At 37.5% G+C, this 57671-nt stretch carries 56 protein-coding genes (1 of these 56 running past the window's edge); 3 read left to right on the top strand and 53 right to left on the bottom strand.

Features of this window, described 5'->3' with window-relative positions; all coding sequences use genetic code 11:
- The 52 genes from uppS to AC1DIT_RS08265 form a co-directional block, all read right to left on the bottom strand.
- On the bottom strand, window positions 1–208 hold the 5' portion of the coding sequence (gene uppS / locus AC1DIT_RS08520; RefSeq protein WP_016115955.1) for an isoprenyl transferase. It extends 569 nt beyond the left edge of the window; 208 of the gene's 777 nt are visible here — the first part of the coding sequence; its start codon is at window positions 206–208; the stop codon falls past the left edge of the window.
- 85 nt (window positions 209–293) lie between these two features.
- Window positions 294–851, bottom strand: a complete 558-nt coding sequence (frr, locus tag AC1DIT_RS08515) for a ribosome recycling factor (RefSeq protein WP_003199493.1) — start codon at window positions 849–851, stop codon at window positions 294–296.
- Window positions 852–853: 2 nt separating this feature from the next.
- Window positions 854–1576, bottom strand: a complete 723-nt coding sequence (gene pyrH, locus AC1DIT_RS08510) for a UMP kinase (protein WP_016115956.1) — start codon at window positions 1574–1576, stop codon at window positions 854–856.
- Window positions 1577–1642: 66 nt separating this feature from the next.
- Window positions 1643–2530 carry a translation elongation factor Ts gene (tsf, locus tag AC1DIT_RS08505; RefSeq protein ID WP_476998138.1) on the bottom strand — a complete coding sequence of 296 codons (888 nt, stop codon included), beginning with the start codon at window positions 2528–2530 and terminating at the stop codon, window positions 1643–1645.
- Window positions 2531–2612: 82 nt separating this feature from the next.
- Window positions 2613–3314, bottom strand: coding sequence for a 30S ribosomal protein S2 (gene rpsB / locus AC1DIT_RS08500; protein WP_016115958.1), 702 nt, complete (start codon window positions 3312–3314; stop codon window positions 2613–2615).
- 362 nt (window positions 3315–3676) lie between these two features.
- A complete protein-coding gene (gene codY / locus AC1DIT_RS08495; protein ID WP_016115959.1) occupies window positions 3677–4456 on the bottom strand; it encodes a GTP-sensing pleiotropic transcriptional regulator CodY in 780 nt (259 codons plus the stop codon).
- 77 nt (window positions 4457–4533) lie between these two features.
- The gene (gene hslU, locus AC1DIT_RS08490; protein ID WP_003199484.1) at window positions 4534–5925 is read right to left on the bottom strand and encodes an ATP-dependent protease ATPase subunit HslU; all 1392 of its coding nucleotides are present in this window, start codon (window positions 5923–5925) and stop codon (window positions 4534–4536) included.
- 22 nt (window positions 5926–5947) lie between these two features.
- A complete protein-coding gene (gene hslV / locus AC1DIT_RS08485; RefSeq protein ID WP_003199482.1) occupies window positions 5948–6490 on the bottom strand; it encodes an ATP-dependent protease proteolytic subunit HslV in 543 nt (180 codons plus the stop codon).
- A 42-nt stretch (window positions 6491–6532) separates the two neighbouring features.
- Window positions 6533–7432, bottom strand: a complete 900-nt coding sequence (xerC, locus tag AC1DIT_RS08480) for a tyrosine recombinase XerC (RefSeq protein WP_016133222.1) — start codon at window positions 7430–7432, stop codon at window positions 6533–6535.
- Window positions 7433–7497: 65 nt separating this feature from the next.
- The gene (trmFO, locus tag AC1DIT_RS08475; RefSeq protein WP_016115961.1) at window positions 7498–8802 is read right to left on the bottom strand and encodes an FADH(2)-oxidizing methylenetetrahydrofolate--tRNA-(uracil(54)-C(5))-methyltransferase TrmFO; all 1305 of its coding nucleotides are present in this window, start codon (window positions 8800–8802) and stop codon (window positions 7498–7500) included.
- 51 nt (window positions 8803–8853) lie between these two features.
- Window positions 8854–10932: a type I DNA topoisomerase gene (gene topA, locus AC1DIT_RS08470; RefSeq protein WP_016133223.1), complete on the bottom strand. Its 2079-nt coding sequence runs from the start codon at window positions 10930–10932 to the stop codon at window positions 8854–8856.
- Window positions 10933–11076: 144 nt separating this feature from the next.
- Entirely contained in the window at window positions 11077–11946 is an 870-nt protein-coding gene (dprA, locus tag AC1DIT_RS08465; protein WP_476998137.1) for a DNA-processing protein DprA, read from the bottom strand.
- An 89-nt stretch (window positions 11947–12035) separates the two neighbouring features.
- Window positions 12036–12938, bottom strand: coding sequence for a succinate--CoA ligase subunit alpha (gene sucD, locus AC1DIT_RS08460; RefSeq protein WP_016115964.1), 903 nt, complete (start codon window positions 12936–12938; stop codon window positions 12036–12038).
- A 19-nt stretch (window positions 12939–12957) separates the two neighbouring features.
- On the bottom strand, window positions 12958–14118 hold the full coding sequence (sucC, locus tag AC1DIT_RS08455) for an ADP-forming succinate--CoA ligase subunit beta (RefSeq protein ID WP_016115965.1): 1161 nt from the start codon (window positions 14116–14118) through the stop codon (window positions 12958–12960).
- Window positions 14119–14329: 211 nt separating this feature from the next.
- On the bottom strand, window positions 14330–15103 hold the full coding sequence (locus tag AC1DIT_RS08450) for a ribonuclease HII (protein ID WP_016115966.1): 774 nt from the start codon (window positions 15101–15103) through the stop codon (window positions 14330–14332).
- Window positions 15104–15159: 56 nt separating this feature from the next.
- Window positions 15160–16032 carry a ribosome biogenesis GTPase YlqF gene (gene ylqF, locus AC1DIT_RS08445; protein WP_016115967.1) on the bottom strand — a complete coding sequence of 291 codons (873 nt, stop codon included), beginning with the start codon at window positions 16030–16032 and terminating at the stop codon, window positions 15160–15162.
- Window positions 16033–16053: 21 nt separating this feature from the next.
- The gene (gene lepB / locus AC1DIT_RS08440) at window positions 16054–16605 is read right to left on the bottom strand and encodes a signal peptidase I (RefSeq protein ID WP_016115968.1); all 552 of its coding nucleotides are present in this window, start codon (window positions 16603–16605) and stop codon (window positions 16054–16056) included.
- 101 nt (window positions 16606–16706) lie between these two features.
- Complete coding sequence (rplS, locus tag AC1DIT_RS08435; RefSeq protein WP_001186516.1) at window positions 16707–17051, bottom strand: 50S ribosomal protein L19; 345 nt, start codon at window positions 17049–17051, stop codon at window positions 16707–16709.
- 146 nt (window positions 17052–17197) lie between these two features.
- Complete coding sequence (gene trmD, locus AC1DIT_RS08430) at window positions 17198–17932, bottom strand: tRNA (guanosine(37)-N1)-methyltransferase TrmD (RefSeq protein WP_476998136.1); 735 nt, start codon at window positions 17930–17932, stop codon at window positions 17198–17200.
- Entirely contained in the window at window positions 17932–18447 is a 516-nt protein-coding gene (gene rimM / locus AC1DIT_RS08425) for a ribosome maturation factor RimM (protein ID WP_033671426.1), read from the bottom strand. The genes trmD and rimM overlap by 1 nt, the downstream gene beginning before the upstream one ends.
- A gap of 119 nt (window positions 18448–18566) precedes the next feature.
- Entirely contained in the window at window positions 18567–18794 is a 228-nt protein-coding gene (locus AC1DIT_RS08420) for a KH domain-containing protein (protein WP_016115971.1), read from the bottom strand.
- A 14-nt stretch (window positions 18795–18808) separates the two neighbouring features.
- Window positions 18809–19081, bottom strand: a complete 273-nt coding sequence (gene rpsP, locus AC1DIT_RS08415; protein WP_000268750.1) for a 30S ribosomal protein S16 — start codon at window positions 19079–19081, stop codon at window positions 18809–18811.
- Between the two features lie 101 nt (window positions 19082–19182).
- Window positions 19183–20532 carry a signal recognition particle protein gene (gene ffh / locus AC1DIT_RS08410; RefSeq protein ID WP_003199457.1) on the bottom strand — a complete coding sequence of 450 codons (1350 nt, stop codon included), beginning with the start codon at window positions 20530–20532 and terminating at the stop codon, window positions 19183–19185.
- A gap of 12 nt (window positions 20533–20544) precedes the next feature.
- Entirely contained in the window at window positions 20545–20877 is a 333-nt protein-coding gene (locus AC1DIT_RS08405; RefSeq protein ID WP_000891062.1) for a putative DNA-binding protein, read from the bottom strand.
- Window positions 20878–21156: 279 nt separating this feature from the next.
- On the bottom strand, window positions 21157–22146 hold the full coding sequence (gene ftsY, locus AC1DIT_RS08400) for a signal recognition particle-docking protein FtsY (protein ID WP_016115972.1): 990 nt from the start codon (window positions 22144–22146) through the stop codon (window positions 21157–21159).
- A 14-nt stretch (window positions 22147–22160) separates the two neighbouring features.
- Window positions 22161–25730, bottom strand: a complete 3570-nt coding sequence (gene smc / locus AC1DIT_RS08395; RefSeq protein ID WP_016133224.1) for a chromosome segregation protein SMC — start codon at window positions 25728–25730, stop codon at window positions 22161–22163.
- Window positions 25731–25878: 148 nt separating this feature from the next.
- The gene (rncS, locus tag AC1DIT_RS08390; RefSeq protein WP_003199450.1) at window positions 25879–26616 is read right to left on the bottom strand and encodes a ribonuclease III; all 738 of its coding nucleotides are present in this window, start codon (window positions 26614–26616) and stop codon (window positions 25879–25881) included.
- A 59-nt stretch (window positions 26617–26675) separates the two neighbouring features.
- Complete coding sequence (gene acpP, locus AC1DIT_RS08385) at window positions 26676–26909, bottom strand: acyl carrier protein (protein ID WP_000786062.1); 234 nt, start codon at window positions 26907–26909, stop codon at window positions 26676–26678.
- Between the two features lie 71 nt (window positions 26910–26980).
- Complete coding sequence (fabG, locus tag AC1DIT_RS08380) at window positions 26981–27721, bottom strand: 3-oxoacyl-[acyl-carrier-protein] reductase (protein WP_016115974.1); 741 nt, start codon at window positions 27719–27721, stop codon at window positions 26981–26983.
- Window positions 27715–28665, bottom strand: a complete 951-nt coding sequence (fabD, locus tag AC1DIT_RS08375) for an ACP S-malonyltransferase (RefSeq protein ID WP_016115975.1) — start codon at window positions 28663–28665, stop codon at window positions 27715–27717. The genes fabG and fabD overlap by 7 nt, the downstream gene beginning before the upstream one ends.
- 14 nt (window positions 28666–28679) lie before the next feature.
- A complete protein-coding gene (gene plsX, locus AC1DIT_RS08370; protein ID WP_016115976.1) occupies window positions 28680–29672 on the bottom strand; it encodes a phosphate acyltransferase PlsX in 993 nt (330 codons plus the stop codon).
- On the bottom strand, window positions 29669–30262 hold the full coding sequence (fapR, locus tag AC1DIT_RS08365) for a transcription factor FapR (RefSeq protein WP_003199443.1): 594 nt from the start codon (window positions 30260–30262) through the stop codon (window positions 29669–29671). The genes plsX and fapR overlap by 4 nt, the downstream gene beginning before the upstream one ends.
- Before the next feature lie 90 nt (window positions 30263–30352).
- Window positions 30353–32401: an ATP-dependent DNA helicase RecG gene (gene recG / locus AC1DIT_RS08360; RefSeq protein ID WP_476998135.1), complete on the bottom strand. Its 2049-nt coding sequence runs from the start codon at window positions 32399–32401 to the stop codon at window positions 30353–30355.
- A gap of 430 nt (window positions 32402–32831) precedes the next feature.
- Complete coding sequence (locus AC1DIT_RS08355; protein ID WP_016133226.1) at window positions 32832–34508, bottom strand: DAK2 domain-containing protein; 1677 nt, start codon at window positions 34506–34508, stop codon at window positions 32832–32834.
- Between the two features lie 22 nt (window positions 34509–34530).
- Window positions 34531–34893 (bottom strand): Asp23/Gls24 family envelope stress response protein, encoded by a 363-nt coding sequence (locus AC1DIT_RS08350; protein WP_016115980.1) that lies wholly within the window; start codon window positions 34891–34893, stop codon window positions 34531–34533.
- Between the two features lie 442 nt (window positions 34894–35335).
- Window positions 35336–35416, bottom strand: a complete 81-nt coding sequence (gene spoVM, locus AC1DIT_RS08345) for a stage V sporulation protein SpoVM (RefSeq protein WP_001213600.1) — start codon at window positions 35414–35416, stop codon at window positions 35336–35338.
- Between the two features lie 66 nt (window positions 35417–35482).
- Window positions 35483–36124 carry a thiamine diphosphokinase gene (locus AC1DIT_RS08340; protein WP_016115981.1) on the bottom strand — a complete coding sequence of 214 codons (642 nt, stop codon included), beginning with the start codon at window positions 36122–36124 and terminating at the stop codon, window positions 35483–35485.
- Between the two features lie 105 nt (window positions 36125–36229).
- Window positions 36230–36874: a ribulose-phosphate 3-epimerase gene (gene rpe / locus AC1DIT_RS08335; protein ID WP_016115982.1), complete on the bottom strand. Its 645-nt coding sequence runs from the start codon at window positions 36872–36874 to the stop codon at window positions 36230–36232.
- 2 nt (window positions 36875–36876) lie between these two features.
- On the bottom strand, window positions 36877–37758 hold the full coding sequence (gene rsgA / locus AC1DIT_RS08330; protein WP_016115983.1) for a ribosome small subunit-dependent GTPase A: 882 nt from the start codon (window positions 37756–37758) through the stop codon (window positions 36877–36879).
- Between the two features lie 284 nt (window positions 37759–38042).
- Window positions 38043–40013, bottom strand: coding sequence for a Stk1 family PASTA domain-containing Ser/Thr kinase (gene pknB / locus AC1DIT_RS08325; RefSeq protein WP_016115984.1), 1971 nt, complete (start codon window positions 40011–40013; stop codon window positions 38043–38045).
- Between the two features lie 8 nt (window positions 40014–40021).
- Window positions 40022–40774: a Stp1/IreP family PP2C-type Ser/Thr phosphatase gene (locus tag AC1DIT_RS08320; RefSeq protein ID WP_016115985.1), complete on the bottom strand. Its 753-nt coding sequence runs from the start codon at window positions 40772–40774 to the stop codon at window positions 40022–40024.
- A 4-nt stretch (window positions 40775–40778) separates the two neighbouring features.
- Entirely contained in the window at window positions 40779–41867 is a 1089-nt protein-coding gene (gene rlmN / locus AC1DIT_RS08315) for a dual-specificity RNA methyltransferase RlmN (protein ID WP_016131883.1), read from the bottom strand.
- A 4-nt stretch (window positions 41868–41871) separates the two neighbouring features.
- Window positions 41872–43206, bottom strand: a complete 1335-nt coding sequence (gene rsmB, locus AC1DIT_RS08310; protein WP_016131884.1) for a 16S rRNA (cytosine(967)-C(5))-methyltransferase RsmB — start codon at window positions 43204–43206, stop codon at window positions 41872–41874.
- Window positions 43203–44147 (bottom strand): methionyl-tRNA formyltransferase, encoded by a 945-nt coding sequence (gene fmt / locus AC1DIT_RS08305; RefSeq protein ID WP_003199658.1) that lies wholly within the window; start codon window positions 44145–44147, stop codon window positions 43203–43205. The genes rsmB and fmt overlap by 4 nt, the downstream gene beginning before the upstream one ends.
- 16 nt (window positions 44148–44163) lie before the next feature.
- Entirely contained in the window at window positions 44164–44640 is a 477-nt protein-coding gene (gene def / locus AC1DIT_RS08300; protein WP_016131885.1) for a peptide deformylase, read from the bottom strand.
- A gap of 11 nt (window positions 44641–44651) precedes the next feature.
- Window positions 44652–47057 carry a primosomal protein N' gene (gene priA / locus AC1DIT_RS08295; protein ID WP_016131886.1) on the bottom strand — a complete coding sequence of 802 codons (2406 nt, stop codon included), beginning with the start codon at window positions 47055–47057 and terminating at the stop codon, window positions 44652–44654.
- Entirely contained in the window at window positions 47054–48259 is a 1206-nt protein-coding gene (coaBC, locus tag AC1DIT_RS08290) for a bifunctional phosphopantothenoylcysteine decarboxylase/phosphopantothenate--cysteine ligase CoaBC (RefSeq protein ID WP_016131887.1), read from the bottom strand. Before coaBC ends, priA begins: the two co-directional genes overlap by 4 nt.
- Window positions 48260–48286: 27 nt before the next feature.
- Window positions 48287–48475, bottom strand: a complete 189-nt coding sequence (locus tag AC1DIT_RS08285; protein WP_476998134.1) for a hypothetical protein — start codon at window positions 48473–48475, stop codon at window positions 48287–48289.
- Between the two features lies 1 nt (window position 48476).
- On the bottom strand, window positions 48477–49094 hold the full coding sequence (gene gmk / locus AC1DIT_RS08280; RefSeq protein WP_016115993.1) for a guanylate kinase: 618 nt from the start codon (window positions 49092–49094) through the stop codon (window positions 48477–48479).
- Window positions 49095–49107: 13 nt separating this feature from the next.
- Entirely contained in the window at window positions 49108–49371 is a 264-nt protein-coding gene (remA, locus tag AC1DIT_RS08275) for an extracellular matrix/biofilm regulator RemA (RefSeq protein ID WP_001251459.1), read from the bottom strand.
- Between the two features lie 67 nt (window positions 49372–49438).
- Window positions 49439–50314 carry a YicC/YloC family endoribonuclease gene (locus tag AC1DIT_RS08270; protein ID WP_016131888.1) on the bottom strand — a complete coding sequence of 292 codons (876 nt, stop codon included), beginning with the start codon at window positions 50312–50314 and terminating at the stop codon, window positions 49439–49441.
- A 99-nt stretch (window positions 50315–50413) separates the two neighbouring features.
- Entirely contained in the window at window positions 50414–53134 is a 2721-nt protein-coding gene (locus AC1DIT_RS08265; RefSeq protein WP_016131889.1) for a calcium-translocating P-type ATPase, SERCA-type, read from the bottom strand.
- Between the two features lie 104 nt (window positions 53135–53238).
- Here AC1DIT_RS08265 and AC1DIT_RS08260 point away from each other — a divergent pair, with 104 nt between their 5' ends.
- The 3 genes from AC1DIT_RS08260 (at window position 53239) to AC1DIT_RS08250 (ending at window position 56900) form a co-directional block, all read left to right on the top strand.
- Window positions 53239–54948, top strand: coding sequence for an Rqc2 family fibronectin-binding protein (locus tag AC1DIT_RS08260; RefSeq protein WP_016115996.1), 1710 nt, complete (start codon window positions 53239–53241; stop codon window positions 54946–54948).
- Window positions 54949–55237: 289 nt separating this feature from the next.
- On the top strand, window positions 55238–56305 hold the full coding sequence (locus AC1DIT_RS08255; protein ID WP_016115997.1) for a M24 family metallopeptidase: 1068 nt from the start codon (window positions 55238–55240) through the stop codon (window positions 56303–56305).
- Window positions 56306–56456: 151 nt separating this feature from the next.
- Window positions 56457–56900: a DinB family protein gene (locus AC1DIT_RS08250; protein ID WP_016115998.1), complete on the top strand. Its 444-nt coding sequence runs from the start codon at window positions 56457–56459 to the stop codon at window positions 56898–56900.
- A 57-nt stretch (window positions 56901–56957) separates the two neighbouring features.
- On the opposite strand, the gene AC1DIT_RS08245 is transcribed toward AC1DIT_RS08250, so the two are convergent.
- Window positions 56958–57338, bottom strand: a complete 381-nt coding sequence (locus AC1DIT_RS08245; RefSeq protein ID WP_016115999.1) for a YoqO family protein — start codon at window positions 57336–57338, stop codon at window positions 56958–56960.
- Between the last annotated feature and the right edge of the window lie 333 nt (window positions 57339–57671).

The following is a 57671-nucleotide window of genomic DNA, read 5'->3' as shown; positions in this document are numbered from 1 at the left end:
TAGCAAATTTCGTAATTTTTTTTACTACTTGCATTCCTTCATGATGTCCGGCAATGCGGGGCATTGCTCTTCTCTTTGCCCATCTTCCATTACCATCCATAATGATCGCAATGTGCTCTGGGATATGTCCCTTTTTCACTTTTCCAATGAGATGATCAAACGATGTGACCTTTTTACCTTTAAAAAAAGGAAACTTTTTAAACATCATTCATACCCTCCAACAAGCAGACGTATGCCAAAAAGTGTAAAAAGACCCCCTTAAGAAGAGGGTCATATTTGCGAAGGTATCGCTATTACACTTCCATGATTTCTTTTTCTTTGTTTTTTGCGATTTCGTCAACTTTTGCAATATATTTATCTGTTTCTTTTTGGATATCTTCTGTATATCCTCTTAAGTCGTCTTCTGTAATATCTCCAGCTTTTTCAAGCTTTTTAAGATCATCATTAGCATCACGACGTACGTTACGAACTGCTACTTTTGCTTCTTCAGCATATTTCTTAACAGTTTTTACTAGGTCTCTACGACGTTCTTCTGTTAATGCAGGGAATGCAATACGAATTACTGATCCATCGTTAGAAGGATTTAGACCTAAATCAGCTTTTAAAATTGCTTTTTCAATATCACCGATAGAAGTTTTATCATACGGCTGAATAACAAGCAAACGTGCTTCAGGAACTGTAATGTTCGCTAATTGCACAACAGGTGTTGGTGCACCATAATAATCAACTTGTACTTTATCTAATGCAGACGCGCTTGCACGACCAGCACGAACTGAAGCTAATTCGCGAGAATAAGCAGCAACTGCTTTTTCCATTTTTTCATTTGCAGCTTTTAATACTTGTTGTCCCATTTTTATTTCCCCCTTACAATTGTTCCAATATTTTCGCCTAAAACGACACGCTTAATATTACCTTTTTCCATAACTGAGAATACAATTAATGGAATATCATTATCCATACATAAAGAAGAAGCAGTAGAATCCATTACACCTAAACCTTCTTTTAATACATCTAAGTAAGTAAGTGTTTCATATTTCGTAGCTGTTGGGTCAATAGATGGATCTGCATTATATACGCCATCTACATTGTTTTTCGCCATTAAAATAACATCAGCTTCGATTTCTGCTGCACGTAATGCTGCAGTTGTATCTGTAGAGAAGTACGGGTTACCTGTACCCGCTGCAAAGATAACAACACGCTTCTTCTCTAAGTGACGAATTGCTTTGCGACGAATGTAAGGTTCTGCCACTTGACGCATTTCAATAGAAGTTTGAACACGTGTTTGAATTCCAATGTTCTCCAAGCTATCTTGAAGAGCTAATGAGTTCATAACTGTCGCTAACATGCCCATGTAGTCCGCTCCTGCACGGTCCATGCCCATTTCACTTCCAATTTTCCCACGCCAAATGTTACCGCCGCCAACAACAACAGCAACCTCTACATCAAGTTCTGCAATTTCTTTCACTTGTTCTGCAACTGACTTAATAACAGCTGGGTTAATTCCAAATCCTTTTTCACCAGCTAAAGCTTCACCGCTTAGCTTTAAAACAACACGATTATATTTCGGTTTACTCATAATGAACCTCCAATTGCCTACATCTTTATTTTAAAAAAGGGAACACAATGTGTTCCCTAATCTGTATTAGTTGTTACCTTTTACTTGGTTCATTACTTCTTCAGCAAAGTTGTCTTCACGCTTCTCGATACCTTCACCAACAGCGTAGCGAACGAATCCTTTTACCGTTCCGCCTTTAGACTCAACGAATTGACGAACTTTCATATCAGGGTTTTTAACGAATGCTTGGTCAAGTAAGCAAATCTCTTCGAAGAATTTACCTAGGCGACCTTCAACCATCTTAGCAACGATTTTTTCAGGCTTGCCTTCGTTTAAAGCTTGTTGTGTTAATACTTGACGCTCATGCTCAACTTCTTCAGCTGTTACAGCATCGCGGTCGATGTATTTAGGGTTAACTGCTGCAATGTGCATTGCTACATCTTTAGCAGCTGCTTCATCAGTAGAACCTTCAAGAACTGTTACTACACCAATGCGTCCACCCATGTGTAGGTAAGCACCGAATGCATCTGCATCAGTTTTTGTTACGATTTCAAAACGACGAAGTGTAAGTTTTTCACCAATTTTAGCGATTGCTTCATTGATGTGCTCTTCTACTGTTTTACCATTTGCAATTGTTTGAGTCATAGCTTCCTCAACAGATGCAGGCTTGTTAGCTAATAAGTGMGCAGCTAATTCTTTWATTAAMGCTTGGAAACCTTCGTTTTTCGCAACGAAATCAGTYTCAGAGTTTAATTCTAAGATTAAAGCATCGTTACCGTTTGTTTCGATRWAAGTTAAACCTTCAGCAGCRATRCGGTCTGCTTTTTTCGCAGCTTTCGCAATACCTTTTTCACGTAAGAAATCAATTGCTTTCTCCATGTCGCCATTCGTTTCTGTTAAAGCTTTTTTGCAGTCCATCATACCTGCGCCCGTTTTTTCACGAAGTTCTTTTACCATTTGTGCAGTAATTGCCATACTTTTCATCCTCCTAAAATATGTATTTATACCTTAAAAAAGGTGATAAAAGGCCGAACCCCTTATCACCTTTCCAAATTTGTTACGCAGTAACAGTTTCTTCACCTTGTTTTGCTTCAAGGATCGCGTCTGCCATTTTAGATGTAAGAAGTTTTACAGCACGAATTGCATCATCGTTTGCTGGAATTACGTGATCGATTTCGTCTGGATCACAGTTTGTATCAACGATTCCGATGATTGGAATGTGTAATTTGCGTGCTTCAGCAACTGCGATACGCTCTTTACGAGGGTCTACTACGAATAATGCACTTGGAAGACCTTTCATATCTTTAATACCGCCTAAGAATTTTTCAAGACGCTCTAACTCTTTTTTAAGTTGAACAACTTCTTTCTTAGGAAGTACATCGAATGTACCATCTTCTTGCATTCTTTCGATGTCTTTAAGACGCTTGATACGCTTTTGGATTGTTTGGAAGTTTGTTAACGTTCCACCTAACCAACGTTGGTTAACGAAGTACATACCTGCACGAGTTGCTTCTTCTTTAATAGCTTCTTGTGCTTGTTTTTTTGTACCTACGAATAAAATGTCGCCACCTTCAGCAGCGATGTTACGCATTACGTTGAAAGCTTCTTCAACTTTTTTCACAGTTTTTTGTAAGTCGATGATGTAGATACCGTTACGCTCTGTGAAAATGTAACGTTTCATTTTTGGGTTCCAACGACGAGTTTGATGTCCGAAATGAACACCTGCTTCAAGCAATTGCTTCATAGAAATTACTGCCATAATTTAGTTCCTCCTAAATGGTTTTTGATATCCTCCGTTTACTTCACCTTTAAGCGAAACTACAAGCGTAGCACCAACACTTAAATCGGTAAACGTGTGTACTTTGTACTGACACCACTGCTTACTATATCATAATGAAATATTACAATCAAGTCGAAAATGCGAACAATGTAAAACTTTCTTTTTAATTATGATTTTACTCATCTATTTCTCAATTCTAACTTCAGTATTACCACTCTTCCTTTCCTTTAAGCAGCCGTGCCTAATAAAGCAAAACCACGGCTTTCCCCCCCATCAGAACGCAATGAATCTTTTAGAAAATAAAAAAGCTCTCCTCACATGAGGAGAGCTTCCCTTAACAATTAGTTTGTTTTTAATTTAGCAAGTTCTTGTAAAAACTTGTCGTTTAATACTTTAATGTATGTTCCTTTCATACCTAAAGAACGAGATTCAATAACGCCTGCACTTTCTAATTTACGAAGTGCGTTTACGATTACAGAACGAGTAATTCCTACACGATCAGCAATTTTACTTGCAACAAGTAAACCTTCTGTTCCATTTAATTCTTCGAAGATGTGCTCAATTGCTTCTAACTCACTGTATGATAACGAGCTAATTGCCATTTGAACGACCGCTTTACTACGCGCTTCTTCTTCGATTTCTTCCGCTTTTTCGCGTAAGATTTCCATACCTACTACAGTTGCGCTGTACTCAGCAAGAATTAAATCATCATCTAAAAATTCTTGACCAAGACGCGCTAACACTAGTGTACCTAGACGTTCACCGCCACCAACGATCGGTACAATTGTAGTTAAACCTTGACCGAATAATTCTTTGTTTTCTACAGGGAATGCTGTAAATTGACTGTTTACATCTAAGTTTGAAGATGTTTCTGTAACGTTGAATAGGCTTTGTGTATATTCTTCTGGAAATTGACGCTCTGCAAGCATTTGTTTCATGCGCTCATTCTCGATTTGTTGGTGAATTGCATATCCTAATAATTTACCGCGACGACTTACAACGAATACGTTCGCTTCAATTACTTCACACATTGTATCTGACATTTCTCTAAAGTTTACAGGCTTTCCTGCTGCGCTCTGTAATAACGCATTTAATTTTCTCGTTTTTGCTAATAATTCCATTTCAAAAGTTCCTCCTACATGTTACTTACATATTTTTTCATCACTTGGAAACTAGGGCGAGTCACCTGATGACACTATTACAAAATAAACTGGCTCACATCTTTATTTTTAGCAATCGTTGCTAATTTTTCCTCTACATATTGAGGTGTTATCGTTATTTTCTCTAACGTAATCTCAGATGCTTCAAACGATAAATCTTCAAGAAGTTTCTCCATAATGGTATGAAGTCTTCTCGCTCCAATATTATCCGTATCTTGATTAACTTGATAAGCAATCTCAGCAATCTTACGAATAGCTTCGTCAGAAAATTCAATTTCTATACCCTCAGTTGCTAATAATGCTATATATTGCTTCACTAAAGCATTATCAGGTTCTACAAGAATTTTAACAAAATCATCTACCGATAATTTTGTTAATTCCACTCGAATCGGGAATCTTCCTTGCAGTTCTGGAATTAAATCAGACGGTTTGGACATATGGAAGGCACCAGCCGCAATAAATAAAATATAATCTGTTTTCACCGATCCATATTTCGTTGCAACGTTTGATCCTTCTACAATTGGCAAAATGTCACGCTGTACACCTTCACGCGATACATCCACGCTATTCGACTGCTTACCAGCAATTTTGTCAATTTCATCAATAAAAATAATCCCGAGCTGTTCAGCACGATAAACAGCCTCTTGTGTAACTTCATCCATATCAATTAAGCGCTGTGCTTCCTCATTTGTCAAGACTTTTCTTGCTTCTTTTACAGAAAGTTTACGTTTTTTCGTTTTTTTCGGCATAAAACTTCCTAATGCATCTTGGAAATTCATCCCCATTTGCTCCATACCAGTACCTTGCAACATATCAAACATAGAAGACTGTTGTTCCGTCACTTCAATCGATACAATTTCATCTTCAAGTAAACCTGCGGCAAGTTTCTTTTCAACTTCTCTGCGCTTCTTTTCAATTTCTGTGTCATCTTGTGTTTCAGATGTCTGATTCGCATTTTGATTTCCACCAAATAACATCTCTAACGGATTTTTGAATCCGGATTGTTTTTGCGGACTTGGCACCAAAATTTCAACAAGCCGTTGATTTGCTTGTTCCTCAGCCTTATCTTTAACCTTGACGACCATTTCTTCTTTTACGATGCGAACTGAAGTTTCTACAAGGTCACGCACCATAGATTCTACATCTCGACCGACATATCCAACTTCTGTGAATTTCGTTGCTTCAACCTTAATAAAAGGTGCTCCAACGAGCTTCGCCATTCGTCGTGCTACCTCTGTCTTTCCGACCCCTGTCGGTCCAATCATTAAAATGTTCTTCGGAGCAATTTCATCGCGTAAATCTTCCGCTAATTTACTGCGACGATATCGATTTCTAAGTGCTACTGCAACCGCTTTTTTCGCATCTTTTTGACCAATAATATATTGATCCAATTTTTCTACAATTTGACGCGGAGTAAAATGTAAATGCATATAAAATGCCTCCCTTACGATTCTACAATTCTTCCACAATAATATTGTGATTTGTATACACACAAATGTCACCAGCAATTTCTAAACTTGCTTTCGCAATTGCTTTTGCTGTTAAATGTTCACTCGCATGTTGCTTTAAAGCGCGGCCAGCTGCAAGCGCATAATGTCCACCTGAACCGATTGCTAAAATGCCATCATCCGGTTCAATTACTTCTCCTGTTCCTGAAACAAGAAGTAACGTTGTTTGATCCATAACGATTAACATCGCTTCCAATTGACGCAGCATTTTATCGCCACGCCATTGTTTCGCCATTTCAACTGCAGCACGTTGTAAATTTCCATTATACTCTTCTAATTTCCCCTCAAACATTTCAAAAAGAGTAAACGCATCCGCAACGGAACCTGCAAATCCAGCTAACACCTTCCCTTGAAATAGCTTTCGAACTTTGCGTGCTGTGTGCTTCATCACAACAGCATTACCAAATGTCACTTGTCCGTCGCCGGCCATAGCACACTCGCCATTATGGTGAATGGCAAATATCGTTGTAGCGTGGAAATTTCCCATAGAAAAAACTCCTTTATATGTTTTTATAGCTTTAAAAGCAATTTATGCCCGCGGGTGATGCTTCATGTAAACAGAACGCAATCTTTCTTTTGAAACATGCGTATAAATTTGTGTCGTTGATAGATTTTCATGACCCAATAACTCCTGCACAGTTCGTAAATCTGCACCTTCATCTAACATATGTGTAGCAAATGTATGCCTTAACATATGCGGACTTATTCGCATTGTAAGAGAAGCTTTCTTAATGAGCTCATTTAAAATATAACGAACACCGCGATCCGTTAACGGCTTACCCTTTGCATTTAAAAACACCATTTGAGAGTGTTCCTCTGTTTTTTTAGCTAACTGTTTTCTACCGTTTTCTATATAGGTAATTAAAGCATCTTGTGCATAACTTCCAAATGGAACGTACCTTTGTTTTTTGCCTTTTCCCGTCACTAGAATTGTCCCTACCGAGAAATCAATATCAGTAAGTTGTAAACTTACACATTCACTCACACGGATCCCCGTTGCATACATAAGCTCTAATAAAGCTTGATCCCTTTGACCAAGTGGTGTTTTTACATCAGAAACTTCAAACAATTTCTCCAATTCTTCAACATACAAAAACTTTGGGATTGACAGTTCTTTTTTGGGGAGTGACGCAAGTGCAAACGGATTATCTTCTCGATATCCTTCACGCATCAGAAAACGATATAAACTTCGTAAGCTCGATACTTTTCTTGCGACAGATTTACGGGCTAGCTTTTCATCGTGTAATGTTGTTAAGTACAAACGAACATCTACGTATGTAACGTCTAAAAAAGAGGATATGCCTTCTCGCTCCATAAATTGCACAAAATGTTCTAAATCATTTTGATAACTTGCAATTGTATATTTTGAATAATTTCTTTCAATTTGTAAATATCCAACGAATAATTGTAACAATTTCTTCACATTCACATAACTCACCTCAATAAAGGCTACTAAATCGTATCACAACTCAGTAGCCTTTGCAAGAAATTTAACTAAATATTTACAAAATTTCGAATTGTCTCTAAAGCGCGTGTTGCGTATGCTTCATTTCGCTCTTGTTTCTTTTTAATTTTCTTTTCTAATGGCGCAAATAAACCAAAGTTTGCGTTCATCGGTTGGAAGTTTTTCGCATTAGTTGCAGTAATATAATTCGCCATACTGCCCATTGCTGTTACAGGAGGTAATACAACAGGCTCTTCTCCCTTTACAAGACGAGCTGCATTAATACCCGCTAACAGCCCTGAAGCAGCCGATTCTACATATCCTTCTACACCTGTCATTTGTCCAGCAAAGAATAAATCATCACGATGTTTATATTGGTATGTTGGACGAAGTAATTTTGGTGAATTAATAAACGTATTACGATGCATTACACCATAGCGTACAATTTCTGCATTTTCAAGTCCAGGAATCAATTGTAATACTTCTTTTTGAGGTCCCCACTTTAAATGTGTTTGGAACCCAACAATATTGTATAACGTTCCTGCTGCATCATCTTGACGTAATTGAACAACAGCATATGGCGTTTTACCTGTTTTCGGATCTTCCAGCCCCACTGGTTTCATCGGTCCAAATAACAATGTCTGTCTACCACGGCTTGCCATTACTTCTACAGGCATACACCCTTCAAAGAATACTTCTTTCTCAAATTCTTTTAATGGCACTGTCTCTGCAGCAATTAAAGCATCATAAAAACGATCGAACTCTTCTTCTGTCATTGGGCAGTTTAAATAAGCCGCTTCTCCCTTATCGTAACGAGATTTTAAATATACTTTGTTCATATCAATGCTTTCTTTTTCCACAATTGGTGCAGCTGCATCATAGAAATAAAAATAATCTTCACCCGTTAACTCTTTTAACTGTGCAGAAAGTTCTGGAGATGTGAGTGGACCTGTCGCGATAACAGTTGGTCCTTCTGGAATTTCTGTCATTTCTTCGTTCATCACAGTTACGTTTGGATGATTTTTCACATACTCCGTTACTTTTGCTGCAAATTCATGCCGATCAACCGCTAATGCTCCTCCTGCTGGCACAGAACACTCATCTGCCGCACGGATAATAACAGAGTCCATTTTGCGCATTTCTTCTTTAATGACCCCAACAGCATTTGTTAATGTATTTGCACGAAGTGAGTTACTGCATACTAACTCAGCAAATTTATCTGTGTGATGAGCCGGCGTTTGTCTTACTGGTCTCATTTCATATAATTTTACTTGAACACCACGTTTTGCAATTTGATAAGCTGCTTCACTTCCTGCAAGACCTGCGCCAATGACGTTTACTACTTGTGTTGTCATGTATTTATCACCTTTCCTTTTCTATCCCGAAAAAAATGTGAGCAGTTACGCTCACATTTGTTGTTCTTCTTCATAATCACAAGAAATACATTGTACTTGAACGCCTTTTTTCAGCTTCTTCTCTACGAGCATACCTTCACATTTCGGGCATTTCCGGCCAATCGGTTTATCCCAAGATACGAAATCGCATTCTGGATATGTGCCACATCCATAGAAAAGACGTTTCTTTTTATTACTTCGGCGTTCAATAATTTGTCCTTTATCACATTTCGGACAAGTTACACCGATTTCTTTCACAATCGGTTTTGTATTGCGACAATCAGGGAAATTAGAACAAGCCATAAACTTCCCGTATTTGCCCATTTTAAAGACCATTGGGTGACCGCATAATTCACAATCTTCCCCAGCAGGTTCATCTTTAATTTCGACCTCACGCATCTCCTTTTCCGCTTTTTCTAAGCGGGGTTCAAAGCCTACGTAGAAATCATCAACAATTTTCACCCAATTTGCTTTCCCCTCTTCTACTTCATCAAGGTTTTGCTCCATATTGGCCGTAAATTCAATGTTAATAATTTCCGGGAAAAACTCTAAAATAAGTTCAATTACAATTTCTCCAAGTTCAGTCGGAACAAAGCGTTTATTGTCTAATGCAACATATCCTCGCTTCTGAATCGTTTCAAGTGTCGGTACGTAAGTAGACGGTCTCCCGATTCCAAGCTCTTCAAGCATCCTAACTAAACGGGCCTCTGTATAACGTGGTGGCGGCTGCGTAAAGTGCTGCTTTGGATCCATATCTTTTGAAAATACGGTTTCTCCTATTTCTAAAGGAGGCAACATTTTATCTTTTTCTTCCGCACCATCATCTTTCGATTCTACGTAAACTTTCATAAACCCTGAAAATTTCACTACTGAGCCACTTGCACGGAATTGAACGTTATTATTAATGAGTCTAGCTGTAACAGTATCCATTACAGCGGATGCCATTTGACTTGCAACAAATCGCTCCCAAATCAATTTGTACAAACGATGTTGATCACGACTTAAGAAACTTTTTAGTTCCTCTGGCTTTCTCATTACCGAAGTTGGACGAATTGCTTCATGCGCATCTTGTGCATTCGCTTTTTTCGTTTCCTTCTTCTTCTCTGTCCCTATGTATTCTGAACCAAACGCCTCAGTAATATAAGAGCGAGCTTCCTCTTGAGCAGTTTCCGATATACGCGTTGAGTCTGTTCTCATATACGTAATAAGACCTACGGTTCCCTGTTTACCAATATCTATCCCTTCGTATAGCTGCTGCGCAAGCATCATTGTTTTCTTTGCTCGCATATTTAATTTACGTGCAGCTTCTTGTTGTAAAGAAGACGTTGTAAATGGTAATGCAGGATTACGTTTTCGCTCTTTTTTCGTTACATTTTCAACTGAAAACACATTGTCTTTCATTGTTTCAATTATGTCTTTTACTTGCGCTTCATTTGTTAATTGAACCTTTTCTCCATTCACACCATAAAAAGATGCTTCAAATGTGTCTTTTCCTTTTACAAATTCTGTTTTAATTGTCCAGAACTCTTCCGGAATAAAACTTTGAATTTCTTTTTCACGATCAATAATTAAGCGAACCGCTACAGATTGTACACGTCCTGCACTTAATCCCTTTTTGACTTTCTTCCATAATAAAGGACTAATATTATAACCAACAAGGCGATCAAGTATCCGTCTTGCTTGCTGTGCATCTACTAAATCCATATTAATTGCACGAGGATGCTTAAATGACTCTTTAATCGCATCTTTTGTAATTTCATTAAATACAACCCGGCAATCTGATTCAACATCCACATTTAGCGTATTCGCTAAATGCCAAGCGATCGCTTCTCCTTCGCGGTCTGGATCGGCCGCGAGATAGACTTTTTTTGCTTTTTTTGCTGCTGATTTTAAATCTTTTAAAACAGGACCTTTACCACGGATGGTAATATACTTCGGGGTGAAATTATTTTTTACTTCTATCCCCATTTGACTTTTAGGCAAATCGCGAACATGTCCCATAGACGCGACGACTTTGTATTTTTTCCCTAAATATTTCTCAATGGTTTTCGCCTTAGAAGGCGACTCCACGATTACGAGGTAATCTGACATGCTAGTGCCTCCTTAAGAGGTGGATTCAAGTCTTCATTAATCTTATTGATTTCTCTTGTTTTTGTCAATCAAGAATGAGTATAACATACAGTGCCACTCTACCATTTGTCAATAATTGTTTAATAAAAACATAAAAATATACGATTAATTTAAAAATTCCTCGAGAATATCCTCTGCTTTTTGAACAAGTTTCGCCCCTTGCTTTATAAGTTGATTTGTTCCTGCTGCACTTTCTGTAAAAATAGGACCTGGAAAAGCAAATACCTCCCTATTTTGTTCTAAAGCGAGATCTGCAGTAATAAGCGAGCCACTTTTCGATTTCGCTTCCACTACTAGAACTCCTTTACAAAGACCACTGATAATTCGATTTCGCTTTGGAAAATACCATTTTCTAGGCGCGTAATGTGGCGGATATTCTGTTAATAACAGTACAGTATTCTTCCATATTTTATAAAAGTAGCAATTCTCTTTTGGATACATATACTGTAATCCATGCCCTAAGACAGCAATAGTAGAGCTATGTTGTTGCACTGCGATTTGATGAGCAATGGTATCAATTCCATTTGCAAAACCACTTACAATTAGCCATTCTTTGTCTATTAGCGGTTGTAAAATAGATTGTATGCTTTCTTTCCCGTATAAAGAAGGTTTTCTTGTTCCAACTACTGCAAATTTATTTATTTCTCCTAATAATTCTCTCTTTCCCTTTCCATATAAAATGAAAGGCGGATCTGATATTTCACGTAATAATTCTGGATAATCATCATCCCATATTGTGACATAAAAAATATGCTTTTCTTCTAAATGACGTATACATTGTGCTGGGGTAGATGTTTGTAAGAAGCTAACTAATTCAGCAGATTTTTTCGGAGTCAGCCCAGCATACTTTTCAAATTCCACTGAACTAAATTTATACAGTTTCTTTATCTCTGGGTCTATATGTAATAAGCGAGTTAACGCTTTCCAATGATCCGCTAACACATAATGAAGATGGAGCAATCGTTCCCTTTYCATGATCATTCTCCTTACCCATAATTTTTATTATGTAAACAGGAAAAAGTGTAAAAAGACACCCTCTAACACGAAGGTGTCTTTCAAAAAGATTAATAGTTTTTACAAGTTTCAAATAATCCTTTTTCTTTTAAAACAGCGATTAAAGTTTCGCCCATAACAGCTGGTGTTTCAGCAACTTTAATACCACAAGCTTCCATTGTTTTGATTTTTTCAGCAGCTGTACCTTTACCGCCAGAAATAATCGCACCAGCATGGCCCATACGTTTTCCTGCAGGCGCTGTTTGACCACCGATAAATCCAACAACAGGTTTTGTCATATTTGCTTTTACCCACTCAGCAGCTTCTTCTTCTGCTGTTCCGCCGATTTCACCAATCATAATAACAGCATGTGTTTCTTCGTCTTCATTAAACGCTTTTAACGCATCAATAAAGTCTGTACCATTGACAGGGTCGCCACCGATACCTACAGCAGTAGATTGACCAATGCCTTCTTGTGTTAATTGATGTACAGCTTCGTATGTTAATGTACCAGATCGAGATACAATACCGACATGACCTTTTTTATGAATATATCCTGGCATAATACCAATCTTACATTCATCTGGTGTAATAACACCTGGGCAGTTTGGTCCAAGTAAACGCGTCTGTTTACCTGCCATATACTTCTTAACTTTAACCATATCTAATACAGGGATTCCTTCTGTAATACATACTACTAAATCAATCTCTGCATCAACTGCTTCCATAATTGCATCAGCCGCAAAAGCGGGTGGAACGTACACAACTGAAGCATTTGCGCGCGTTGCTTTTACAGCATCTTCTACCGTATCAAAGACAGGTACACCTTCAATTTCAGTGCCACCTTTACCAGGTGTTACACCACCGACAATTTTCGTACCATATTCAATCATTTGTTTTGTATGGAATAAACCTTGTGAACCAGTAATACCTTGTACAATAACTTTTGTATCTTTATTAACTAATACGCTCATTTTTCTCCCCCGCTTTCTATTAGCCCACTAGTGAAACAATTTTTTGTGCACCGTCTGCCATAGATTCTGCTGCAACAATATTTAAACCAGATTCATTTAAAATTTTCTTACCTAGCTCAACATTTGTACCTTCAAGACGAACAACAAGTGGTAATTCAAGGCCTACTTGTTTTGTCGCTTCAATAACACCTTCTGCAATAACATCACATTTCATAATGCCACCAAAAATGTTAACGAAAATACCTTTTACATTTTTGTCAGAAAGAATAATTTTGAAAGCTTCTGTAACTTTTTCAGCTGTAGCACCGCCACCAACATCTAAGAAGTTAGCTGGATCGCCATGGTAATGTTTAATGATATCCATTGTTGCCATTGCTAATCCTGCACCATTTACCATACAACCAATATTTCCATCTAAAGGAATATAGTTTAAGTCGTATTTAGAAGCTTCAATTTCTTTCGGATCTTCTTCTTCAAGATCACGAAGTTCTAGAATGTCTTTATGACGATATAATGCATTAGAATCAAAATTTAATTTTGCATCTAATGCCATAACTTTTCCATCACCTGTTGTAACAAGTGGGTTGATTTCTGCAATAGAGCAATCTTTTTCGATATAAGCACGATATAAGCCCATCATAAACTTCACAGCTTGTCCTACAAGCTCTTTTGGAATATTGATGTTAAATGCGATTCGGCGCGCTTGGAAACCTTGCAAGCCTACTGCTGGATCGATATATTCTTTAAAGATTTTTTCTGGTGTTTTTTCTGCTACTTCTTCAATTTCTGTTCCGCCTTCTTCAGACGCCATTAAAACAACTTGAGAAGTCGCACGGTCTAAAACTAGACCTACATAATATTCTTTTTTAATATCGCATCCTTCTTCGATAAGTAAGCGTTTTACTTCTTTACCTTCAGGACCCGTTTGATGCGTAACAAGCGTAGTACCTAAAATACTTTCCGCATATGTACGAACTTCTTCTAAATTTTTCGCAACTTTTACTCCGCCAGCTTTGCCGCGTCCACCAGCGTGAATTTGTGCTTTCACTACACATACATCTGTTCCTAATTCTTTCGCTGCTTCTACAGCTTCTTCTACTGTAAATGCAACCTTCCCGTTCGGAACGCTAACCCCATAGCTTCTAAGGACTGCTTTACCTTGGTACTCATGGATATTCATGGTCCCATCCTCCCCTGTTTTCCTGTTTTACTCAAAAAGTTTTTTAATGTTTAAAAAACACTACATTGCCATTGTATAAAATGATTGGCACGCTGTCTACAATAAAGTGTCAGAAAACTGAAATCGCTTTATTCTTTTTTGAAAATAGTAATGTTTATATACCAAAATAAAAAAATAAGCTGTGAGTCACAGCTTATTTTTGAGTCACAGCTTATTTTTGAATCATATCCTTAATCGGTGCAAATGTTTTTCTATGCTCTTCTAATACTCCGTACATTTCAATCGCTTGTAAATGTTGTTTCGTTCCATAGCCCATATGTTGCTCAAATCCATATGCTGGATATTCTTTCCCAAGTTCTTTCATCATGCGATCTCTCGTTACTTTCGCAATAATAGACGCAGCTGCAATAGAAATACTTTTTGCATCACCTTTAATAATAGATGTTTGCGGAATTGGTGTAGGAAGCTTCATTGCATCAATTAATAAATATTCTGGTGTACATGCTAAATTCGCAATTGCATCTAACATTGCTCGTTTCGTCGCTTGATAAATATTTATTTCATCAATAACTTGCGGAGATACAATTCCAACCCCAATCGCGATTGCCTGTTCTTTAATTTCATCATAAAAACGCTCACGTTTCGCTTCACTGAGTTTTTTAGAGTCATTTAACCCTGGGATATAGAAATCTCCCGGAAGGACGACAGCAGCCGTAACAACGGGCCCAGCTAGCGGTCCTCTCCCCACTTCATCAATTCCAGCAATATATGAGAGCCCTTTTTCACGTAATGCTTTTTCATATTTTGACATCTCTAAAAACTTTTCTTTTTCCTTTTGCGCTAACTCTTTTTGTTTATACCATTTTAAAATGAGCTTTTGAACGCCTTTCCGCTCATCCTTCAATAACACTTGAAATCTTTCATCTTCTTCATTCTTAATTTCTTGTAATACACATTCTGCCTCTTGAATTGTGATTTTTTGCATCAATGTACACTCCCTTTTAAAAATAACCAAAAAGAAAAGACGCACAAACGCACGTCTTATACTTCTTCTACTTCCTCTGCAAATTCTTCCGGTGTTTCAAATGTCATTTTTCCAAGTTTACCACCGCGAAGCTCGCGAAGAATAAGCTCAGATGTTTTATCATAATCAATCATTCCGCCGCCCATTAGGCAACCTCTATTTCTTCCAATCACATCAAAGAATTCTACAATGTCTTCTGGAATTTCACTTAATTTATAACGTTCTTGTATACGTTCTGGATAATGCTTTTCCATAAAACGAAGTGCATATACTGCTACATCTTGTAAATTTAAAATAGAATCTTTAATTGCACCCGTTGTCGCAAGGCGAAGTCCAACTAATTCATCTTCAAATTTAGGCCATAAAATACCTGGTGTATCCAGTAGTTCCATTTCCTTACCAACCTTAATCCATTGTTGGGCTGTTGTAACACCTGGACGATCACCTGTTTTTGCAATATTTTTCTTTGCTAATTTATTAATCAATGTAGATTTACCGACATTGGGAATACCTACAATTAAAGCGCGAATTGCTCTTGGACGAATGCCTTTTGCAACCATTTTGTCAAATTTTTCTTTTACAAGCACTTTACATGCAGCTGCAATTTCTTTCATACCTTGTCCAGCCTGCGCATTAATTGAAATTGCTTTATGCCCTTTTTCCTCAAAATAGGCGATCCATTGCTTTGTTAGTCGATCATCTGCCATATCCGCTTTATTTAAAACAACAAGCCTCGGCTTATGTGTAATAATTTCATCAATCATCGGGTTTCGAGAAGATAAAGGTAATCGAGCATCTACAAGTTCAATTACAACATCAATTAACTTTAATTTCTCTGTTACTTGGCGCCTAGCTTTTGCCATATGCCCTGGGAACCATTGAATTACCATGTTGCCACCTTCTTTTTTCGTTTATTTCACAATACGTGCGTCTTTTAATGGCCAATATAACATATTCGCTTCTCCAATTACTTGGTCCATCGAAATCGTTCCAATAGTACGACTATCTTTACTAAAACGACGATTGTCACCTAGTACAAATAATTGACCTTTTGGAACTGTTTTCTTACCTGTAATTTCTTCAAGCTTGAAATCATATGTAAGTGGTCCATCAGCAAGTTGTTTTTTCTGCTTGTCTAAATACGGTTCCTCATAAGGTTTTCCGTTAATATAGAGTTTATCATTACGATACTCAATTTCATCGCCTGGCAAGCCGATAACACGTTTAATATAATCTTTTTCTTCTGTTGCTTGGAATACGATTATGTCAAAACGTTTCGGTTCACCAATGTGATAACCAATTTTATTAACAATCATTCGATCACGATCATGTAGCGTCGGCGACATTGATACACCATCCACAAGGATTGGAGCAAAGAAAAATTGTCTAATAACACCCGCTAACACAATAGCAATCAAAATTGCTTTTATCCATTCCCAAAGTGAACTCTTCTCTTTCTTCATGTATTTCCCCTCCACAGTTATGTAAGCTGTTCGTATTATATCAAAATTTCATATAGATTGGAAAAAGGGAGCTTGTGCATTTACAAGCTCCCATACATGTCTTATCGAATTTCTTTAATACGCGCTTTTTTACCGCGAAGGTTACGTAAGTAGTATAACTTAGCACGACGTACTTTACCACGGCGAAGTACTTCGATTTTCGCGATTCTTGGCGTGTGAACTGGGAATGTACGCTCAACACCTACACCGTAAGAAATCTTACGCACTGTGAATGTTTCACTGATTCCGCCACCACGACGTTTAATTACAACACCTTCAAAAAGCTGAATTCTCTCACGAGTACCCTCAACTACTTTTACGTGTACACGTAAAGTGTCACCAGGACGGAATGAAGGTAGGTCAGTTTTTAATTGGCCTTTTGTAATTTCTGCGATTAATTGTTGYATATTCAATTCTCTCCTTTAAACGGATGCTCTTATAAAGTCTTAATAAATTACAGCGGAACATCGTTAATACGGCTACTGATTTCAGTAACACAAATGTTATAATATCATATTGCTAGGCCTGTTGCAATAGAAAATATATGAAGTTCTTATTGCTCTTTTTTAATTTGTTCAATCCATTTTTCTTCTTGCTTTGATAATTGACGTTCTTCAAGTAAATCTGGTCGACGTGTATACGTACGGCGCAGGGATTCTTTATGACGCCATTCATCAATATTTTTATGATTCCCTGACGTAAGTACATCCGGTACCTTCATGCCACGGAAATCAGCTGGACGTGTATAGTGCGGATGCTCTAACAAACCAGTACTAAAAGAATCTTCCACCTGAGAAGTGTGATTTCCAAGTACTCCTGGCAAAAGACGTACAACACTATCGGTAACAACCATAGAGGCTAATTCTCCGCCCGTTAATACGTAATCACCAATAGAAATCTCATCTGTTACAAGATGTTCACGAATTCGTTCATCATATCCTTCATAATGACCACATACAAAAATAAMATGCTCTTCTCCAGCAAGCTCTTCTGCCTTTTTCTGCGTGAAACGCTCTCCTTGTGGACACATTAAGACAACCCTTGGTTTACGGTCAGTTTCCTTCGTTAACTCTTCCACCGCATCAAAGATAGGCTGCGGGGTTAATACCATCCCCGCGCCCCCACCGTACGGATAATCATCTACACTGTTATGCTTACTTGTTGTATAATCACGAAAATTTACAACCCTAAGCTCCACTGCCTCTTTTTCTTGCGCTTTTTTTAAAATCGAAGATCCAAAAACACCGGTGAACATCTCTGGAAATAATGTTAAAATATCGATTTTCATTATAGCAATCCTTCCATTACATGAATGGTTACTAATTTATTTTCAATATTAACTTGAAGTACAACATCATCAATGTAAGGAATTAAAAGATCTTGACCTTTCGGGCGTTTGATCACCCAAACATCATTCGCACCAGGAGATAGAATCTCTTTTATCGTACCTAAATCCTCTCCATCTTCTGTTACAACTTTACAGCCAATAATTTCATGGTAATAGTACTCACCTTCAGCAAGTTCACCTAACTGCTCTTCTGGTACTTTGATTGAAGAACCTTTTAGCTTCTCTACTTCATCTACATTGTTATACCCTTCAAACGTTAATAAATCAAATGTTTTGTGTTGACGATGAGAAGCGACCTTTACCGAAAGTGGTTCCGTCCCTTTATCATGCCATATGTATAATGTATTCCCTACTTTATATCGTTCTTCAGGAAAATCGGTACGAGAAATAACTCGAATTTCCCCTCTAACACCATGAGTATTTACAATTTTACCTACGTTAAACCATTTTGTCATAAACAGCATGTCACCCCTGTTTTCTATATAAGTTAAGCATTTCCATTCCATATATGGAACATGCAATTTCTTTAAAAATGTTAAAAAAGGGAGAGGAAAAATCCTCGCCCTTTTAACGTTTATTGAATTTCCAGTGTGACTTTCTCATCATTGTGATGTCCCACTGAATACAAGAGCATCCGAATTGCTTTCGCAACTCGCCCCTGCTTTCCAATGACTTTTCCAACATCCTCAGGATGCACAGTCAATCGATACTTTATCTCTCCGTTGCAAAGTTCCTGTGAAACTTTTACATCTTCAGGATGATCTACAAGAGGTTTGACAATTGTTTCGATTAACTTTTTCATTGTCATTGCCTCAATTACTTACCTTGTTTAGATAAGTGGAATTTCTCCATGATACCTTGGTTAGAGAAAAGATTGCGAACTGTATCAGATGGTTTCGCACCATTTCCTAACCATTTTAATGCTGCTTCTTCGTTGATTTTCACTTCAGCTGGTTGAGCAACCGGATTGTAAGTACCGATTTCCTCAATGAAACGTCCGTCACGAGGAGAACGAGAATCTGCAACAACTACACGATAGAAAGGAGTTTTTTTAGCTCCCATACGTTTTAAACGAATTTTAACTGCCATTTATAAAGCACCTCCGAATTTATTTCACACAGATAATTATATTAGCAAAAAGACTATTGCTTTGTAAAGTATTTTTTCTTAACAGAGCCATCTTTTTTTCCTTACATAAATGGAAACTTCAATCCACCTAGTCCTTTTTTCTTACCTTTTTGCATGCCTGTCATCGTCTTCATCATTTTTTTCATATCTTCAAACTGCTTCAGTAGACGATTAATTTCTTGTACTGTTGTACCACTACCTTTGGCAATGCGTTTTTTACGACTAGCATTGATAATTTCCGGATGTTCTCGCTCTACTTTTGTCATAGAACGAATAATTGCCTCAATATGCCCAATTTGTTTTTCATCAACTTGTGCATTTTTCAGCCCTTTAATTTTATTTGCACCAGGAAGCATTCCTAGCAATTCATCAAGTGGTCCAAGTTGACGCACTTGTCCAAGTTGCTCTAGGAAATCGTCTAGCGTAAACGAAAGCGTACGCATTTTTTGCTCAAGTTCTTTTGCTTTTTCCTCATCAACTGTAGCTTGCGCTTTTTCAATTAATGTTAAAACGTCACCCATCCCTAAAATACGGGATGCCATGCGTTCTGGATGGAACGCTTCAATCGCATCTAGCTTTTCACCCATACCAGCAAATTTAATTGGTGTGTTTGTTACTGCTTTAATAGATAGTGCCGCACCACCGCGCGTATCACCGTCTAATTTCGTTAAAACAACACCTGTTAAACCTAACTGTTCATGGAAACTTTGTGCAACATTTACCGCATCTTGTCCTGTCATCGCATCGACAACAAGGAAGATTTCATCCGGTTTCGCAACTTCTTTCACTTTCGCTAATTCATCCATTAGTTCTTCATCAATATGCAGGCGACCCGCTGTATCGATTAAAACATAATCATGATGATCTTCTTTTGCTTTCGCAATCGCTTGTTTCGCAATTTCAACAGGACTTACTTGATCTCCTAATGAGAAAACAGGCATGTCCAATTGCTTCCCTAATGTTTCAAGCTGTTTAATCGCTGCAGGACGGTAAATATCCGCTGCAACAAGCATCGGTTTACGATTATGCTTTTTACGAAGCAAATTCGCAAGTTTACCTGTTGTCGTTGTTTTACCTGCCCCTTGCAGACCAACCATCATAATAACAGTTGGCGGCTTATTAGCGACAGCAATTTTACTTTGCTCTCCGCCCATAAGTTCTGTAAGTTCTTCCTGTACAACTTTAATTACTTGTTGGCCAGGTGTCAAACTCTTCATTACATCTTGTCCGACAGCACGCTCAGACACACGCTTTACAAAATCTTTTACTACTTTAAAGTTAACATCCGCTTCTAAAAGAGCAAGACGAACTTCTCTCATCATTTCTTTTACATCGGCTTCAGAAACTTTTCCTTTGCCGCGGATTTTTTGCATCGTCTGTTGAAGTCGGTCGGCTAATCCTTCAAATGCCATATTGCCGCCCTCCTAATCTAATTTTTCGATAGCTTCAACAACTTGTTTCATTTCTTCATTCACATGCTCTTCTTCGCTGATTAGCTGTTTTAGCTTTGCAACAAGTCGCTGTCGCTCTTGAAACTTTTGAAGTAATACTAATTTCTCTTCATATTCTTCAAGCATCGCTTCAGTCCGTTTAATGTTATCATACACGGCTTGGCGACTTACATCAAATTCTTCCGCAATTTCACCAAGAGATAAATCATCTAAATAATAAAGCGACATATAACTTCTTTGTTTTTGCGTTAACAACGATTGATAAAAATCAAATAAATAATTCATTCTCGTTGTTTTTTCGAGCATGTTGGATCATCCTTTGTTAAGTGATTTCCCTTTACATGAATTAGTTTACATGGAGTATAAAAGAGTGTCAAGTTTTTTTCTTAACATGATATATTTTTTATAAAAAAGAAGCGAAAAAACCGCTTCTTTCACTTCCCCTGTTATTTGCGGGCAGTAAGACCTCCACCTTAAGATTCAAAGAGAAGCGAAGAAGATAGGTGGAGGATAACCACCCATAAATACCCGATTGGTGAGGGCTAACCATCCATAGAAAATGCCTCCACGGATGGAAGTTTCACTTTATACTTCTTCTTTTTCTACTAAGTTTGCAAATAAACCATACACATATTGTTCTGGATCAAATTGCTGTAAGTCGTCCATTTGTTCTCCAAGTCCAACAAATTTCACTGGTACGTCCATCTCATTACGAATCGCTAATACGATACCACCTTTAGCAGTCCCGTCTAATTTCGTTAGAACAATACCTGTAACATTCGTTGCTTCGCGGAATGTTTTCGCTTGACTTAAACCATTTTGACCTGTCGTTGCATCAATAACAAGCAATACTTCATGAGGAGCACCTGGAACTTCGCGTTCAATGACACGTTTCACCTTTTCTAACTCCTTCATTAAATTCACTTTATTTTGCAAGCGACCTGCTGTATCACATAGCAAGACATCTACTTTACGCGCTTTTGCAGCTTGAACAGCATCATACATAACCGCTGCCGGGTCAGAACCAGATCCTTGTTTAATAACTTCCACACCAACTCGGTCGCCCCATACTTCTAGCTGTTCGATTGCCCCTGCACGGAACGTATCCCCTGCTGCTAATAAGACAGACTTACCTTCGGATTTAAACTTATGAGCCATTTTGCCAATTGTTGTCGTTTTCCCAACACCATTAACACCCACAAATAAAATAACCGTTAATTGATCTTGTTGTATATTAAGTTCATTACTGAAGTCTTCTTCACCTTTGTAAATCCCTACTAGTTTTTCCGAAATAACAGCTTGCACTTCTCTCGGATCTTGAATATTGCGGCGTTGTACTTCTTCCTTCAACTGATCGATAAGTTCCATTACTGTTGCAACACCAACATCTGCACCAATTAAAATTTCCTCTAATTCCTCAAAGAAATCCTCATCGACTTTACGATAGCGATACACTAAATCATTTACTTTATCCGCAAATGAATTTCTCGTTTTTTCTAACCCTTGCTTAAACTTCTCTGTTACAGTATCTGTTTGTTTCGAAATCTTTTCTTTTAATTTTTTAAAGAAGCTCATTCTTCTCATCCTTCCTATTTGCTTGCAACAAGCTCTTCTCCGTCATCTAAACGAACGGAAACAAGCTTAGAAACACCTGATTCTTGCATTGTTACCCCGTACAGTACATCTGATTCTTCCATCGTACCTTTTCGATGTGTAATAACAATAAACTGCGTTTCATCACTAAACTTTTTCAAATACTGCGCAAAACGAGCTACATTCGCTTCATCAAGCGCCGCTTCAACCTCATCTAGTACACAGAACGGAACAGGTCTTACTTTTAAAATACCAAATAGCAGTGCAATTGCAGTTAAAGCACGCTCCCCGCCTGAAAGTAAACCTAAATTTTGCAGTTTCTTACCCGGTGGCTGCGCAACAATATCAATGCCTGTATTTAATAAATCTTGCGGATTTGTCATCACTAAGTCTGCTCTTCCTCCGCCAAATAGTTCACAAAAGACAGTCTGGAATTCTGTACGAATTGCCTGGAATGTAGTAGAGAAGCGTTTTTTCATCTCTTCATCCATTTCCATAATAACTTGATGCAATGTCGCTTTCGCTTCTTCTAAGTCATCTCGCTGCTCTAACAAGAACGTATGTCGTTCCGCTACGCGTTCATACTCTTCAATTGCCCCTAAGTTTACTGTTCCGAGCTCCTCGATTGATAGTTTGATTAATTTCACCTTTTTACGCGCATCTTCTGCAGGTATTATCATTGTATACTTCAGTTTTGCTGCTTCAAATGAAATCGTATACGTTTCGCGTAAATGTTGCAATCTATTTTCTAATTCAACATCAAGGCGATTGATTTTCACTTCTTGATCTTTTAAAACCTCGAGAACATATTTATGTCGTCCTTTCGTATCTTTCACTTCACGCTCTATATGTTCTACCCGTTCTTGAAGGCTCAGGCGTTGCTCACGACGGGAACTAATTAATTCCGATGTTTGATTTCGATCATGTGCTTTCTTTTCAATCATATTCGTAATTTGCTCTTCACCGCTTGAATTCGATGTCATTTCTTGCTTTAAAAATGTTAAATCTTCTTTTGTTTTTACAAGCGTTCGCTGCGTTTCCTCTTGTTCTTTCGTCAAACGATCTACTTTCTCTTTTTGATTAGACAAACGTTGCTGCTTTTCTGCTGCTTGTACTTTCAGCTCCGTCATCTCCGCCTGAACTTTTTCTTTCGAAGAATGCTGGTCACTTTTTTGCTTCGTTAAAGCAACAATTTTTTCATCAAGCTCTGTGATATCTTTTTGAAGCTCTATTAAAATTCTATCCAGCTCTTGTTTTCGCCCTTGCATTCTCACTTGATCTTGTAAAAATCCTTCTATTTCCAAATCATAAATAGATAAACGATCATTAATGCGATGCTCTTCTAGCTCAAGCTGATTAATTTCTTCTTTTAATTTTTGTTCATCTACACGCTCTTGTTCTGCATCGTGACGTAATTCTTTTATCTTAACTTCTTTTTCTTGAATTTCTTGTTTTAACGCTCTAACAAAATTTTCTAACTTAGAAGTTTTTTCTTCCATTTCAGTAAGCTTCTTGCTCCACTCTTCTAATTCACGTTGTCGCCCTAATAGAGAAGATTTCGCTTGTTTTACAGCCCCACCAGTCATAGAACCGCCAGGATTTACAACATCTCCTTCAATCGTTACAATACGGTAGCGATATTGTAATTGCTTCGCTAACTCATTCGCACCTCTTAAATCTTTTGCAACGACGACCGTTCCTAATAAATTTGAAACTATGTTTTCATATTTATTATTGTACTGCACGAGTTCTGCTGCCACACCTATAAACGCTGGATGTTGCTTTATCATACGTAACTGTTCAAATGATAACGACCTTCCCTTAATAACTGCCTGTGGTAAAAACGTCGCACGTCCATGGCGATTTTGTTTCAAAAAGGCAATTGCCTCGCGAGCATGCTCTTCTGTTTGTACAACAACGTGTTGCATTGCTGCACCAAGTGCAATCTCCATAGCAACTTCATATTCCTTCGGTACAGTAAGTAGTTCAGCGACCGCACCTTCAATGCCATGTAGTTTACTTTCACGGGCTTTTAATACTTCACGTACACCTTGATAAAATCCAGAATAGTCTTCTTGCATCTCTTCCAGCATTTCTTTTCGAGAGCGAGCTTGTTGAACAAATTGATATGCTTGATACAATTTTGTTTCATTTTCACTATATTGCACCTTGCATTTTCCAAGCGCCGCTTCTGTTTTTTGTATATTGGTAATAACGCTTGTCACTTTCTCTTTTACTTCTTCATAACTCTCTACTAATTTTTCCTTTTTAGCTGTAATTTGCATACGCATTTGTACATACTTTTCATTTTCTTCATCAAGGCGTTGATTTTTAGAATTTTGTTGTTTGAATTGTTCCTCAAGCATAGATAATTCATTACGATTACTTGCTTGTTGATTTAAAAGTTCAATATAATCTCCTTTTAAATGCTCAATTTGCTCTTCTAGGTTTTCTGCATATGTAGAAAGAAGTTTCTCATTTTCGTGTAGCTTTTGTTCTAATTCTTTTACCTGATTTGCAAATTTCATTAGTTCTTCTGTACTGGTTTCGATTTCCCCATCATAAATCTTGGCTTTTTCTGTTAACTCAATAATTAACTGTTCAAGCTGTGCGCAGTGCGTTGTTGCATTTTGCTTTCGTTCCTTTAACAATTCACGCTGCCCTTCTAATTTTTCTAACTCTTTACTAGAAAGAAGGAGAACTTCTTGCAAGGAATCTACAGATTCATCAATCGCTTGCAATTGTCCGCGTAATTCTTCGAGCTCTGCTTCATTTTTTTGTAAATGTGTTGACATTTTTACTTCTTCATCTTTATTGTGTCCAAACTGCTTTCTAATCGCTTCCCATTTTTCATGTAATTCTTCAATTTCATATACAATGAGAGCTGCTTCTACTTTTTCTAGTTCTTCTTTTTTCTCAAGATAGTCTTTCGCAATAGAAGCTTGTCTTTCAAGCGGCTCTACTTGAGTGCTTAATTCGTGAATAATATCTTGCACACGATTTAAGTTTTCTTGTGTTTCTGCTAATTTTCCTTCAGCTTTCTTTTTGCGAAGCTTATATTTTAATACGCCTGCTGCTTCTTCAAATACACCACGACGCTCTTCAGATTTACTGCTTAAAATTTCTTCTACTTTTCCTTGGCTAATAATTGAGAAAGCTTCTCGTCCCATGCCAGAATCCATAAATAAATCAACAATATCTTTTAATCGACAAGATTGTTTGTTAATAAAAAAGTCACTATCTCCTGAGCGAGAAACGCGACGCGTAACACTCACTTCATTATACTCAATAGGTAAACGCTGATCTTCATTATTTAAGGTTAATGTTACCTCTGCAACATTAACTGCTCTTCGCGTATCACTTCCCGCAAAAATAATATCCTCCATTTTTGCACCGCGTAATGATTTTGCAGATTGTTCACCAAGTACCCAGCGAATCGCGTCAGTAATATTACTCTTTCCGCTTCCATTAGGACCAACTACAGAGGTTACACCTGGAACAAAGTCAACAGATACACGCTCCGCAAAGGATTTAAATCCTACTATTTCTAATCTCTTTAAAAACACGAAAGGCCTTCCCCCTATTCTCCGTTTTTATAGTCTCTGTCTATAAAAACAAACTACTGTACGGATTCATTTTTATCTTTTCATATCCAGATAAAAATAAAGTTTCATTCTATGCATAAGGAATCCCCCTCATGTAAAGGGGGATTCCTTATGATTGTTCTTTTAACTTTTTCAACGCCTCTGAAGCAGCTTGTTGCTCTGCTTCTTTTTTCGACTTACCGCTACCAAGACCTAGAGCCACGCCATTTAATGTAACACGTGACACAAACTCTCGATTGTGAGCAGGTCCCTTTTCTTGCAAAATTTGATACTCAATATTACCGCTACCATCACGCTGAATTAATTCTTGTAGTTGACTCTTATAATCCATCACATGAGAAAAAGCACCTTCATTAATTTTTGGATATACAATTTCTTTTAAGAATTCCCAAACTGTCTCCAACCCTTGATCAAGATAAAGGGCACCAATAAACGCTTCAAAGACATCCGCTAATAAAGCTGGTCGTTCACGTCCACCTGTCATTTCTTCACCTTTTCCTAGTAAAACAAGGTTACCAAATGACAATTCATTCGCAAAGCGGACAAGAGATGGTTCACATACAACAGCTGCACGCAACTTTGTTAGCTCTCCTTCGCTCATTGTCGGATATTTTTGAAACAAATACTGTGATACAGTTAGTTCTAATACAGCGTCTCCAAGAAATTCTAGACGTTCATTGTCTTCATGTGGCTTTTTTCGATGCTCATTCACATACGATGAATGCGTAAATGCTTGAATCAATAATTTTTCGTCTGTAAACGTAATACCTATTTTTTGTTGAAACATTTTAAAAGCTTCACGATATTTTGTTTCATATTTTTTTTCTCTATATTTTCGGTACGGCATAGGTCCCTCCAGATATAAGCCGAGAAAGCCCCGCTATAAAACGGGACTTCACTCAAACATTATAGATGACTCTCTATGTAAGTCACAGCATCGCCAACAGTAGCAATTTTTTCTGCATCTTCATCAGAAATTTCCATTTCAAACTCATCTTCCAATTGCATTACAAGTTCAACTACATCTAGGGAGTCTGCACCTAAATCTTCTTTAAAGCTTGCAGCTGGTACTACTTCTGTTTCTTCTACTCCTAAACGATCCACGATAATTTTCGTTACACGCTCTAAAACATCTGCCATAATTCATTCACCTCCCCTCAAATATTATATTAAATATTTCACAAAAAAACTAGGTGAAATCGTTTCTTTTATTACATTACCATACCACCATCAACATGTAATGTTTGTCCTGTAATATATTTGCTGTGATCAGCAGCAAAAAATGTTACAGCATTCGCAATATCTTGCGCTTCTCCAAACTTAGCAGCAGGGATTAATTTTAACATTTCCTCTTTTACGTTTTCGCCTAATACATCTGTCATATCAGTAGCAATAAATCCTGGAGCAATTGCATTTACTGTTATATTTCGGCTAGCCAATTCTTTTGCGGAAGTCTTTGTCAATCCGATTACCCCAGCTTTTGCTGCAACGTAATTTGCTTGACCAGGATTCCCTGTAACACCGACAACAGAAGCAATATTAATAATACGGCCATGACGCTGACGCATCATGTAGCGAGATACTGCTTTCGTACATAAGAATACACCTTTTAAGTTTGTATCAATAACTGTATCCCATTCTTCTTCTTTCATACGCATTAATAAATTATCTCTTGTTACCCCTGCATTATTCACAAGAATATCAACTCGTCCAAATGTATCCACAGTGTGTTTTACCAGGTTTGTAACTTCTTCAACATTAGCAACGTCTGCTCTCACTGCGATTGCTTCTGATCCAAGTTTTTTTATTTCATCAACTACTTCATTTGCTTTTTGCTCATTACCAGCATAGTTTACTACAACTGTTGCCCCTTGCTTCGCTAAATCAATTGCAATTGCGCGGCCAATTCCACGTGATGCACCTGTTACTAATGCAACTTTCCCTTTTAACATCCGCTTTCTCCTCTCAAACTTGAAATGGTATCTTTCAATGTCTCTTCATCATATATCGCATATACCTTTGCAGATGGAGCAATTGATTTCATAAGACCAGCAAGAACTTTCCCAGGACCAATTTCAATAAATGTATCTACACCTTGTTCTACCATCTGTTCAATAGATGGGTACCATAAAACAGGTGAATAGAGCTGTTCAATTAGCTTTTCTTGAATATCTTCACTGCGATTAACGCAATTGGCCGTAACGTTTGCAACAACTGGAATGTTTGCATCTTGAATTGTAATTTCATTTAAAACATTTTGAAACTTCTCAGCTGCTGGTTTCATTAATGAAGAATGAAACGGACCGCTCACACGAAGCGGAATTGCTCGTTTCGCACCATTTTCTTTCACTTTTTGAGAAGCGAGTTCTACTCCTCGTTTCGTTCCAGAGATAACGATTTGCTTCGTACTATTCATATTAGCAATTTGCACAGCATGCCCTTCACTCGTTACTTCTTCTGTAACTTGTTTCAGAACATCTGGATTTGCCCCTAAAATAGCGGCCATGGCACCTTCTCCGCTCGGCACAGCTTCTTCCATATATTCACCACGTTTTCTCACAGCGTAAACAGCATCTTCAAATGTTAATGCTCCCGCTGCAACAAGCGCGCTATACTCACCTAAGCTATGGCCAGCAACATAATCAGGCGTAATATCATATTGTTTCAAAGCTGTTAAGATTGCAATACTTGTCGTCAATAGTGCTGGTTGCGCATTTGTCGTTAATGTTAGCTTCTCCTGAGGTCCTTCAAAAATTAATGATGAAAGAGACTCCTGTAAAACTTCATCCGCTTTTTGAAATATTTTTGCAACCTCTTTATTATTCCCTGCTAATTGCTGTCCCATTCCAACCGCCTGTGAACCTTGGCCCGGAAAAAGAAATGCTAGTTTTCCCATTTCAAATCCTCCTCTTATTGAAGCGGCTCTTTCTCCATTACACTTGAAATTGTAGGAATGACTTCTTTCGCTACCATTTCTCTCGTTTGACGAATCGCACTAAAAATCGATTGATCATTAGAAGATCCGTGAGCCTTAATGACAGGAGCTTTTAATCCAAACAATGCTGCTCCGCCATACTCCGAATAATCCATTTTATCTTTTAATACCATCAGCTTCGGTTTTAATACTGCCGCTGCTAATTTACTTGTGAACGAACTCATTAATTGTTCTTTTAACATAGAAAATAATGCTAGTGCAGTTCCTTCCAATGATTTTAATGCTACGTTTCCAGTAAAACCATCGCATACAACTACATCTGCCACACCTTGTAATAGGTCTCTTGACTCAACGTTTCCAACAAAATTAATTGGCGCATCTTTTAGCATAGCGAATGCTTGTTTTGAAAGTTCGTTTCCTTTGCCATCTTCTGTCCCGACATTCAAAAGACCAACACGCGGATTGTTAATTCCTCTTACTTTCTCAGCGTAAATAGAACCCATTACCGCATATTGATATAAATGAATTGGCTTCGCGTCAACATTTGCTCCAACGTCTAACATAACAAAACCTTTCCCATCAATTGTTGGCATTGTAGGAGATAACGCTGGACGTTCAATCCCTTCCATACGTCCTACCACAAACAATCCAGCTGCCATTAAAGCCCCTGTGTTACCTGCTGATATACAAGCATTAGCTATACCTTCTTTTACTTGCTGCGCTGCAAGTACCATTGAAGCTTGCTTTTTCCGTCGAACGGCTCTTACTGGTTCATCTGTCCCTTCAATCTTTTCATCTGTATGAAGTACAGTAATACGCTCTTCGCTTGTTAAATACTGACGAATCTCCTCTTCTTTTCCTACCAAAGTAATATGTAAATCTGAAAATTCCTTAATAGCTTTCATTGCTCCTAATACAGCTGCTTTTGGAGCGTGATCGCCACCCATTGCATCTATTGCGATTTTCATAAATTGTTACCTTCCTCACTATAATTACTAGATCGATACATTTCAAAAGTGCCTGTAAAAACAAGTTCTTCGCCAACAAAGCTATGCACTTTGACAACCGTCCGTCCTTTATCATTCTCCACATCTTCAACGCGTGCTTTCGCAACAACACGTTCTCCTAATTTTACAGGACGAATATATCGAATGGTAGACTTTGCAGTTAAAGCTAATTCTTCATCAATAACTGCAACAGCTAGTGAGTTCGCTTGAGCAAACAAATGGTGCCCACGCGCAATTTGATTTCTTTTAAATACATGCTCCATCTTCACTTCAAAAATAGAAATTGCATGTCTATCTAATTCTATATCAATAATTTCTCCAACTACCTCTTCTAACGGTAAAGATTTTACATCTTCTTCATGCTGTTTCGTTGCCACATGTTTAATTCGCTCTCTTAACTCAGGAATCGATAATTCCATTCGATCAAGGCGAACCGTTTGGATACTTACTTGAAACTGCTCTGCTAACTCTTCGTCCGTTATGAACGGATTCGTTTCTATTGTTTGTTGTAATAATACTTGTCTTTCTTTCTTACTTTTTCTTTTTTTCATACCGCACCATCCGTTTTTATGACTAGGTACTAACAGTAGTATATAATCATTAAAAGTAGAATGCAACAAAAAAATTTGCACATTCCATTTTTAATCGAGCTTTTCTCCTTGAAACACACCTGCTCCTTCAAGATATACGCGTAATGCAGCATACTGCTCGTTGTGCCAAAACGCTTCAGAATCAACCAGCATGGCCGCATCTTGTCTCGCCGTTTCCAACGCTCGATAATCATGTACCATATCAGCTACCTTAAACTCTGGTAGACCACTTTGTTTACTTCCAAAGAAATCTCCAGGACCACGTAACTCTAAATCTTTTTCCGACAATACAAATCCATCATTTGTTTCCGTCATAATGCGCATGCGTTCTTTCCCAGTTTCCGATTTCGGATCTGCGATTAACAAACAATACGACTGCTCACTCCCACGGCCAACACGACCTCGAAGCTGATGCAATTGCGATAAACCAAAGCGCTCCGCATCATAAATTACCATAACCGTTGCATTTGGCACGTTGACACCAACCTCAACTACAGTTGTTGAAACAAGAATTTGCACTTTATTTTCACTAAATCTCTCCATTACATCTTCTTTTTCTTGAGAGGATAAACGTCCGTGCATTAATCCAACCTGAAACTTTCCTTGATAGTGATGCATCAGCATACTATGCAAATCAATTGCATTTTGCACATCAAGCTTCTCAGATTCTTCAATAAGCGGACAAATTACATAAGCTTGTCTCCCCTTATTCACTTCCTTTTCCACGAAGCCAAGGACACGTTCTAACATATCATGTTTTGCCCAATACGTTTCAATCACTTTACGCCCAGCAGGCATTTCATCAATAATAGAAACATCCATCTCTCCAAAWGCAGTAATYGCMARYGTACGMGGAATYGGTGTYGCTGTCATAAAYAACACATCTGGACTTTCACCTTTCTCYCGTAAAACKCGGCGCTGCGCTACACCAAAACGGTGCTGTTCGTCAGTAATAACAAGTCCAAGTCTATGGAAAATGACCTCATCCTGAATTAAAGCATGTGTCCCAACAAGAATATCTATTTCTCCTTGTTCAAGTTTCGCTAAAACTTCACGACGACGTGCGCCCTTAACTGAACTCGTTAACAATTCCACATTCATATTAAAATGCGAGAACGTCTCTGCTAGCGATTGATAATGTTGTTCAGCTAAAATTTCTGTAGGGACCATTAACGCACCTTGATAATGTGCAAGTTTCGCTGCATAAAGAGCAATTGCAGCTACGACTGTTTTTCCTGATCCAACATCCCCTTGTAATAACCGATTCATCCGGTACGGAGACTGCATATCTTTTATAATCTCAGAAACAACGCGACACTGTGCGCCAGTAAGCGGGAACGGAAGTGCATCAGTGAACTCTTCTAATTCTTTCATTGAAATATCTTTTTTCGTCCCCTTCGAACTCTCTCTTTCCATTTTACGCAACGCTTGCATTTTGAGCTGGAATAAGAAAAATTCTTCATATACAAATCGGCGACGTGCCTGTTTTAAATCTTCTTGACCAACTGGAAAATGGAGCGCTCGAAGCGCTTCATAACGCGGTAATAATTTATAACGCCCTAACAAACCATCTGGCAACATTTCTTCTATAGAGGAACCATACTCTTTTAAAGCTTGTGCAATAAAACGTCGCATTTGTTTTACTGTTAATTTTCCTTTTACTGAATACACAGGTTCCACTTCTTGCTGACGTACGACTGGACCAAAGTGAAGCTCGGATATAGAAATCGTTTGACGATGCTGATCCCATTTACCAGTAATCGTCACCGTTTCATCAAGCTTTAATTTTTGCTTATAATACGGTCTATTAAAACATACAGCCGTAATTAAATAACGGCCAACAAGTACGCGAACAGTAAGACGCGATTTCTTTTTCCCGTAATATTGTAATAAAGGAGCACTATGCACCTTTCCTTCCACTGTTACACGCTCTTCATGTTTCACTTCTGCCAAATCTTTCATCGCGTAGTCTTCATAACGGTACGGAAAATGCTCTAATAGATGGGAAACTGTATAAATCCCCATCTCATGTAATAATTCAGATGTCTCTTCCCCGATTCCTTTTACATCCGTAACAGGAACTTGCACAACTTCATTCAAGATTTTCACGCTCCGTCACATCATTTTCTTATTTTTACTCGCGTATATACTTCATGCATATATGGATATACAATTCCATATAACTTACATATTTACTATCCTAACTTGTAATCGTTCTCTTCTGCCTTTTCTATTCTATCATAGGCATTCTCAAGGAAACTACCCTTATACATTATCAGCCATATATAATGACCCTTTCCTTCCATTAACCTAAATACCTACTTGATTAAACTTTGCGAAATCTTTTATCAAATTATGTATATTCCGAAGAAAGATATGCGATAAAAAAGAGCCTTACTATAGCAGCAAGGCTCTTTTTTATCGTCATTATGCTAGCCTTTTGAAAAAGAACCACTGACGATAGATTGTCGCTAGTTCTTGCTCATTAGCAAGTAAAACCATTCATCTCTATGCAAAAAAGAGATTCCCTTTATTCTACAGAGAATATGAAAGAATATACAGGTTGATTTCCTTGGTGAACTTCTACCTCTACATCTTCAAACTTCTCTTCTACAAATGCAACTAGCTCTGCAACTTCTTCATCTGTTGCATCTTCACCTTGCAAGATCGTTACAATCTCAGAATCTTCATCAATCATGCTTTCTAGCAATTGCTTCGCTGCATCTACTTTTTTAGAATTTGTAGATACAATTTTCCCATCTGCAATACACATGAAATCATTTTTTTGAATCGCTACACCGTCAATTTCCGTATCACGAACTGCATACGTAATTTGACCTGTTTTCACATGTGCTAGTGCTTCTTGCATGTTCTCTTCGTTTTCTTCTAACGTTCCAACTGGATTAAATGCTAACATCGCAGCCATTCCTTGAGGAACAGTTTTTGAACGAACAACAATCACTTCTTGATCAACAACAGATGCCGCTTGCTCTGCTGCCATCACAATATTCCCGTTATTCGGTAATATAATGATTTTTTCAGCATTTGCTTCTTCGATTGCCTTTACGATATCCTCTGTACTTGGATTCATCGTTTGACCACCTTCGATAACTTGTGTTGCCCCAATGCTCTCGAATAGGTTTTTAATACCCGATCCCATCGCTACAGTTACAATACCGTATGGTTGCTTTTCTTTTACTGGAATTACTTTTTCCGACATCGGTGCTGGCTCATCTAATAAAGCAGTATGCTGTTCACGCATATTTTCTACTTTAATTTTAATCAAACTACCATAACGTTGACCGTAGTTCATCGCATCACCAGGATGTTCTGCATGAATATGAACTTTTACAACTTCATCATCCGAGACAACAAGCAATGAATCTCCATATACACTAATATCTTCACGGAATTTCTGCTCAGAGAAATTATGTTCTTTCATTTTTTCAGACTCTAATTTCACCATAAATTCCGTACAATATCCGTATTTAATATCTTCTGTACTCAATTGGCTTTGTACACTACGGTGATGCTCCGCACGCACCATTTCATTCATAGATGGTTGTGCTGGTACATCAGAAGAAATTGTTTCTCCTTTTAAATCAGCTAAAAAGCCTTCGTATACAACAACAAGACCTTTACCACCGCTATCTACAACGCCAACTTGTTTTAATACAGGTAATAAATCTGGCGTACGATTTAACGATGCATTTGCTTCTTTGACAACGTCTTCCATAAACAAAACAAAGTCGCGCTGTTTTTTCGCAACTGTGACTGCATATTTCCCCGTTTCTCTTGCAACTGTTAAAATCGTTCCTTCAATCGGCTTCATAACCGCTTTATACGCCGTTTCTACACCAGCTTCTAAAGCTGCCGCAAAATCAACTGTTGTTAATTCTTCTTTTTGTTCAATGGATTTAGAGAAACCACGGAACAACTGAGATAAAATAACACCTGAGTTACCACGAGCTCCCATTAATAATCCTTTTGCTAAACTTACGCCGACTTTACCAGCATGCTGCGAAGGGTTTGCTTTCACTTCACGCGCGCCTGAAGTCATTGATAAATTCATATTTGTACCGGTATCGCCATCTGGAACTGGAAAAACGTTTAATGCATCAACAAGCTGAACATTGTTTGTTAGGTTATTCGCTCCTTGAATAATCATTTGTGATAAACGTTTCCCATCAATTTTTTGAATTGACACAGATTTTCCTCCTTAATGCACATTACAAGTTTATTACTTTAACTCCTTGTACGTAGATGTTTACAGATTCTACTGCTAGTCCTACCGTTTGGTCTAATGTATATTTCACTTTCGTTTGGACGTTGTGTGCTACCTCTGAAATTTTCGTACCATAGCTCACAATAATATACATATCAATATGTACTTCATCTTCGTCTTTACGAACAATAACGCCTCTAGTGAAGTTTTCTTTTCGTAAAATTTCTGTTAATCCATCTTTTAATTGATTTTTTGAAGCCATACCAACGATACCGTAGCAATCTACCGCGGCACCTCCAGCAATCGTTGCAATTACATCTGTACTAATATCAATTTGACCGTACTTCGTTTTAATTTCAATTGACATCTCTTTTCCCCCTTCATAAATGGTGAAAGTGAGCTAGACTACTTTARTTACTATCATATAATCTTTTAAAAGAAAATTCCATCGTTCTTTCTTTTCGCTCTCATATTTTTATACTTATTATTACACTTTTCTACGATGAGCAAAATAGTCCATTGTTATTATACAACATGTACCACTATAATATGTCAAGTGATTTTTCTTGATTTCTACTTTTCTTTACTGAAATTTAGTGTCAAGTAATTTTTCTTGATTTCTTTTTTATACACTGTTGCATTCTCTATTTAGTTGTGTTAAATTATAGTAGTGTTTTTGTTCAACGTGTTTACGTTTCTGCTAGAGCATTAAAATCTGGCAAAATCGAACGTGTTTAATAATAAAAAAAAGAGCCAATAGGCTCTTTTTTTATTATCCTCATGAAAAAAGCACCATTAATGGTGCTTTTTTAGTCCTTTTTAAAGGTATTTAACACCGCGCGAACAATTCCACCAAGAAATTTAGGTAACTTAATTGTATAAAATCTCATGGTTTCCCTCCTAATCCCCATTACTCCACTTGTTTACTATATGATGCAAGTAGCAAAAGTGTTTCTTCAATCAGTGCTTCTTATCACCATTAATATGCCAGAAGTAAATGAAAAAGTACCTTTTTCCGCAATGAGTTCATTACTAACACAAAGCGTCGATCCCCATTCTATCGTTTTATCAGTAAGAGGATATTTAAAGCCACGAAGTGTAATACCTTTTACAATTTCCGTAACAGGCACAAAGGATACGTATGGAAATTGTTTATTTTCTTCAATTATATATGTGCCTACTTTTTTTACAGAGATTTCATTTTTATTGTCAACGATATACATTTCAGTATATGCTTCCAGCCCTTTTAAAAGCATTTGTATGTTCGCTAACCCATGATCAAGCCTTCCGCCTGTAGCACCAAAAATGCGAATCAAATCCGGCTTTTGCTCCAGTGCCCAATGAATTGCAATTTCTAAATCCGTTTGATCTTTTTCACGCGGAACAATATGTAACTCATCTGTCTGTTTTTGCATCCACGCTAATTCTTCATCTGTAACTGAGTCATAATCACCAAATGCAACAGTAGGTATGATTCCTCTTTGCAACAAACGATATACACCACGATCAACCGCAGTCCATACTACTTCCTCATTTTCATACCGAGAGAAATCAGCACAGTACTCCGCCGGTCCTCCAGCTAAAATATGAATAATCATCTTTTCTTTCCCTTCTATAGAAAAAAGCAATCTGCCAGTCGGTAGATTGCTTTTTTCACATTAGCCCGTTCTAACAGGTCTTAAAAGTTTTCTTATCTATATTCCTTATCCACGAATTACTCGAATTGCTTCACCGCGGTCTTTTTGATTGTACACTGCTGATCCTGCTACAAGAACATTTGCTCCAGCTTCTACACAAAGTCTCGCAATCTCAGCATTCACACCACCATCAACTTCGATTTCTACTTGTAAATTACGCTCTTTGACCATTTCTGCAACTTGTTTAATTTTCGGTAATACAGAGTGAATAAACTTCTGCCCACCAAATCCTGGATTTACTGTCATAAGTAATACCATATCAATATCTTCCAATACGTGTTCAATCATTGAAACTGGTGTATGTGGGTTTAATACAACTCCAGCTTTGATACCATGTGATTTAATTAATTGAATCGTACGATGTAAATGCGGGCACGCCTCTACATGAACAGTAATAATATCCGCTCCAGCTTTTGCAAAAGTAGGGATATAGTTATCCGGGTTTTCAATCATTAAGTGTACATCTAATGGTAAAGATGTAATTGGACGAATCGCTTCTACAATTAACGGACCAATTGTAATGTTCGGAACAAAATGCCCATCCATTACGTCAACATGGATATAATCCGCTCCGCCCTTTTCTACATCTTTAATTTCTTCCCCTAGTTTGGAAAAATCTGCTGATAAAATCGATGGTGCAATTTTAATCATAATTAATACCTCGGCTTTCTCTCTCTAATTTCTTCTACAAATTGTTTGTAATGTTCATAACGATATTGTGTAATTTTCCCTTCTTCAATCGCAGCTTTTACTGCACATTTCGGTTCTGAAAGGTGTGTACACCCTCTAAATTTACAGTATTGACTCTCTTCTTTCAACTCTGGAAAACAATGCGTAAGATCTTCTACTTCGATATCAATAAAATCAAGAGAGCTAAAACCTGGTGTATCTGCAACCAGACCGCTTCCTACTGCAATTAATTCTACATGCCTTGTCGTATGCTTCCCTCGCCCTAAATGCGATGAAATATCATCTGTTTTTAGCGCTAAATCTGGGCGTAATACATTTAACATGGAAGATTTCCCTACACCAGATTGCCCCGCAACAACTGAGACACAGCCTTCTAAGAATGGTTTTAAAATATCAATACTTTCCGATGTATTTATAGAAGTAAATAACACATCATATCCCATTTCACGATAATCATTTGCATAAGATTCAACAGTTTCTCGCATTTTTTCATCTACTAAATCCATTTTACTAATACAAATAATTGGTTTAATGTTATGATATTCAATTAATACTAAAAATCGATCTAATAACCCTGGGTTAAAATCTGGTTCAACTGCTGAGAAAACAAGGATTGCTTGATCAACATTGGCAATTGGCGGCCTAACAAGTTCATTTTTCCGCTCAAAAATCTCTAAAACATAGCCTTCATTCGGATTCTCCGCTTGAAAAACTACTTGATCTCCTACAAGTGGTGTAATTTTATTTTTTCTGAATACACCACGACCACGGCATTGTGTAATGCCACCTTCATGCTGTACATAATAAAAACCACTTAAAGCTTTTACAATTTTTCCTTCTGCCATATAATTCTCCTTTATTCTATATAAAGTGAAATTGTTATCAGCCTCTCCATACAGTTATCCCTTCCTTAAAATATTGAGACGGGGTACTGCCAGCGAATACTAGGATAAAACTGACTATTTATTAGTTCAGATTCTCCTTTATTTCCACTTCACTTTTATGGCTGTCCTTCTATTTCAAAACGTAATTTCTTACCCTTCTACGTTAACAGCATAACAGGCAAGAGCAACAAATTCCACTCTCCATACAAAGAAGGTGGAATCCACCAAATGGAGACACACCTTTACTAGGCTGGATATGGCACTTCTTTATCAATAATTGTCGTCCCATCTCGAACAATTTTGTAATGGCCTTTTGTTCCTTCTTGAATCACAAATTCCAAAGAAATAGTAGCAGATTCTGTTATTTTTCGCGTTTCAATCGGCTTATCCATTTTCTGCTGCATATCTTCTTTATAAATTTCAATTGTTTGTGGCTTTTTCTCACCTTCTGCAGGAGGCTCATATGGAATCGAAATGTTATCAACCTTTACTGTTTTCGTTACTTTAGGCTTTGGCCCATCTGAGATAGTAACCGTTACTTTATCTCCTTCTTTTAACGGCGTTCCTGGTTTTGGTGATTGTGAAATTACCAAACCTTTCTCAACTGTATCTGAATACTCTCTTTTTATATTAGGGACAAGTTTATTTTCATTTAAATAGCTATTCACATAATTTTCAGTCCATCCCGAAAAATCACCAGGTCTAATTTGATAAGGACCCTTACTTACCCAAACTTTCACATCTTGCTCAGCTTCTACAACCATTTGGTCTTCTGTCGGAATTTGCTCTACAATTTGCCCTTTTGGTTTCTCACTTTCAATATAGTACGGAACAACAATTTTATATTTTTCTTCCAAGTCTTTCTTCGAGCTTTCAAAATCTTTTCCGATTAGGTTACTCATCTTGCTCTTCTTTTTCCCTCCTGATTGATAGATTGTAATTTTAGAGTTTTCCTTTACAACCCTTCCTGCTGCCGGACTTGTTTTAATTACTTTCCCAGCTTCAACATCATCTGTATAAACAATGTTCGGTTCAGCAACTTCAAATCCTTTCTCAACAAGAGTGTTAACCGCAGTCTCATACTTCATACCAGACACATCAGGAGTTTTTACGTCTTTAGGAATAAAGAATCCTGGAATCACAGTCAGCGCTAACGTTGTGCCGATTGCTAAAAGTAAAAATGTTGTAAGTAACACTTTCAGCCATTTGTTACTTCGCTTTTTTTTCTCGTTCGGTTTCACTTCTTCATCTTTTATCTGTTCATCCACTTTACTTCCATTCAATACAATTGTTTCATCGCTTACATTTCCAAATAATTGTTCTTGTTGAATAATTGGAATTGCCTTCGTCGCTTCCATATCTTCAGGTATATAAAATGGTTGTTCGTTAATACGTTCTGGATATAGCGCCGTTTCAATATCTCTCTTCATCGCATTAGCAGACTGATAGCGATGAAATGGATCTTTTGCAGTTGCTTTTAAAATAATATTTTCTACACTTTGCGGAATATCTGGATTCCAGCGTTTTGGAGATGGTGTTTCATTCTGTAAATGTTTTAAAGCGATCGCAACCGCAGACTCTCCTGAGAAAGGTTGTCGCCCTGTTAGCAATTCAAACATAACAATACCAAGCGAATAAATATCCGATTGTTTATTCGCTATCCCTCCGCGTGCTTGCTCTGGTGACAAGTAATGGACCGAACCAAGCACTGAGTTCGTATGCGTTATCGCCGTTGCACTTGTAGCAGTCGCAATCCCAAAGTCTGTCACCTTCACGACTCCATCCTTCCGAATTAAGATGTTATGTGGCTTTATATCTCGATGGACAATTTCAAAATGATGCGCATGTGCCATTGCAGATGTTAACTGCTCCATAATATCAAGAGCTTCTCCTATCGGTAACATTCCACGCTGAGTTATGTATTGCTTTAGTGTTTGTCCAGGTACATATTCCATAACAAGATAATAAATTCCATCTTCTTCTCCAACATCATACATATTCACAATATTTGGATGCGACAACGTTGTAACAGATTGCGCTTCTCGATGGAAACGTTTAATAAACTCATCATTATTTGCATAATCGAGTCTTAATATTTTTACCGCTACATCTCGGCCTAGTATATCATCATGAGCCAAATATACATTGGCCATCCCTCCGCCACCGATCATTTTCAGTAGCTTATAACGGTCGTTTAGGCGTTTTCCAATCAGCACGTTGTAATTCACCTACTTTCGTTTGCCGAATCCGCATAATCAACAATGACAAGGGTAATATTATCTTCTCCACCACGATCATTCGCAAGTTGAACAAGATGTTCTCCCTTTATCTCGAGTTGTTCGTTTAATTGCAAAATCTTTCGCATATCATCCATAGCAACTTTATTTGATAATCCGTCAGAGCAAAGAAGCAGTTGATCATTTTCTTCTAACACTAATGTTTTAGCATCTAATCCAACTTTTTCTTCTGTTCCAAGCGCTCGTAAAAGCACATTCTTTTTTGGATGATACTCTGCATCCTCTTTTGAAATCTCACCATATCTGACAAGTTCATTTACAAGTGAATGGTCTTCAGTTATAAGTGAAATCTCATCATCTGATAACATGTAACATCGACTATCTCCTATGTGTCCAATTGTTACAAATCCCGCTGTACAAATCGCAACAATAACAGTAGTTCCCATACCACTACACTCTGTATGTTTCTTCGAGTATTCGTATACCCTCTCGTTAATCATCTCAACGTTTGTATGTAGCCATTCTTCGGCCTTTTTTGGTGTATCCATATTATACGTTTGTTTCCAATAATCATGGAATAGTTGAATGGCCATCGAGCTAGCAACATCGCCTGCTCGATGACCTCCCATTCCATCAGCTACAACAGCTAAAATATCTCCATCTAAATTATGAAAAACTCCTGCACTATCTTCATTATGTTGACGAACTTTCCCTTTATCCGATAGAAACACGGCTTTCATCTTGTCACCTCGTCTCTTCTTTGCGCTCCTTTGCACGCAACTGACCGCAGGCAGCATCAATATCATGACCTTGTTCACGGCGAATCGTTACATTCACTCCACGGTCTTTCAACGTTTTTTCAAATAAGAAAATTTGTTCACGTGGTGTTCTTACGTAATCGCGTTCTGGTACATAGTTTACCGGAATTAAGTTCACATGACATTTTACACCTTTTAAAAGTTGAGCCAATTCTTCGGCATGCTCAACTTGGTCGTTTTCTCCTCCAAATAAGCCATATTCAAACGTAATGCGACGCCCGGTTCTATTTACATAGTATTTAATAGCTTCCATTAAGTCAGGCAGCTTATAAGCACGGTTAATCGGCATTAACTTTGAACGTAATTCTGTATTTGGAGCGTGCAATGAAATCGCAAAGTTAATTTGCATATCCTCTTCAGCAAACTTATAAATTTTCGGGATGATTCCACTTGTTGAAACCGTCATATGACGTGCACCAATATGAATTCCTTTTTCATGGTTGACAATGCGTAAAAACGACATTAAGTTATCGTAGTTATCAAACGGCTCTCCAATTCCCATTACAACAAGAGAACTCACGCGCTCATCTGTCTCATCAAGCGCACGTTGAACCTCTACTACTTGCGCTACGATTTCTCCAGCCTCTAGGTTTCGCTTTAAACCACCTAGTGTTGATGCACAGAATGTACAACCAATTCGGCAACCTACCTGTGTTGTTACACAAATGGAATTTCCATATTCATGTCGCATTAATACTGTTTCGATAGAATACCCATCATATAATTGGAATAAAAACTTAATTGTCCCATCAGAAGATGTTTGCTTTACTAATGTATTTAAAGTAGTAATATCAAAGGAATTCGACAATTTATCACGCAATCCTTTTGAAAGATTTGTCATATCCTCATAATTTTTTACACGCTTTTTATATAGCCAATCAAAAATTTGACCTGCACGGAATTTCGGTTCACCTTGTTCCTTTAACCAATCTTGCATTTCATGAAGTTGTAAAGAGTAAATAGATATTTTTTTTGTTTCTAAATCTTTCTTTTGTTTTTTTACAGTCGTTTCCATGATGCTACACCTTCTTTCTTAAACAAGCAATATAAAAGCCATCTGTTGCAAAATAATGCGGTAAAATTTGTACTTGCCCTTCATTTATATAAGGACGTAATTTTTCTGGCATGCGCTCTTTCATAGTAGTATCCCATTCAAATTCAGGATGCTCTTGTAAAAATTGCTCTATCACTTGTTCATTTTCTATTTTTTCAATTGTACACGTACTATAAACAAGGCGACCACCTGCCTTTAACAGTGGAGCTACCTTTTCTAGTATCGATAGCTGAATTGTCGACAGTCTTTCACTATCACCTTTTTCTTTACCTAATTTAATATCAGGTTTACGTCTGATAACACCAAATCCAGAACATGGTGCGTCTACTAATATTTTGTCAAAGCTTTCGTTCGCAAAATGTTCTTGAACTTTTCTGGCATCTAGCGCCTTTGTTTCAATGTTCTCTAATTCTAGACGCTTCGCCTGTTGCTGAATTAGACGAACTTTATGCGGATGTAAATCCAGCGACGTTACCTGACCAGTCCCCTTTAAACGCTCTGCAATGTGTGTTGTTTTCCCACCAGGCGCCGCGCAGCTATCAAGAACCATATCTCCTTCTTCGGGTTTCAAAGCACGCGCAACAAGCATAGAGCTTTCATCTTGAATAGAAAGGAAACCGTTTTTAAACGCTTCTGTATGCGCTACGTTTCCTTTTTCAATTTGGATAGCGTCTTCTGATAAATCACCACGTTTTGCTTGTACGCCCTCACGTTCTAGTAAAGCAATCGCTTCTTCTACCGTTATTTTATCAACATTCACACGTGCTGTCGGTACCGGCGGAACCATATTTACTTCACACATTTTTTGCGCTGTTTCTAAATCGTATGCTGATACCCACTCTTGTACAAGCCACTCTGGATGACTCGTTGCAACAGAAATTCGCTCTACAAGATTTTGTATCTCCTCTAAAGATGGCACACCTTCACGTTGAATCGAACGGAGTACCCCGTTTACCATCCCTGCAATTCCTTTATGACCACGACGTTTTGCAATCTCAACAGCCTCATGAATCGCCGCTCTTTCTGGGACGCGATCCAAATATAGCATTTGATATAAAGATAAGCGAAGTAATATTTTTACCCACGCTTCAACTTTTTTTCTTAAAAATGGTTGTAAATAATAGTCAAGTGTATCACGACGTTGAATCGTTCCATAGACAATCTCAGTTAACAAGCCAATATCTTTTCTATCAATCGCACTTTTTTCAATCAACTTATTTAAAAGTAAGTTACTATAAGCGCCACTTTTCTCTACTTGAATTAGACCATCAAGAGCTAACTCACGAACATTTTGTCTCATGCGTCTTCTCCTAACTTCGTACCAATTTCAGGTTTTGTTCCACGTAAAAATTGTGAACAACTCATGCGCTTTTTACCAGATGGTTGTAATTCAGTAATTTTAACACCTGTTTCATTTCCTGTTGCCACAACGAAACCATCTTCTTCAATTGCTACAATAGAACCAGCTTCAGCCTGTACTGTTACAGGAACTTTTTCGCCCCACCATACTTTTACAACTTGTCCTGCTAAAGTTGTATAAGCAACTGGCCACGGATTTAAACCACGAATATGATTGTAAACCTCTTCTCCTGTTTTCATCCAATCAATCTTTTCTTGCTCACGTTTAATATTGTAAGCGAATGTTACTTCATCCTCATTTTGTTTAATCGGTTCTAATTTTCCTTGTATTAAAAGCGGAACTGTTTTTGATAATAAGTGTGCTCCAGCCTCACTTAATTTATCAAATAATGAACCAGTTGTTTCACGTTCTTCGATTTCCACTTCTACTTGCGTTAAAATATCACCAGCATCTAATTTTTCCACCATATACATAATTGTGATACCTGTTTTTTCTTTTCCCTGCATGATGGAGTAATGAATTGGTGCACCGCCGCGAAGTTCTGGAAGTAATGACGCATGAACATTAATACATCCATACTTTGGTGCTTCTAAAATTTCGTTTGGTACAATTTGTCCGAACGCAGCTGTCACAATTAAATCCGGCTCTAATGCCAATACTTTTTCATATTCGTCTTTTTCACGAATTTTTAATGGCTGTAACACCGGAATACCATGTTTTTCCGCTTCCACCTTAACAGGTGTTGGTGTCATAACCTTTTTTCTTCCCACTGGACGATCCGGCTGCGTTACAACACCAATTACATCATATCCATCTTCAATAAGACGACGAAGCACCGGTACAGAAAAGTCCGGTGTTCCCATAAATACTACTTTTATCATTCAAAAACCGCTCCTTTTACATCTCTTCTAATTCATTTTCTTCATAATATCTCGTCACTTTTGATGTAAATAACACACCATGTAAATGGTCGATTTCATGTTGGATTGCGCGTGCTAAAAAATCATCTGCCTCTAATAAAAAGATTTTACCACGACGATTTTGTGCACGTATTTTAATATACTCTGCACGCTCCACTTCACCATAAAGTCCCGGAAAGCTTAAGCAGCCTTCGGGACCTACTTGTTCACCACGTTTTTCTAAAATAACTGGATTAATCAGTTCGATTTTCCCCGTATCATCACCAATATCAACAACTGCCACTTGCAAACTTACGCCGACTTGTGGTGCTGCTAAACCAACACCATCTGCAACTAACATTGTTTCATGCATATCTTTTAACAAATTCACTAACTTTTTATCAAAGTTAATTACCCGTTCACATGGGGTTTCTAACACTTCATCTGGATGCTTTACAATTTCTAAAACTGCCATATTTTCCTCCGCTACATTAACATTGTTGGATTAAAGTCGATTGAGATCTGCAAATCTTTTTGCATTTCTGCTTGATAATGTTCATTTACCATTTTGAGCACGTACTTTAAGTTTGGTTCCCGCTTGTATTTTATCATGCATTGGTATCGATATCTATCTTTTATCCTTGGAATTGCTGAAGCAACCGGTCCTAGCACCATTGTTTGCCGCGAGCAATGCATTCGTAAATAACCGACAATTTTTTCCGTTACTTGCACTGCTTTTAATAACTCTGGATGCGAAACGGTTACAAGTGCGACATAGTAGTACGGCGGGTATTGCCTCATTTTTCTCATTTGCATTTCTTGTTCGAAAAATACATCGTACTGCTGATTCTTTGCTAGTTCTACGCTATAGTGTTCTGGCGTATACGTTTGAATTACTACTTCTCCTGGTAATTCATGTCGACCTGCACGTCCACTCACCTGTGTCAATAACTGATACGTTTTCTCGCTTGCTCGAAAATCTGGTAAATGCAGCATCGTATCAGCTGTTAAGACACCAACAAGTGTAACCTTTGGAAAATCAAGCCCTTTAGCGATCATCTGTGTTCCAAGTAAGATATCAGCTTTCTCTTCACCGAAGGCTTTTAATAACTTTTCGTGCATTCCTTTGCGACTCGTTGTATCAACATCCATACGGATAACCCGCGCCTCTGGAAATAACTTTGTAATTTCTTCTTCTACCTTTTGTGTTCCTGTCCCAAAGAAACGAATATACGAACTATTACAAGCAGGACAAGCAGTTGGCATACTTTCCTCATAACTGCAATAGTGACATTTTAAACGATGATTCATTTTATGATAGGTGAGTGATATATCACAGTGTGGACATTGCACGACATAACCACAATCACGACACATGACAAACGTTGAATGGCCTCTTCGATTTAAAAAAAGAACCATTTGTTCTTTCTTTTCTAACCGATCCGCTATTTTCTCATGAAGTAACTTTGAAAACATAGAACGATTTCCATCACGCAGTTCCTCACGCATATCAACAATTTCTACTGTCGGCAACGCTTGTTCATTCATACGCTTTTGCATGGTTAGTAGCTCATAAACACCTTTTTTCGCTCTAGCAAATGATTCTAGAGTCGGCGTTGCACTGCCGAGCACGATTGGACAATTATGATATTGCCCTCGCCAAATCGCAACATCCCTGGCATGATACCTTGGATTATCTTCCTGTTTATAACTTGACTCATGTTCTTCATCAATAATAATAATTCCTAAGTTTTCAAATGGAGCAAAAATAGCGGAGCGTGCTCCAACAACAACTTTTACTTCTTTTCGTAAAATTTTCCGCCATTCATCATATTTTTCCCCAACAGAAAGCGCACTATGAAGAACCGCAACTTGCGAACCGAAACGTCCTTTAAATCGATCTACCATTTGCGGTGTTAACGCAATTTCTGGAACAAGTACAATCGCCTCTTTTCCTTTTTTCAACACCGCAGCAATGGATTGCAAATACACTTCTGTTTTACCGCTTCCTGTAACACCATATAGTAAAAATGGATTATATGTTTCATTTGTAATGGATGACAAGATGGGCGCAATCACTTGATTTTGTTCATCTGTGAGTGGAAATGGCTTTGTCTGTTCAAAAGCCTCATCGTCATATGGGTTACGATATACTTCAATGTACTGTTCTAAAAGCAACCCTTTCTTCACAAGCGACTTTACCGGTGCATCTGTTATTTGTAGTTCTTCTGTTAATATTTTTAATGGCACACTGTGATAATTTTCTACAAAGTAATACAGTACATCTTGTTGCTTTTTACTTTTCAGCTCAAAGGCAGCTGCCTCTAATTGTTCCTGTGGCAATTCTGGCTGAATCACCCTTTGTTTCTTCTTTTGCACTTTATCTTTTACTTTATAGATGACTTCAATAGTGCCGTTTGTTATCTCTTTTTGAACCATGCGATACATATGTGAGTGCGTAGCAATTTCTTCCCAATTTATCGCTTCTTTCCCTTGAAACAAATCACGAATTTCCGGCGCTACTGCAGCTGTTTTATGGAGCTGTAGCCGTTTTTTATAAGTCGCTTTTATCGCAGTTGGAAGCATAACTTGAAAAGCTGAAATCATATAACATAACGTTTCATCCGTCAGCCAAAAACCAAGTTTTAATAATTCTTCATTTAAAACTGGCGTAACATCTAGTATTTCATGCAATGCTTTTAACTTTTTACTTTCCACATCGACTGAATCTTTTATTTCAATAATAAAACCTTGTAATTTCCGTGGACCAAACGGAACGACTACACGCATACCTGTTTGTACAATATCTTCCCATTTCTTAGGGATAACATAATCAAACGGGCGATCTGTTTGACGTGCCGGTACATCAACGATTACACTTGCAAATTTCATACACGATCCTCTTCTAACATCGCTTCAATTTGCATTAAAATTTCACGTGCAACTTCTTTCTTTGTTAAAAGAGGTAATCGAATAACTTCTCCATCTTTTCTATACATTGTTACAATATTCGTATCCGTACCGAATCCTGCACCTTGTGCTTTCACATCATTTGCAACAATCATATTTGCATTTTTTTCACGCAATTTTTTCGTTGCATATTCTTCTATATTTGTCGTTTCAGCAGCAAAACCGATAAGAAGTTGATGCTCTTTTTTCTCACCGAGTGTTTTCAAAATATCGATTGTTCTTTCTAACTCAATGACTGCATCGCCACTTTTCTTTTTCATCTTCTGATTATGCACAATTTTCGGGCGATAGTCTGCTACTGCAGCTGTTTTAATAACAACATCCATAGATCCATAATGTTGCATTACAGCTTCTAACATATCTTGTGCAGATTCTACTTGCACAGTTGTTACATTTACAGGTGGTGCTATTGCAGTTGGACCTGAAATAAGTATTACATCCGCTCCTAAGTTAGCAGCAACTTCCGCTAGCGCATACCCCATTTTCCCTGAAGAAAAATTCGTCATAAAACGTACTGGATCAATTTTTTCACGAGTTGGGCCCGCAGTTACTAAAATTTTCTTTCCTTTTAATGGTTTATGTTCTGAAAATGCTTCTTGTAATCGAGCGATAATTGTTTCTGGTTCTTCTAATCGACCTTTCGCAACATATCCGCATGCTAAAAAGCCTTCTCCAGGCTCAATAAATGTATATCCCAACGCTTTTAACGTCATCATATTCTTTTGGACAATTTTATTTTCATACATATGCACATTCATAGCAGGTGCAATCCAGACTGGCGCTGTAGTAGCTAACAATGTTGTTGTGATCATATCATCAGCAATACCATTTGCTAATTTCCCGATACAATTCGCTGTTGCTGGTGCAATAAGCACAACGTCCGCCCAATCCGCTAAATCAATATGAGCGATAACTGCAGAATCTTTTTCATCAAACGTATCTGTGTATACATCATGGCGAGAAAGCGCTTGAAATGTAAGAGGTGTAACAAATTTCATCGCCGATTCACTCATCATTACTTTTACAAGTGCTCCTGCTTGTGTTAATTTACTCGTTAACGCAGCCGCTTTAAAAACAGCGATGCCTCCTGTTACACATAGAAGTATCTTTTTCCCTTTTAGCATATGACTCGTCCTCTTTCTTTTTCAAACTTATTCTGCTGAAATGTATTCATTCCAGCTCGTCAGTGCTAGTATTTCATTAAACAAAAACCTATTTCTTTTTAGCTCTATCGTAAAAAAATAACAACCTACTTGTAAATAGGTTGTTACCGTTACATAGAAAAGTATAAAGTCTATGTTTTCATTTGTCGAAGAGAATGCAATTGATGGATTTAACATATTATATACCCTCCGTCATTTCTTTATAATATTTCGCTACTCTGTCGCGGCGGCAATGTTCACCAACCACAATAGCTTTAATGCGTTCACAAGCAAGTTCTACTTTATCATTTTCTACTACATAGTCATAAGCGTCCATCATCTCGATTTCTTCTTTTGCTACAGTTAAACGATTTTCAATAACCTCTTCAGTCTCTGTACCGCGACCAACGATGCGATTCTTAAGCTCTGATAAGCTTGGAGGAGCTAAGAAAATAAATACCCCTTCTGGGAAAGCTTTCTTTACTTGAATTGCTCCTTGTACTTCAATTTCTAAGAATACATCTTTTCCTTCTTGCAATGTTTTTTCAACATAATCGATTGGTGTTCCATAGTAATTCCCAACGAACTCTGCCCACTCAAGCAGCTTTTCGTTACGAATCATTTCTTCAAACTCTTCTCTCTCTTTAAAGAAATAATCCACACCATCTACTTCACCTTCACGCGGTTTACGTGTCGTTACTGAAATAGAGTATTGAAATTTTGTATCTTCATGGCTGAACAACTCTTTTCGAACTGTCCCTTTCCCAACGCCAGAAGGTCCTGAAAGAACGATGAGCAACCCTCTTCTACTTCTCATAAATATGTAAAACCTACCCTTCCTCACTTAAATCTTCTTTATTATTTAAACGATGTGCAATCGTCTCTGGCTGAATTGGGCTTAGTACAATATGCCCATCATCCATAACAATAACCGCCCTTGTTTTTCTCCCATACGTAGCATCTAGTAACACGTTATGTTCACGCGCTTCCTGCACCGTTCGTTTAATAGGAGCTGACTCCGGACTTACAATTGCAATAATTCGATGAGCAGATACAATATTCCCATATCCAATATTTAAAAACCGCATGGCCATAGTTTGCGCCTCCTAGTAAGTCTATCCGATTTCCCCACCACGTATAACTTTATATATTTTTTGACAGCTACTCAATATTTTGTACCTGTTCACGAATTTTTTCAAGGTTATTTTTCATTTCTACAACATATTTTGAAATTGTTAAGTCGTTTGCCTTAGAACCGATCGTGTTAATTTCCCGATGCATCTCTTGTACAATGAAATCCATTTTTCTACCAACAGGCTCCTCGATCTCAAGAGCTTCATGAAATTGAGCTAAATGACTTTGCAAGCGAACCAATTCTTCATGAATATCCGAGCGCTCAGCAAATATCGCCACCTCTGTCAGCAACCTTTGTTCATCTAACTCATGATTATGTAATTCTTTTAAGCGATTTTCCAATCGTTCACGATATTTTCGAGTAACAATTGGTGCATGCGGGATAATCGCATTTACACAATCGTGTATCTCTTGTAAACGATACGCTATATCTTTATGTAATCGTTCTCCTTCGCCATCTCTCATCGTTTTTAACGTACGAGCAGCTTGGCGAACAGCTTCATATAAATTTTGTTCAAATTGTTCATTTACATTTTCCATTTCTTCAATCGCCGTTACTTCTGGCATTGCCATTAATTGTTGAAGTGTAATGGAATCTTGTAATTGAAATTTCGTTTTCACGTCTTCCATAATGGATTTATACTGCTTGAGAAGCGGCCAATTCACACTTAACTTTCTTTCAACAAGCCCTTCCCCTGTAATAATAATGGACACTTCAATACGCCCGCGGCGAACTTGTTCTGCAATTAACTTACGAATTTTGTCCTCAAAAACCATCATTTGTTTCGGAAGTCGAATGTTCATCTCTAAAAAACGATGGTTCACTGACTTCATTTCTACTGTAATTTGAAAAACATCATTTTCCACTTTCGCTCTTCCAAATCCTGTCATACTAGAAATCATCTTTATCACATCCACACCATGAAATAACTCAATGAAAAAGGTAATAGAGATGCAACTCTACTACCTTTTGTAAATTATATCACATTTTCATATCATTGACTATTTCAAGTTTATGCCTCTCTTATACAATATCGGCTTCTTCTTCTCCTTTTTCCCTGTCAATAAAGAGCCGACTAATAAAAATGTTGGAATGGACGATAAACCAACGATTAATAACCAATCTCTCGCTTGAATTGGCATTGTACTAAAAATGGGTTGCAATGGTGGATAATAAATAACCACAAGCATTAATAACACCGAAATAATAACTGCTCCAACCAAATATATATTCCCAAAAGGATTACGATGGAATATAGAGTGTTCACTGCGGCAGTCAAATACATGAATAAGCTGTGCTAAAACTAGTGTAGCAAAAGCTACTGTTTGCGCATATTTCAGTTCATTTGGATGCTGATTAAATGCAATAATAAATGCCAGCAAGGTTACAATACCAATTAAAAAGCCTCTACTCACAATTTTCCAAGCCAATCCTCTTGCAAACACCCCTTCTTTCGGATGCCGTGGATTTCTTCTCATCACATCTCCCTCAGCTGCATCTAAGCCTAGTGCCATTGCTGGTAAACCATCTGTTACTAAATTCACCCATAAAATTTGAATTGGAACCATCGGAAGTGGTAAAGCAAGCATCATCGCAAATAACATAACTAAAATCTCTCCAACATTTGATGCTAATAAATACCGAATGAACTTCCGAATATTCTCATATATATTTCGTCCCTCTTTAATTGCCGATTTAATCGTAGCAAAGTTATCATCTAGCAAAACAAGAGAGGAAGCTTCTTTAGCTACATCCGTTCCTGTAATCCCCATCGCTATCCCAATATCAGCTGTTTTAATAGCAGGAGCGTCATTCACCCCATCACCTGTCATCGCCACAATATGATCTTTATTTTGAAGAGCTTTTACAATTTTTAATTTATGTTCAGGAGATACACGTGCAAATACATAGGTATCTTCTACAATATCCTCTAGTTCATCTACAGACATATTTGCTAATTCTACACCTTCTATAACGCGGCCATTCGGTGGTAAAATCCCTAACTGCTCTGCAATTGCCATCGCTGTTACTTTATGGTCTCCTGTAATCATTACCGTTTTAATACCAGCCTCTTTACACTCTTTTACGGCCTGTTTCACTTCTGGTCTTGGCGGGTCTATCATTCCTTGTATCCCGACAAGCATGAAATCTTTTTCTACTTCTCTTTCATGTTCAATTGAATCTGTTACTTTTAAAGCCCTAAATGCAACAGCAATCGTTCGAAGCGCTTGACTTCCAAGGTTATGAATTGCCGCTTGCACTTCTTTACGATATAACTCACTTAAAGGTTGCTGTTTATCCCCCCATAAAATTGTTTGGCTCATTTGCAAAAGAACATCAGGTGCCCCTTTTGTGACTACAAATTTTTTACCATCACGATCACGAACGATTACGCTCATCATTTTTCGTGTGGAATCAAAAGGAAGTTCATGAATAATTTCAAACTTCTCTTTTAAAGCTTCTCGGGATATTCCTGCTTTCATCGCCGCTGCAACGAGCGCACCTTCTGTCGGATCTCCATCTAGGACATATGTTTTTTTCTTTTTTACAATGCTCGCGTTATTGCATAAACACCCAAATGTTAACAATTGATATAACGCCCTTGTAGATTCCGGATTAACCTTCTGCTCACCTTTCATAAATGATCCAGTAGGCTCGTAGCCTTGCCCGGTTACATGCCATGTTTCGCCACCTGACCACATATGTGTTACCATCATTTTATTTTGTGTCATCGTACCCGTTTTGTCCGAACAAATAACAGAAGCACATCCTAAAGTTTCTACTGCTGGTAATTTTCGAACAATCGCTCTCTTTTTAATCATGCGTTGTACACCAAGTGACAATGCGACCGTAACAATCGCTGGTAATCCTTCTGGAATTGCTGCAACAGCAAGTGACACACCCGCTAAGAACATATGATACACTTCATTCCCTTGATACACTCCAGCTAGTACAACAAGTGCTGTTAAAATAAGGGCAACAATGATTAGAATCTTCCCAAGTTGTTCTAATCTTCTTTGCAGCGGTGTTTCCATTTGCTCTGCATTTTGCAACATATTTGCAATTTGCCCCATTGCAGTATTCATTCCTGTCCCTACTACTACACCAATTCCTGATCCTCTCGTTATCATCGTTCCCATAAAAGCCATATTTCTCTGATCACCAATCGCAACATTTTCACCTTGTAATGCTTCTACTTTCTTTTGAACAGGTGCAGACTCACCTGTTAACGCTGATTCTTCAATATATAAACTGGATGCTTCAATAAGACGAATATCTGCTCCAATACGATCCCCGCTAGAAAATTTAATCACATCACCAAGTACCAGTGCCTTTGATGGTCCCTTTATCCATTTTCCATTTCGTAAAACTGTCACTTGCGGGGCGGCTAGTTCCTTTAAAGCCTCAAGTGATTTTTCTGCTTTTCGTTCTTGAAAAAAACCAAGAATCCCATTAATAATCACAATTGCAACAATCGCAATTGCATCAATATACTCTCCTAAAAATGCTGAAATAATCGTTGCACCAAATAAAACAAGCACCATAAAATCTTTAAATTGCGATAAAAATACAATGAGTGCAGAAGGCCGCTTTGCTTCTTGTAATTCATTTGGCCCTAGCTTCTTTAAGCGCCCTTCCGCTTCTTGCTCTGACAGTCCTACCTTCACATTCGTATTCGTTCTTTCTTCCACTTCATGTGCACGCATTTCATACCAATTCATCTCGCTATCGACCTCCTGATTGCAGACATGCTCTAATGAAAGCTTATTCAGCCCCGTCCAAAAAAATGCTATAATTAACATTTAGTTAGAAAGGAGTGTTCATAATGGCATTCGATGGATTATTTACAAGAGCGATTACACATGAAATTGCAAATTCTCTTCAAACAGGAAGAATTTCAAAAATATATCAACCCTCAAAATATGAGGTTTTGTTACATATTCGAGCAAACGGAAAAAATCAAAAATTACTTATTTCCGCACACCCTACATACGCACGTATGCATCTTACAAATCAAAGTTATGATTCACCAGCATTACCACCAATGTTTTGCATGCTTCTTCGCAAACATTTAGAAGGTGGATTTATTGAGAAAATTGAACAAATCGATTTAGAACGTATCATTCAAATTACCGTTCGAAGCCGTAACGAGATTGGGGACGAATCTTTAAAAACATTAGTGATTGAAATAATGGGTCGTCACAGCAATATTATTTTAGTAGACGCGAAAACAAATATCATTTTAGATAGCTTAAAGCACGTTTCTTTAGCGGTAAATCGGCATCGTACTGTATATGCTGGCGCTGAATATGTTGCACCACCAGCACAGCATAAAATTAATCCCTTGCAGATTGAAACACAAGATGAGTTTATTAGGCCACTAGACTTTTTAGCAGGAAATATGGATAAACAACTTGTTGGGGCCTTTATGGGGATTTCTCCGCTATTTGCAAAAGAAGTTGTAAAGAAAGCTGTTATGGTAAATGAACATGCATTATCAGAAGCGTTTTTCACATTACAAAAACCAATGCAAGCGCATCAATATGAACCAACAATGATAACGGCAAATGGAAAAGAGTTCTTTTATCTCTTCTCTCTTACACATTTAAAAGGGGATAATAAAACATTCTTATCTGTAAGTGAATTATTAGATCGATTCTTCTTTGGAAAAGCTGAACGCGATCGTGTAAAACAACAAGCACATGATTTAGAACGATTTATGCACAATGAAAAAGCAAAAAATGAAAAGAAATTAATTAAATTACAAAAAACACTACAAGATGCTGGGAAAGCTGATAAATATCAATTATTCGGTGAACTTCTTACAGCTAACATGTATGCATTAAAAAAAGGTGACAAAGAAATTGAGGTTGTCAACTACTACGATGAAAATGGCGGAACAGTAAAAATTACATTAGATCCACTGAGAACACCGTCAAAAAACGCACAACGTTATTTCCAAAAGTATCAAAAAGCGAAAAATTCTGTCGCAATCGTAAAAGAACAAATTGAAAAGACAAATGAAGAAATCCTTTACTTTGATAGCCTACTTCAACAAATGGAGGCTGCTGCTTCAAAAGATATTGAGGAGATTCGCGAAGAATTAGCTGAAGAAGGTTACATGCGTAACCGTAAGTCGAAGAATACAAAGAAAAAAACATCAAAACCGATATTAGATAAATATATCTCTACCGATGGAACAGAAATTTTAGTCGGTAAAAATAATAAACAAAATGACTATTTAACAACCAAGTTTGCACGTCGTGATGAAATTTGGTTACATACGAAAGATATTCCTGGTTCTCATGTTGTCATCCGCTCATTAGAACCAACTGAAGAGACTTTATTAGAAGCTGCTAAACTCGCTGCTTATTACAGTAAAGCAAAAGATTCTAGTTCTGTTCCTGTAGATTTCACAAAAATTCGCCATGTTAAAAAACCAAGCGGTGCTAAACTTGGGTTTGTGACATATGATAATCAACAAACATTATATGTAACACCAGATGCTGATACGGTGATGAAGTTAAAAGCTTAAGGAAAACACAAAAACGCAATGATTGTGAGTAATCATTGCGTTTTTTCTTATAAAATAATATTCCCTGTCTTTTACAAAGACTTTACCGCCTTATTTCCCCCTCTATCAAACCAATATAAATGATAAAAAAATTGACACTTTATATGTTTCGTGTAAAAAAATATAGACACAAACAAGAGTTATATTCCTTAATTTTTAGACACTTTATGTAGTAATTATTTCTTATACAAAGAAAATTACATTGGCACAATTATTGCTTTATATAAGGAAGTGAAAGGGAGGAATCAAAATGACTTCAAGAATAAAGAAAATACAAGAACAACTAGATCGATATGGAATAGACGGATTACTCATTACGAAAAAGGAAAATCGCCAGTATGCAACTGAATTTACAGGTAGCGCTGGAGCCGTATTACTATCTGCAACTGAAGCTGTATTCATTACAGATTTCCGCTATGTCGATCAAGCAAAAACACAAGTACAAGAAGCTGAAATCATTATGCATAAAGGAAACATGGAACAAGAGATCGCAAATCAGATAACTAAATTAAGCATCAAAAAGTTAGGCATCGAAGAAAACAATATGACCTTAAAACAGTATAGTTCGTTAAAAAAATATACAAACATCGAACTTGTACAAGTAAGTGAACTAGTAGAAACAATCCGTGCCATTAAGGAAGAGTCTGAAATCGAAACAATTAAAATTGCAGCACGTATCGCCGATGAAGCATTTCAACATATAACAGGATTCCTAAAACCCGGTGTATCTGAATTTGATGTCCGAGATGAATTAGAGTTTTTTATGCGAAAACAAGGGGCCTCTTCCTCATCATTTAACATTATCGTAGCTTCTGGAGTCCGTTCTTCTCTTCCCCACGGCGTTGCCACAAATAAGATGATTGAAAACGGAGATATGGTTACATTAGATTTTGGTGCACTTTACAATGGGTATTGCTCTGATTTAACACGTACTATTGCGATTGGAAGTTACTCCAAAGAATTTGAAAAGATATATAGTATTGTATTAGAAGCATTAAAACGAGGAACCAAAGCAATCCGGCCTGGTGAATCCGCAAAAACGATTGATGATGTGACAAGAAATTACATTACAGATAACGACTACGGTCAATACTTTGGCCATTCTACCGGCCATGGCGTTGGATTAGAACTTCATGAACCACTTCGATTATCACAAGAAAGTAAAGCTACTTTACAAGAACGAATGGTTGTTACTGTCGAACCAGGTATTTATATTCCAAACTGGGGTGGCTGTAGGATTGAAGATGATATTGTCATTACAAAAGATGGGCATGAAGTAATTACAAAGGCAAATAGAGACCTTATTGTTATTGGCTAATAGGAAACTCTCCTTATCCATCTAAAAAGGGATTTCTTTTTACACGGAGAAATCTTTCTATAAAGATATTATTTACTAGGAGGAATTTCTATTAAATTTCGTAATTGATACAATTGATGGATTAAACACAGAATTTTCAAAGCTTGTTTCTATGATGAATTATGCTCGTTATACAACAATGCAAGCTGTACAAGATTTAACGATTGAAGAACTCGATTATTTGTACGATGCTAAGGCAAACTCCATTGGTATGCTTTTATATCATATGACTACAGTCGAGTACTACTATCAGATTCATACCTTTGAAGATCGAGAGCCGACAGAGGAAGAATTAGAGCGTTGGTTACCTGGAATCGAATTAGGCGAACTTGGACGTCAGCATATTAAAAACCACCCTATAGACTACTACATAAATACGTTACAAGAAGTTCGTGCTAAAACAATTACAACGTTTCAATCACTACCGGATGAATGGCTATATAAAACCACACCGTTTTGGTATGACAAACCAGCAAACAACTATTTCAAATGGTTTCACGTCTTTGAAGATGAGCTGAGTCATCGTGGACAAATTCGTTTAATTAAAAAAATGTAAGGAACTCATTCAGTAAAATAATAAAAAAGTGCTATCTCTTAGTCAGGTAGCACTTTTTTATGTTTTAGATACGTCATCACCTAATAATAATTTTTTATTCACTTTTGTAACAATCATTCCCACAATACCTAAGATTATAAGTAAATATACTAATCTAGCAAAAGATAGCCACCCTTGAAAAATTGGCATCCTATCCATTTGTCTACCGCCTTCCAACAATATGAATGGCACTGTAGCTATTAAAATGACAAACTCAATTCCTAAAACGATCTTCTTTTTTCGGGTGTATGCTCTAAATTCATCCCAACAATATAATACAGCAAAAATAAAACCCACTGCATAAATAATGTCAATCCAATCACTTTCAATAAAATACTTTAAAATAAGTCCTATAGCGAAGCATCCCATAAGACCGTAAAAACCTATTTTCTCCTTCATATATTCCCTCTCTCTATCTAGTAATAAAACTGTATAATATTTTATCCACTTTCAGGATTATTTGTATTATATCATCCATTTTCACCTTGTAAGTGCAGTACATGAAATTGTTATATTTTCTTTCTCTACGTACTCACACACTCCCACTCTCTTCATACACTAAACTACACGAATGCCTAGCAAAATGGGAGTAGAATTAACACTTCTGCACGCCCTCTATATTCTTTGTTTACTTACAATTATCACCTTTTCTTATTCTTCGAAAAGATACGACAATCATTTGTATTGTTTTTATCTTTTTACTAGCTCTAACCGCAACACATTCCATTCCTC

It is taken from the genome of Bacillus sp. 05T22 (assembly GCF_056396765.1).
The sequence above is the reverse complement of the archived record's forward strand: the minus strand, read 5'-3'. Positions and strand labels throughout refer to the sequence as shown.

Bases quoted from the DNA above. Each gene is read 5' to 3' on its own strand.
- AC1DIT_RS08265 (WP_016131889.1), bottom strand. From the start codon at position 53,134: ATGAATTGGTATGAAATGCGTGCACATGAAGTGGAAGAAAGAACGAAT.
- ftsY (WP_016115972.1), bottom strand. From the start codon at position 22,146: ATGAGCTTCTTTAAAAAATTAAAAGAAAAGATTTCGAAACAAACAGAT.
- trmFO (WP_016115961.1), bottom strand. From the start codon at position 8,802: ATGACAACACAAGTAGTAAACGTCATTGGCGCAGGTCTTGCAGGAAGT.
- sucD (WP_016115964.1), bottom strand. From the start codon at position 12,938: ATGAGCGTATTAGTTAATAAAGATACAAAAGTTATTGTACAAGGTATT.
- AC1DIT_RS08450 (WP_016115966.1), bottom strand. From the start codon at position 15,103: ATGCAAAAAATCACAATTCAAGAGGCAGAATGTGTATTACAAGAAATT.
- AC1DIT_RS08255 (WP_016115997.1), top strand. From the start codon at position 55,238: ATGACTTCAAGAATAAAGAAAATACAAGAACAACTAGATCGATATGGA.
- spoVM (WP_001213600.1), bottom strand. From the start codon at position 35,416: ATGAGATTTTATACAATTAAGTTACCTAAATTTCTTGGTGGAATTGTT.
- AC1DIT_RS08285 (WP_476998134.1), bottom strand. From the start codon at position 48,475: ATGTTAAATCCATCAATTGCATTCTCTTCGACAAATGAAAACATAGAC.
- remA (WP_001251459.1), bottom strand. From the start codon at position 49,371: ATGGCCATGCGGTTTTTAAATATTGGATATGGGAATATTGTATCTGCT.
- rpsB (WP_016115958.1), bottom strand. From the start codon at position 3,314: ATGGCAGTAATTTCTATGAAGCAATTGCTTGAAGCAGGTGTTCATTTC.
- rimM (WP_033671426.1), bottom strand. From the start codon at position 18,447: ATGACAAAATGGTTTAACGTAGGTAAAATTGTAAATACTCATGGTGTT.
- lepB (WP_016115968.1), bottom strand. From the start codon at position 16,605: ATGAAGAAAGAGAAGAGTTCACTTTGGGAATGGATAAAAGCAATTTTG.
- fabG (WP_016115974.1), bottom strand. From the start codon at position 27,721: ATGTTAAAAGGGAAAGTTGCATTAGTAACAGGTGCATCACGTGGAATT.
- fabD (WP_016115975.1), bottom strand. From the start codon at position 28,665: ATGGGAAAACTAGCATTTCTTTTTCCGGGCCAAGGTTCACAGGCGGTT.
- rlmN (WP_016131883.1), bottom strand. From the start codon at position 41,867: ATGGAAACGACTGTAAAAAAACAAAAGAAAGATTTAGAAACAAAAAAA.
- ffh (WP_003199457.1), bottom strand. From the start codon at position 20,532: ATGGCATTTGAAGGATTAGCCGACCGACTTCAACAGACGATGCAAAAA.
- AC1DIT_RS08270 (WP_016131888.1), bottom strand. From the start codon at position 50,314: ATGATTTCTAGTATGACAGGATTTGGAAGAGCGAAAGTGGAAAATGAT.
- def (WP_016131885.1), bottom strand. From the start codon at position 44,640: ATGGCAGTTTTAGAAATTGTAAAGCATCCAGATGAAGTGTTAGAAACC.
- plsX (WP_016115976.1), bottom strand. From the start codon at position 29,672: ATGAAAATCGCAATAGATGCAATGGGTGGCGATCACGCTCCAAAAGCA.
- AC1DIT_RS08350 (WP_016115980.1), bottom strand. From the start codon at position 34,893: ATGTCAATTGAAATTAAAACGAAGTACGGTCAAATTGATATTAGTACA.
- hslU (WP_003199484.1), bottom strand. From the start codon at position 5,925: ATGCATTTACATTTTACTCCGCGTCAAATTGTAGAAAAATTGGATCAA.
- rsgA (WP_016115983.1), bottom strand. From the start codon at position 37,758: ATGGCAGAAGGAAAAATTGTAAAAGCTTTAAGTGGTTTTTATTATGTA.
- coaBC (WP_016131887.1), bottom strand. From the start codon at position 48,259: ATGCTAAAAGGGAAAAAGATACTTCTATGTGTAACAGGAGGCATCGCT.
- pyrH (WP_016115956.1), bottom strand. From the start codon at position 1,576: ATGAGTAAACCGAAATATAATCGTGTTGTTTTAAAGCTAAGCGGTGAA.
- AC1DIT_RS08405 (WP_000891062.1), bottom strand. From the start codon at position 20,877: ATGCTCGAAAAAACAACGAGAATGAATTATTTATTTGATTTTTATCAA.
- frr (WP_003199493.1), bottom strand. From the start codon at position 851: ATGGGACAACAAGTATTAAAAGCTGCAAATGAAAAAATGGAAAAAGCA.
- rncS (WP_003199450.1), bottom strand. From the start codon at position 26,616: ATGCCGTACCGAAAATATAGAGAAAAAAAATATGAAACAAAATATCGT.
- AC1DIT_RS08340 (WP_016115981.1), bottom strand. From the start codon at position 36,124: ATGATTATTCATATTTTAGCTGGAGGACCGGCGGAGTACTGTGCTGAT.
- rsmB (WP_016131884.1), bottom strand. From the start codon at position 43,206: ATGAGACAAAATGTTCGTGAGTTAGCTCTTGATGGTCTAATTCAAGTA.
- AC1DIT_RS08245 (WP_016115999.1), bottom strand. From the start codon at position 57,338: ATGAAGGAGAAAATAGGTTTTTACGGTCTTATGGGATGCTTCGCTATA.
- rpe (WP_016115982.1), bottom strand. From the start codon at position 36,874: ATGATTAAAATTGCACCATCGATTTTATCAGCAGATTTTTCCAAACTA.
- AC1DIT_RS08260 (WP_016115996.1), top strand. From the start codon at position 53,239: ATGGCATTCGATGGATTATTTACAAGAGCGATTACACATGAAATTGCA.
- fmt (WP_003199658.1), bottom strand. From the start codon at position 44,147: ATGATAAAAGTAGTATTTATGGGAACACCGGACTTTTCTGTACCGGTG.
- hslV (WP_003199482.1), bottom strand. From the start codon at position 6,490: ATGGGAAATTTCCACGCTACAACGATATTTGCCATTCACCATAATGGC.
- acpP (WP_000786062.1), bottom strand. From the start codon at position 26,909: ATGGCAGATGTTTTAGAGCGTGTAACGAAAATTATCGTGGATCGTTTA.
- AC1DIT_RS08250 (WP_016115998.1), top strand. From the start codon at position 56,457: ATGATGAATTATGCTCGTTATACAACAATGCAAGCTGTACAAGATTTA.
- gmk (WP_016115993.1), bottom strand. From the start codon at position 49,094: ATGAGAAGTAGAAGAGGGTTGCTCATCGTTCTTTCAGGACCTTCTGGC.
- codY (WP_016115959.1), bottom strand. From the start codon at position 4,456: ATGGAATTATTAGCAAAAACGAGAAAATTAAATGCGTTATTACAGAGC.
- rpsP (WP_000268750.1), bottom strand. From the start codon at position 19,081: ATGGCAGTTAAAATTCGTTTAAAACGTATGGGAGCTAAAAAAACTCCT.
- AC1DIT_RS08420 (WP_016115971.1), bottom strand. From the start codon at position 18,794: ATGAAAAAGTTAATCGAAACAATTGTCAAACCTCTTGTAGATCATCCT.
- ylqF (WP_016115967.1), bottom strand. From the start codon at position 16,032: ATGGTAATTCAATGGTTCCCAGGGCATATGGCAAAAGCTAGGCGCCAA.
- topA (WP_016133223.1), bottom strand. From the start codon at position 10,932: ATGTCAGATTACCTCGTAATCGTGGAGTCGCCTTCTAAGGCGAAAACC.
- sucC (WP_016115965.1), bottom strand. From the start codon at position 14,118: ATGAATATCCATGAGTACCAAGGTAAAGCAGTCCTTAGAAGCTATGGG.
- fapR (WP_003199443.1), bottom strand. From the start codon at position 30,262: ATGAAAAAAAGAAAAAGTAAGAAAGAAAGACAAGTATTATTACAACAA.
- priA (WP_016131886.1), bottom strand. From the start codon at position 47,057: ATGAAATTTGCAAGTGTAATCGTTGATGTACCGGCACGTCAAACAGAT.
- AC1DIT_RS08320 (WP_016115985.1), bottom strand. From the start codon at position 40,774: ATGAAAGCCGTGTTTCTATCGGATAAAGGGAAAGTTCGTCAACATAAT.